The sequence below is a fragment of the Aquabacterium sp. G14 genome (genome assembly GCF_037482285.1).
In the GTDB taxonomy this organism is placed as follows: Bacteria; Pseudomonadota; Gammaproteobacteria; order Burkholderiales; family Burkholderiaceae_C; genus Aquabacterium.
In genome coordinates this window covers 282,691-339,172 of the sequence record NZ_JBBEYB010000001.1, presented here as the reverse complement: position 1 = coordinate 339,172, position 56,482 = coordinate 282,691, and the positions used below count along the sequence as shown (strand labels likewise).

The following is a 56,482-nucleotide window of genomic DNA, read 5'->3' as shown; positions in this document are numbered from 1 at the left end:
GACATCGTCGAGAAAATGCGTTCGGTCGACACCTCGGGCGTCGAGCCGCTGTACACCCCGCTGTCCGCGATCGAAGACGTGACCCTGCGCCTGCGCGCGGATGCCGTCACCGAGTCCAACAACCGCGAGGCCAACATGGCCAATGCCCCCGCCCAGGATGGCGGCCTGTTCCTGGTGCCCAAGGTGATCGAATGAGCGCGCTGCATGATCTGACCCTGGCCCAGCAGAGCCAGGCCCTGGCCTCGGGCCAGACGACCTCCGTGGCCCTGACCCAGCATGCGCTGGACCGCATCGCAACCCATGCCGACCTGGGCGCCTTCCTGCACGTGGACGCGGCCGGCGCGCTGGCCGCTGCCGCCGCCTCGGACGCCCGCCGTGCGGCCGGCCAGACGCTGGGGCCGCTCGATGGCGTGCCCGTGGCGCACAAGGACATCTTCGTCACGCAGGACCAGCCCACCACGGCCGCCTCGAAGATGCTCAAGGGCTACCAAAGCCCGTTCGATGCCACCGTGGTGGCCAAACTCAAAGCCGCCGGCACCGTGTCGGTGGGCAAGCTCAACTGCGACGAGTTCGCCATGGGCGGCGCCACCGAGAACTCGGCCTATGGCGTGGCCCACAACCCCTGGATGCGCGCGCAGATCGCGGGCGGCTCCTCGGGCGGCTCGGCCGTCGCCGTTTCGGGCCGACTGGTCAGCGGCGCCACCGGCTCCGACACCGGTGGCTCGATCCGTCAACCCGCTGCGCTGACCGGCATCACCGGCATCAAGCCGACCTATGGCCGCTGCTCGCGCTTCGGCATGATCGCGTTTGCCTCGTCGCTGGACCAGGCCGGCCCGATGGCCCGCACCGCCGAAGACTGCGCTCTGCTGCTGCAGACCATGAGCGGCTTTGACGAGCGCGATGCCACCAGCGCCCAGCAGCCCGTACCCGACTTCGTGGCCGCGCTAACGACGCCGCGTGCCGGCGCCACCGCTGACCAGCCTTTGACCGGCCTGCGCGTGGGTGTCCCCAAGGAATTCTTTGGCGAAGGCGTCAGCGCCGACGTGCTGGCCGCCAACCGCGCCGCACTGGCGCAACTGGAGAGCCTGGGCGCCACGCTGGTGGACATCAGCCTGCCACGCACCGAGCTGTCGATCCCGGTGTACTACATCATCGCGCCGGCCGAGGCCTCGTCCAACCTGAGCCGCTATGACGGCGTCAAGTTCGGCCATCGTGCAGCCAAGTACGGCGATCTGAACGACATGTACCGCAAGACCCGCGCCGAAGGCTTTGGCGCCGAGGTCAAACGCCGCATCATGATCGGCACCTATGTGCTGTCGCACGGCTATTACGACGCCTACTACCTGCAGGCCCAAAAACTGCGCCGCATGATCGCCGACGATTTCCAGGCGGCCTTCCAGGTGTGCGACGTGATCGCCGGTCCGGTGTCGCCCACGGTGGCGCGCCCGATTGGCTCGTCGACCGACCCGGTGCAGGAATACCTCGCCGACATCTTCACCCTGCCCGCTTCGCTGGCCGGTCTGCCGGGCATGAGCGTGCCCTGTGGCTTTGGTGAACATGCGCTGCCTGTGGGTCTGCAGTTGATCGGCAACTACTGGCAAGAGGCGCAGTTGCTGCACACGGCGCACGCCTTCCAGCAGACGACCGACTGGCACCAGCGCGCCCCGGCTGCCCTGGGTTGATGCAACGAGACGAGACACACACCATGAGTTCCCCCCTGATCCGTGGCTACGAGGTCGTCATCGGCCTGGAAACCCACGTGCAACTGTCCACCGCGTCGAAGATCTTCTCGGGCGCATCCACCCAATTCGGTGCGGCGCCCAACACGCAGTCGTGCCCGGTGGACCTGGCCCTGCCCGGCACCCTGCCGGTGATGAACGAAGGCGCCGTGGAGCGCGCCATCGAGTTTGGTCTGGCCGTGGGGGCCCATGTGGCCCCGCGCTCGATTTTTGCGCGCAAGAACTATTTCTACCCCGATCTGCCCAAGGGCTACCAGATCAGCCAGTACGAGATCCCGGTCGTGCAAGGCGGCTCGGTGAGCTTCTTCGTGGACGACAAGCCGTTCACGGTGCGCCTGGTGCGCGCTCATTTGGAAGAAGATGCCGGCAAATCGCTGCACGATGACTTCGAAGGCTTCAACGGCGAGAAATCGTCGGGCATCGACCTGAACCGCGCGGGCACCCCGCTGCTGGAGATCGTGACCGAGCCGGACATCCGCTCCAGCAAGGAAGCGGCCGAGTACGCGCGCGCCCTGCACACCCTGGTGGTGTGGCTGGGCATCTGCGACGGCAACATGCAGGAAGGCTCGTTCCGCTGTGACGTGAACGTGTCGGTGCGCCGCCCTGGCGCCCAACTGGGCACGCGCCGCGAGATCAAGAACCTCAACAGCTTCAAGCACATCGTGCAGGCGGCCGACTACGAGATCAACTGGCAGATCGACGAGCTGGAGGACGGCCGTGCCATCGAGCAGGCCACCATCTTGTTCAACCCGGACACGGGCGAGACGCGCGCGATGCGCACCAAGGAAGATGCGCACGACTACCGCTACTTCCCGGACCCCGATCTGCCACCGCTGGTGATCGCGCCCGAGTGGATTGAGCGCGTGAAGGGCCGCATGCCCGAGCTGCCGCGCGTGATGGCCGAGCGCTTCGTGAGCGGCTACGGCCTGCCCGAATACGACGCGACGATGATGACGCAGTCGAAGGCCTTTGCCGCCTTCTTCGAAACGGCCGCACAGGCGTGCCAGCAACCCAAGCTGGTGTCGAACTGGCTGATGGGTGAGGTGTCACGCCGACTGAACGCGGCCGAGCAGACCATCGAGCAATCGCCGATCAGCGCCACACTGCTGGCCGCGATGATCTCGCGCATTGCCGACGGCACCATCTCGAACAACGGCGCCAAGCAGGTGTTCGAAGCGCTGTGGAGCGGCGAAGGTGCAGGCGCCGATCAGGCACGTGTGGACGCCGTGATCGACGCCAAGGGGCTCAAGCAGATGAGCGACACCGGCGAGCTGGAAAAGATCCTCGACGACATCCTGGCAGCCAACGCCAAGTCGGTCGAGGAGTTCCGTGCTGGCAAGGAGAAAGCCTTCAACGCCCTCGTGGGTCAGGCCATGAAAGCCACCAAGGGCAAGGCCAACCCGGCCACCGTCAACGAGCTGCTCAAGAAGAAGCTGGCTGGCTGAAGCCGCTCAGCGGACCACCGGGGTGCTGGGCACCCCGGATGCCTTGGGCAAGGTGGGCATGGGCACGGTCCCTGGCTGGGCCCCAGCCCACATCTGGCGCAGGCGCCACAACTCGGCGTCGTAGATGGCGTTCAGGCGCACCATCTCGGCACGCTGCTGCTGGATGATGTCGCGCTGCGCCTGCTGTTGCGCATCATTGGCCTCGATCTGGGTGCGCAGCTTGGCCGGCAGGCGTTTGCCTTTGTAGAACTCGGTTTCCGCATCCAGCGGCTTGCGCTCGGCACGCAGGTCTTGCAAGCGCCTGTCCGACAAGGCAATGCCTTTGAGCAAGTCGTCCATCGCGGCCTCGCGCGCCTTGTTGTGCGCGGGCTCGTTGGGAAAGCGCATCAACAGGTTGCGGTCGCGCCGCACGGCATCCTTCTGTGCGGCCTCGGCCAGCGCCTGCTCACGCTTGCGCGCCTCGGCCTGGGCGCGCTCCTCTGCGCTCATGCGCGGCTGAATCACCGTGCGCACCGAGCCATCCTTGTTGAGCACACGCTGCTCGCGATCCAGACACTCGTGGATCACGCGGTCTGAGGTCAGGCGCTTGCCCGTGCCATCGATGCAGGTGTAGATGGCCCCGGTGCTGGACTTCGTTTGCGCCCAAGCGCTGCCCGTACCGCCTGCCACCAGCCCCGCCCACACGAGCACCGACCCGAGGGCCAAAGCACGAGGGGAGCGAGCGGCAATCAGGGGGCACTTCAACATGGCGACTCCGGCGAGGACGGCGCGCGCAGCACCGACGTACTCATCATAAAACGCGTCAGACCCCGTAACGTTGACGGTAAGCGAGCACCGCAGGGTGAAACGCCGTCAGGGCGGGATCGGACTGGGTTTCGAGATAGCGCAGCAGGTCGCCCAGGGTGGCGATGGCCACAACCGGCAGACCGTAGTGCTGCTCGACCTGCTGGACCGCGCTCTCAGCGGCGTCCTGGCCGTTGGCGGTGGCCTTTTCCTGGCGGTCGAGCGCGATGGTGACACCGCAGGGGGTGGCACCGGCCGCCTTGATCAGCTCGATGGACTCGCGCACCGAGGTGCCTGCCGAGATCACGTCGTCGATGATGAGAACACGGCCCTGCACGGGCGCGCCCACCAGGGTGCCGCCTTCGCCGTGGTCCTTGGCTTCCTTGCGGTTGTAGGCGAAGGGCTTGTTGTGACCCAGGCGGGCCAGTTCGATCGACACGGCAGCGGCCAGGGTGATGCCCTTGTAGGCCGGGCCGAACAGCATGTCGAACTGCAAACCGGACTCGATCAGGCGGCGTGCATAGAATTCAGCCAGGCGGCCCAGTTTGGCGCCGTCGTCGAACAAGCCGGCATTGAAGAAATAGGGCGACAGACGCCCGGCCTTGGTCTTGAACTCTCCAAACCGCAGCACCTGGGATTGCACCGCAAAGGCCACGAAGTCCTGAGCGAGTGTGTCGTTGGCAGGGGTGTTGCTCATGATGAATGGTGTCTCGTGTTTCGTCTGGTCTCTCTCAACCTCAACGGCGTCCGCTCGGCGGCAACCAAAGGGCTGGTGCCCTGGGCTGAAAGTGTTTCAGCCGATTGTATGGGTGTGCAAGAGCTGAAGGTGCACGTGGACGACATGCCGGCGCCATTGAAGAGCATTGCCGGTATGAATGGGCATTTTCATCACGCCGAGAAGAAGGGGTATTCCGGGGTGGGGATGTACACCAAGCACGAACCCTCGGACGTGATCATCGGCCTGGGTGAGGCCGACCCGAGCGGCGAGTTCGACCCCGAGGGGCGCTATGTGGAGCTGCGCTTTGACAAGCCGGGACGCAAGCTGTCGCTGATCAGCTGCTACTTTCCCAGTGGCTCCAGCAGCGACGAGCGCCAGCAGGCCAAGTTCCGCTTTCTGGACATGATCGAGCCGCACCTGGCGCGCCTGCGCGAGGACCGCGAGTTCATCCTGATCGGCGATGTGAACATCGCGCACAAGGAAGTCGACCTGAAGAACTGGAAGGGCAATCTGAAGAACAGTGGCTTCCTGCCCGAGGAGCGCGCCTGGATGACCAAGCTGCTGGACCCAGCTGGCCGCACCCGGCTGGTGGACGTGTACCGCCATCTGCACCCCGACACGACGGAAGAGTGCTACACATGGTGGAGCAACCGCGGCCAGGCCCGCGCGAAGAACGTGGGCTGGCGCATTGACTACCACTTGGCCACGCCCGCACTGGCCGAGACGGCCCGACAGGCGGCGGTGTTCAAGGAACAGTGGTTCAGCGACCATGCGCCGCTGACGGTGGATTACGACTTCAGCCTCTGACCACGCAGGGCAGACGCACCGAGCGTCCGCCCTGCCCCATCCGCTTGAACTTCAGGCCCGCGCATCACTCGTGAAGCCATCCGATGGGCACAGGTCACGGCACACATAACCAATCAGTCTTAATATAGACTGATCAGTATGCGCAGGGAAATCCCTCCTCGCACCCCGGCCCCACGGCAGTGTCTTGCGCCCGTCCACCTGAAAGAGCCCGCCATGAAACTCTCCGCGACCTGCTTTGCGACCCTCGCGCTGGCCAGCGCCTGCGGACTTGCTCACGCTCAAGCCGACTTTTACCGTCGGGCCATCGCGCCGAACGTGACGGAGGGTGGCACGGTGGGCGCCGCCGTGCTGGTCGGCCCGCGCTACAGCGGCTCGGATGAAACGCGTGTGCGCATGTTGCCCAGCATCGATTACCAGTGGCAGAACGGCTGGTTTGCCGGCGCACTGAACGGCATCGGATACAACGCATCCAAGCAGGCGGACAAGGCGTATGGCGTGCGCGTGACGGCCGATTTCGGTCGCAAGGCGCATCGCAGCGAGGCGTTGCGGGGCTTGGGCGACATCGATCCCCGCCCTGAGTGGGGCGCATTTTTCAACATCAGTCCGATGCGTGGACTGACGCTGAGTTCATCGCTGCGCCACGGGAGCGGCAAAGATCGCGACGGTCTGCTGGTCGATCTGGGCGCAGGCTGGAGCGTCCCCCTGACCCCAAGTCTGCGCCTGGGAGCCAACCTGGCCACCACCTGGGCCAATGCCGCCTACATGCAGTCGTACTACGGCATCGATGCAGCACAGTCCCTGCGCAGCGGCTATGCCAGCTTCAAGCCAGACAGCGGACTCAGAGATGTGCGCCTGGGCACCTCACTGGTCTATCGCGTGAGCCCAACTTGGGTCTTGACGGGCTCCCTGACCCACACCACGCTGCTGGGCGATGCGCGACGCAGCCCCATCGTGCGAGACGAAGGCAGCCTGTCCACGGTGCTCGCGGTGGGCTACAGTTTCTGACCGGCAAACCGTGGGGGCGGGCGGCGCCAGCCCTAGGTCACCCGACCGCGCCAACGACCTCGATGCGATTCTTGCCATTTTTCTTGGCCGCATACAGCTGCTGATCCACGGCCTCGATGAAGCTGGCGGGATGGCGAGATGCGTCGGGCACAACGGTCCCCACCCCCACACTGACGGTGACGCATTGGCCATGCGGTGAGTCGGCATGGACGATCGCCTGCTTGTGGATGAGGCGCTGGCAGCGCTCGGCAACCTTCTTCGCCACCGTGGCATCGGCCCCCGGCAGCAAGACGATGAACTCCTCACCGCCAAAGCGCGCGACCAGGTCGCGTGGCCCATCGAGCGCCAGACTGAGTGTCTGCGCGATGTCCACCAGGCAGCGGTCCCCTCGGATGTGACCGTACAGATCGTTGTACTGCTTGAAGTAATCGATGTCGAACAGCAGAACGGACAGGGGCTGGCGCAGTCGGCTGGCACTGCCCCACTCCAGTTCGAAGCTGGCATCGAAGCGCCGCCGATTGGCGATGTGGGTCAGACCATCCTTGAAAGACAGGTCCTCGAGCTCCTTCTGCAGGGCCAGGAGCTTTTCTTCGGTCTTCTTGCGCTCGCTGATGTCGAACATGAAACCGATCAAGGCCTCGACCTCGCCCAGGTCGTTGCGCACGACATGCACCACGTCGCGGATCCAGACGTAACCGTTGTCCTTGGTCAGGGCACGATAGTCGGCCTCGTGGTCCACCCCTGCCTGGGACTGGGCGACACAGAAGTTGACCACGCGCTCGCGATCGTCCGGATGCATGCGCGTCGCCCAGTCTTCCACGGTCATCCAGCTTTGCGGGCTCCAACCCAGCAAGGCCTCGATCTGAGGGCCGATGTAGGCAAACTGCTTGGATGCCCAATCGATCTTCCACGGAATGGCCTGGGTCGACTCCAGCAGGGTGCGGTACACCGCATTGTCATCGTCGAGCGCACTCAAGACAGGCATGGTCCCTCATCTCCCTGTTCATCAGATAATGCCGAGCGGGCTGGCTCCCAAGCCAAGGTGGCGAGCGTTCACCGCCCATGCCACGCCACGACAAGGCGTTGGGGCATGTTAGCAGTCCATGCGATCAAGCGATCACGCGGTCACACTGAGGACCGTACCGACGCGCTGACCGAGATTGTTGACGCTGGCAGGGGACGGCGTCGACATCCACGCGGGTGGGGGCATGGATGCGGGAAGGAGAGGGGCCCTCGTCACTTCGGCATCGGCCGCAGAGGGTGCGGGGGATGCCTCCGTGATCCCGGAGGTGAAGGTGACGAGCTTGTCCTGGGCCTGCCCTGCATCGGCCAGCGCCTGGGTGGCGCGGCTGTCCAGCCCGCGCGCATTGGCTTCGGCTCGGGCGGCTTGTTGCCAGGCATCGCGCGCCTGAAGTTGGAGCTTGTCGGCGGTCTGCTGGGCACGCTCCGCTGCCTGGCGCAAACGGGCGACGGTGGGCTCCTGAAAGCTGGCGCGCATCAGGTTGGCCGAGGAGGAGATGGCAAGCGTGGTCATGACAACAACTCGGACTCCGCGCCGAACAAGCTCCTCAGGCGCGCAACGAGAGCGACCGTTCGCGCATGGCATCGGTGGTGGTCAGCGCCGACACGCCCGCTTGCTGCATCGCTGCGTACGTCGCCGCGCTCTGAGCCGCCATGCTGGCGCGGTCGTTGACGGCAGCCTGTGCCTGAGGCGCCGCATCGCTGGGTGTGACCGGCTGCATGCTGGCCGTGGTCTGCGCCAGCACGGTGCGAGAGGCGGAATCGGCCAGACGGCTCTGCATGGCCATCCAGCCCGCATCTTCCATGGACTGCGCGCCCGTGTTGTCACGGCGCTCGGCCACCACGTCGGCCGAGCGAGGCACCATGCCGTCGGCGCGCCGCTGCGCCGCCTCGGTGCGGGCCTGCATCATGGCGCGGAGATCGGATGGACCCGTTGCATTCTGGATGGCCAAGGACATGGCACCACCTCCATTCAAGGTTCGCGAGCCACGGCGCACCAAAGCCGCATCAGCGGCCAATGTCACACGTTGATCACGCTTTGCATTCAACCATGGGCGTACTAAGCACCCATGGCTGCAGTGTAAAAACGAACCCGGATGGTGTCAAACGCGTGCCGGCTCAGGCCACGCTGTGCAGGTGGGCCGCCAGCGCGGCCGCCTCGACACGGTTGCGCCCCAGGCGCTTGGCATGCAGCAATGCGCCGTCGGCCGCTTCGGTGAGGCTGGCCGCGGCGTCGAACATCGGGAAGGTGGCCACACCGGCGCTGAAGGTGGCCCGCAAAGCGCCGCCCGGGTGCGCGTGCGGCAAAGCGGCAAAGTCGGCGCGGATGCGGTCAATGACGGTGACGGCCTGCTCCAGACTGACCCCAGGCAAGGCAATGAGGAACTCCTCCCCACCGTAGCGACCGATGAGGTCGCTCGCGCGCAAGCGCCCCTTGAGCAACCAGGCCAGCGCCCGGATGACCTGATCGCCCACAGGGTGGCCGTAGGTGTCGTTGATCGCCTTGAAATGATCGATGTCGATCATGGCGACGGTCAGCGCCCCCTGGGTGCCAGCCTCGGTCGACGCCCCTGGCGATCCGAACTGCTGCACCAGTCCCGCCAGACGAGATTTGGCGGCCGTGTGGTTGAGCAGGCCGGTGAGGCCATCGAGCCGGGTCGAGCGCTGGGTCTCGCGGAAGCGCTCGATCTTGGTCTTGACGACCGCGGCCAACAGCACCGGATTGAACGGCTTGGTGAGGAACTGATCCCCCCCCAGACGCAAGGCCTCGACCTGCATGCCGACATCGGTGGCCCCCGAGAGGTAGACGATGGGCAGGGTGCTGTAGGCCGACATCTGTCGCAGCACGCGGGTGGCCTCCACGCCGTTGAAGCGTGGCATGAACATGTCCATCAGCACCAGATCGGGCCGATACGATTCGAGCACATCGAACAAGGTGCCTGGGTCACGGATGGCATGGCTGTCGATGCCGTGTTCGGCCAAGGTGCGCTGGATCAGGGCCACGGCCACCCGAGAATCCTCGACCACCAGGACGCGGTATTTCTCCTGCTCGATGTTCTGAACGAGGTCGAGGATGCGGTCGAGCACGCGGGCATGCTGTTCTTCAGCGGGAATGGCCACGTCGATGCCCGCGCGCATCAGCTCCACAATGGGTTCGATGGCCGACGCCACCCCCAGGTAGAACAGCTGGCTGGCGGGGCAACTGGCACGGATGTCGGTGACGAACTGCAGGCCGGCAGGCTGCAGTCCATCGGGGGCGGGGACGAACAGCACGGCCAGGGGCCGATCGCCTTCGGGGTGCACGCCGCCCCACGGGAGCTCCATCGTCTGAAAGCCGAAGTAACGCAGCTGGTGGCCCAGGGCCTGCACCAACTCTTGCTGACCGGGGGCGCTGATGAGCCACACTGTGCGCGGCTTGATCCAGTCGATCTCGGGCGCGGCGGGGCTTTCCACACGGCGCTCCCGATCGGGCACATGCGGCTTGGCGCTGGCCACGGCGCCCAACAGGGTGTCGAGTTGGCGCTGCAAGGCGGTGGTGTCCTGCTCCCCCAGGGGGTGGCTGTCATCTTGGCCCAGGCGGGCCAGGGCGGCATTTTCCAAACCTTCACACACGCGAACCAGACCGGGCAGACGCATGCGATTGAGGTGTTCCGCCAGGCTGTTGACGGCCACAGTGAACTCGATGAAGTGTTCAAACCGACCTTCGGCCAGGTAGTTGGCCCACCGCGTCTTGAGGACGTGGAGTCGATCATCGATGGAATGGGGCAGCGCAGCGGTCATGAGCGGTAGGCGTCCTGCCGGGAGGCCGGCGGTGAACGTGGCGCGGGCGACTCCACCACCAGTTCACGGTGAACCAGCACGGCGGAGTTGCGCGGCACCACCGACCGGCCACGCGCCAGCAGATGGGTTTTGGTAAAGGCCGCGCCAAACAGCAGGATCAAGGAAGAATAGTAAACCCATAAGAGGATCAGCACCACCGAGCCGGCCGCACCGTAGGTGGAGGCAGTGGCGGTTTGCGCCAGATAGAGCGCAATCGCATCGCGCCCGATGGCGAACAGCACGGCCGTGACCAGGGCACCGACCACGACTTCGCGCCACTTGAGCACCACGTCGGGCAGCACCTTGAAGATGGTGCCAAACAGCAGCCCGGTGACCAGCAGGGACAGCAGCATTTCGCCACTGGCCAGCAACGCTGCCACCGCGGGCACGAACTGATCGGCAAAGTGCAGGACCGCCCGCAAGACGACGCCCAACAACAAAGACACCAGCAACACAAAGCCGATGGCCAGCACCACGGTGAGCGAAAGCAGGCGGCTCTTGAGAAACATGAAAAGACTGCTGCGATCCGGGCGCGCCGCCACGCCCCAGATGTCGTTGAGCGAAACCTGCATCTGACCGAACACGGTGGTAGCGCCCGTCAGGAGCGCCGTGATGCCGAGCAGGGTGGGCAGCCAGCCTGCCTCGGACAGTCTCGATCGGGCCACCGCCTGCTCGACGGCTTGCGCCGCCTCACGACCCATGACGTCCTGGAGTTGGCCCACGATCTGACCCTGCGCAGCCTGCTCGCCGAGCACCACCCCAATCACCGCCACCGCGATGATGACCACCGGAGCAAGCGAGAACAGCGTGTAGAACGCCAGCGCCGCCGCGTGGCTGAAGGCGTTGCTGTCCAGCCAGAGCTGGATGGCGCCCCGGGTGATGCCCCACCAATGCTGGCCGCGCTGGCGCCACATCTGCGACGCCTCAGTGCGGGGCTGCCGCGGTGCCGAGGCGCTGCGCGAGGGTGCTCAACACGAGCGGCTCGTCCCAGGGCTTGCCAAAACAGCCCTGCACATTGGCATGCGGCGCAAGGCGCTCGGCCAGGTCTTCGAAGCTGGAGACGGCATAGACCGGAATGGTGCGCAACTGGGCATCGGCATCGAGGCGGGCGATCAGTTCGTAGCCGTCCATCTCGGGCATTTCGATGTCGGTGACGATCACGTGCGGCTGCAGCTGAGGAATCAGCTCCAGCGCCTGCAGGCCGTTCTTGGCGATTTCGACACGGTAATTGACCGACTTGAGCAATTTGACCATCTTGGCGCGTACGACGGCGGAGTCGTCCACGACCAGGATCAGTGGCGACTCACCACTCGGGGCCGGGGCCGACGGCACGGGCGGAGGCACCACGGGCGCAGCTGGCGCGGGGGGCGTGATGAGCACCGGCGCGACCGTGTCGATCGGGCTGACGGGCAAGGGCCCGATCGCTGGAGGCGTCTCGGGGACCGAAGGTGCCTCGGGCACGAATGCTGGCGCAAGCTCGGGCTCGGGCTCGGGCTCGGGCTCGGGTTCTGGCTCTGGCTCTGGCTCTGGCTCTGGCTCTGGCTCTGGCTCTGGTTCTGGTTCTGGTTCTGGCTCTGGTTCTGGTTCTGGTTCAAGGACGGGCTCAGGCTCTGCGAGCGCGGTCGGCGCAAGGGTCAACGCCTGCATCGGCTCGGGTTCTGGCTCCCGCTCGGGGGGCTGCGCTGCCGGCGCCAGGGCCTGTTCCTGCTCTGGCTCGACAGGCGCGGGAGCCCGCACCTGCAACAGCGGGGGCTGGGGCTCGACCTGCGGGACCACATCCAGGTCCAGATCCAGATCGATCTGATCGACGGCCTGGACAGGGGCCGCCACCCCCACATCGTCGCCGGAGGAGAGGTCCAACTCCAGGTCCACGGCCACCTCGATGGCCGGTGACTCGGCGGCCGCCGGCGGCAGCGCCTCGTCCAGTGGCAGGGGCTCGGTGGAGAGGTCGTTGAAATCCGGAGGCGCTTCAACCACGGGGGCGGCGGCCTCGACAACCTCGACAACCTCGACCGCCACGTCAGGCTGCAGAGCGACCGGCGCCGCGGGTTCGGGCGTCGGGGGAGGCACCAGCTGCGACGCGGACTCCGGGGTGGTGGCAGGCTCCGCCTGGGGCGCAGGCGGCACCTCATCACGCGGCGGAGTCGGTCGGCGGAACGCCCCGAGCCACCACAGCAGGACGAGCAGAACCAGCACACCAATCAGAACGTAAACGAGCACGAAACTCTCCCGTTGCAAGGAGCCGCAAGCGTGTGCCCGCAGCGTTGCATGCCAGTCTAACCCGCCGAAACGGGGGGGCAGGGTCCGCTCATTCCCGAAGGCGGCGTGCGCGCGACAGCACCGTCAGCACGGATCAGAGCGTCGCGCTACCATCGTGGCCCAAGGAGTTCTTCGCCATGACCGTTTCGCCCCACGCCCTGGATGCCGCCGTCGCCCTCACCCCTGCGGGCGAACACCGGTTCACCGGCCAGACCCACCCCACCTACGCCAACATGGTGGGTCCTTTTGGGGGCACGATTGCCGCAACCCTGCTCAACGGCGCACTCTCTCACCCAGAGCGGCTGGGCGAGCCCCTGTCCCTGACGGTGCATTACGCGGCCCCCATCGCCGATGGGGCCTTCGAGGTGCACGCCCGCCCGATGCGCACGAACCGGTCCACCCAGCACTGGCTGGTCGAGTTGCGACAGGACGACGCCGTTGCGGCCTTTGCCACGGTGATGACCGCGATGCGGCGCGACACATGGAGTGCCACGGATGCGGTGTTCCCATCGGTGCCGCCCGCTGCACAGTTGCCACGCCACCCGGGGGTGTTCCGCACGGCTTGGCCCAAGGCTTACGACATGCGGTTCACCGATGGTGAGCAGGTGCTTGACAGCGTCGAGCGCGACGACGCCGTGACGCAGGTCTGGATCCGGGACGAGCCGCCCCGGCCACTCGATTTCTTGTCCTTGAGCGCCATCTGCGATGCCTTCATCCCGCGCATTTTCGTGCGCCGCTCCCGGCCGGTGCCGGCAGGGACGGTCACGCTGACGGTGTACTTCCATGCCGATGCGGCCTTGTTGGCGGCCCAGGGCAGCGAGCATGTACTGGGCTGTGCCAAGGGGCTGCGATACAGCCAGGGCTTTCACGACCAGACCGCCGAAATCTGGAGTGCGCGCGGCGACCTGCTGGCGGTCGGCCACCAGGTGGTGTACTTCAAGGAGTGAGTGTCAGGACATGACGGCGTCGGGGCGGCGCAGGAAGCGTGCTTCGAAGTCCACCATGGGCATCGGGCGGCCGATCAGGTAGCCCTGAAACGCTTCGCAGCCCAGGCGCGTGAGCATGTCACGCTGGGACTCGGTTTCCACCCCCTCGGCAATGACGGTCAAGCCCAGGCTCTGCCCCAGGGCGATGATGGTCTGCACGATCACTTCGCTGCTGCGGTCACGCTGCAGCCCCGCCACGAAAGACTGGTCGATCTTCAGCTGATTGAGGGGCAGGCGCTGAAGGTAGGACAGGGACGAGTACCCCGTCCCGAAATCGTCCAGCGAGAAGCCCACACCCAGTTGCCGGAGGGACTCCATCTTGGCGATGACGTCGTCCACCCCATTGACCAGCATGCTCTCGGTCAGCTCCAGCTTGAGTCGCCGCGGGTCGGTGCCGGTGTCGTTGAGCACCACCCTCACCTGATCGACGAAATCGTGCTGGGCAAATTGCGCGGCACTGACGTTGACCGCCAACGTGAAGTCCGACGTGCCCAGCTGTTCGGACCAGGCCACCAGCTGACGGCAGGCTTCGGCCATGACCCAGATGCCCAGCGGCAGAATCAGCCCGGATGACTCGGCGATCGGGATGAACTCGGCCGGCGACACCATGCCACGCTCCGGATGGGCCCATCGCACCAGGGCCTCGGCCCCGATCAGCTGCCCGGTGTGCGAGACCTGCGGCTGACAGAACAGCCGCAGCTCGGCGTGCTTCAGCCCCTCGCGCAGGCTGTTGATGAGGGCCACGCGGTGAGAGACCTCGGATTGCATCCGCACGTCGAAGAAGCGCAGCTTGTTGCGCCCGGCGGCCTTGGCGGCGTACATCGCCATCTCGGCCTGGCGGATCAATTCGTCCACCGTGCAATCGGAGGCCTGAAACAGGGTGATGCCGATGCTCACCTCACTGCGGTAGTGCTGCTCGCGCAGCGTGTACGGCTCGCCGACCACGCTCAGCAGCTTGTGAGCGGTGCGCTCGGCATCGGCCGCGGCCACCGCCAGATCGTCACTGAGGTCGTCGAGCATCACCACGAACTTGTCCCCGCCGAAACGGGCCACGGTGTCGCTGTCGCGCACGTGGCGTTGCAGGCGATCGGCCAGTTGCTGCAGGAGCAGGTCGCCCATCTCATGCCCGAGGGTGTCATTGAGGCCCTTGAAGTCATCCACGTCCACGAACAGCAGCGCCGCGCAATGCCGGTGGCGCTGACGCGCGGCGATGGCCTGGTGCAAGCGGTCGTGCAACAGGCGGCGGTTGGGCAGGTGGGTCAGGGCATCGTAGAAGGCCAATTGGGTGAGTTGGGCCTCGACCTGTTTGCGCTGGGTGATGTCCGTGAGGGCGTACACGTAGTGCGTGACCTCGCCAAGGGGGTTGCGCACCGCGTTGATGGTGGCCCAGTCGGTGTAGACCTCGCCGCTCTGACGGCGGTGAGAGAGTTCGCCTTGCCAAGAGCCCTGCGCACGCAGGGTGTGCCACATCTGGTCAAAAAAACCAGCCTCTTGGTGGCCTGAGCGAAGGATGCGGGGCGACTGGCCGAGCAGCTCCTCGGCCCGATAGCCGGTCGCCTGCGTGAAGGCACTGTTGACGCGCAGGATGCGGTCCTGCGCATCGGTGATGAGCATGCCTTGCTGAGACTCGAAGGCGGTGGCAGCAATGCGCAACTCCTCCTCGGCCTGGGCCAGCGCGCTCATGTCGGCGTCCATGCAGAACATCACCTTGGGATGCCCAGGCAAGGCCACCACGGTGTGACTGGAGAAGACGGAGACGGGATGGCCGTCCTTGTGGCGCAGGGTGAGTCGGGCGGCCGGGATGCCCTTGCCGGTTTCGAACATCTGCGCCATGTCGTGCTGCACCACCGCCCAGGCTGCCGGCGGGATGATGAGGTCCAGCAGGTTGCGCCCGATGGCCTCTTGGGCGCTAAAGCCGTAAATCATCTCCGAGGCACGGTTCCAGTACACCACCGTGCCGTCTTGCAGGTAGCCCTGGATGGACATGGCCTCGGCCTCGTCGCACAACTTGTGAAAGCGCTGCTCGGCGGTGCTGACCGCCGCTTCCCAGAACTTCGTCTCGCTCACCACCAGGTTCGGATCAAGCATGGGACCACTCCCGACATGTCTGTGTGTTTTTAACATGATCCGGACAGCCTGCGCCTCCCCCTGTGGTGGGCGGATCAGGTGGTGTACTCCCCCGCGGCCTCGGGCTGGAAGTGCAGGGACAGGATGCGGGCCGTGCGAGGCGTGCCGGTGGGCGTGAGCCAGACGGCCTCGCTCCCGACGCGACGCCCCAGCAAACTGGCGCCCATGGGCGACAGCAGTGACACCAGGCCGACGTCGGCCCGCGCGTCGGCGGGATAGCACAGGGTGATGTCGCGGGGCTCGGGCTCGCCCTCGGCGTGCAGGCGCAGGCGTGAATTCATGGTGACGACATCCGGCGGGACATCGCGGGCCGGCACGAGGTCAGCCGCGTCGAGCAAAGCGTCCAGGGCGTGCTTCTGGGCATCGCTCAACACCGTGCGACGCATGAGACCCAGGATGCGGGCATGGTCGAGTTCGGACAGGATGCGCTCGTCCACGGCGGGACGGGAATCAATGGACATGGGTATCTCCAGGCAAAGAGGACGCGGCAGAACAGGCCCGGAGATCTCAAAACAGCGCGAAGGGGAAGGACAGGAGATCGCCGGGCTCAGGAAAGTGCGGCCAGCGATCGGCGCACGCGTTGACCCACCCCGCAGCCCAGAGGGGTGCGGAGGGTGCGGGCGAAGCAACCTGTGATGTCCATGGGCAGAGTCTAGCCCGGATGTGCCGATTGGGCAAACCGCGGGCCCCAGGCCGACCACGTCCGCCCAATAGTTCCGCAGAGCAAAATTTGATTCCGATAGGATGGCGACCCTGACACCAAAAACCGCCTTGCTGCGGTTATCCCTGTTAGCAATTACCCTAGTTTGTTCCGCAGAACGGAAACGGATACCGAAATTGTCTTGACCCCTCAAACAGGTGATGGGCACACTGCATCTCACTAACCGGCCATGTCCATTGTGGGCGTGCCGAGCACCGTTTGAGGAGCGCATCTTGGATTTGTTCTTTCAGCAACTGCTGAATGGCCTGACGATCGGCGGGGTGTACAGCCTGGTCGCGCTGGGCCTGACGCTGGTTTACGGGATCTTGCACGTCCCGAACTTCGCCCACGGCGCGCTGTACATGGCCGGCGCCTTCGTGGCTTTCTACTTCATGGAGTCGCTGGGGCTCAACTACTGGCTGGCCATGCTGGGCTCGGCTGCGGTCGTGGCCGTGCTGTCCATGCTGGCCGAGCGGCTGGTGTTCCACCCGCTGCGCAACGCCCCGCCGTTGCACGACATGATCGCCGCCATCGGCATCCTGTTGTTCCTGGAGGCCGGTGCGCAGGCCATCTGGGGCGCGGACTTCCACCGCATGCAGTCACCGTATGGCAATCTGGTCGAGATCTTCGGCCTGACCACCGTCGGTCAGCGTCTGCTGATCATCGCCGGCGCCGTGGTCCTGGTGGCCGTGCTGCACCTCTTCCTGACCCGCACCACCACCGGTCTGACCATCATCGCGATGGCGCAAAACCGCGACGGCGCGGCCCTGGTCGGCATTGACGCCACCCGCGTGACGCTGCTGGTGTTCGCCATCTCCGGCGCGCTGGCCGCGGTGGCCGCAGTGCTGTACAGCCCGATCAACCTGGTCTACCCGGCCATGGGTCACCTGGTCATCACCAAGGCCTTCGTGATCATCATCCTGGGCGGCATGGGCAGTTTCCCTGGCGCCATCGTGGGCGGCTTGATCATCGGTCTGGCAGAGGCCTTCGGTGGTTTCTACTTCTCGACGAACTACAAGGATCTGATTGCCTTCGTGCTGCTGGTGGTCATCTTGTCGGTTCGCCCTCAAGGTCTGTTTTCGAAAGGCGCGCACTGACATGAAGCTCCTTCAAGGTAAGGCGGGCTGGACCCTGCTCATCGCCCTGGCCCTCGTGTTTCCCTACATGGTCTCCAACACCTACTTCCTGTCGGTGATGACGCAGTCGTACATCTTTGCGATTGCGGCCCTGGGCCTGAACCTGATCACCGGCTACACCGGCCAGTTCAACCTGGCGCACGGTGGCTTCATGGCCATCGGTGCCTACGCGGTCGGCCTGCTGACCACAGATTACCAATGGGGCTTCTGGACGGCGTTTGCAGCCGCCGGCGCCATCTGCGGGGTGATCGGCTATCTGGTGGGCGTGATCTCGCTGCGCATGACGGGGCACGTGTTCTCGATCTTCACGCTGTGCGTGGGCTACATCATCTACCTGCTGATCGAGAAGTGGGAAGACGTGACCCACGGCGCCGTCGGCGTGATGGGCATCCCCTCCCCCACCGGCTTTGGCGGCCTGGAGTTCGAGTCGGCCAAGGGCCAGTACTACCTGGTGTTGGCCTTTCTGATCCTGGGCGCGTACATCATGCACCGCATCGTGCACTCGCTGCTGGGCCGCAGCTTCGTGGCCGTGCGCAACAGCGAGGCCCTGGCCGAAGCGCTGGGCATCCCGCTGGCACGCACCAAGCGTCTGGCCTTCGTGCTGTCGGTGATCTATGCCGGTCTGGCCGGTGGCCTGTACGCCGGTGTGGTGCGCTTCCTGGGCCCCGACCTGGCCGCCACCCACCACACGTTTGAGCTGGTGATGTTCATGCTGGTCGGCGGCATCGGCACCATCCTGGGCCCGATCCTGGGTTCGATCCTGGTGCCCTGGATCACGCAGTCGCTGCAGTTCCTGCAGGACTACCGCATGGTCGTCTTCGGCCCGGTGCTGATCCTGCTGCTGATCTTCGTGCCCAACGGCATCGTCGGCACCATCTTGCATCGCCGTGCCCGCCGCGCTGCAGCCCAGCGCGAGCAAGCCCAGGCTGCATCGGCCCCGGCTGCCGCCTCGTCCACCCCCAACGGAGCCCGCCATGCTTGAGATCCGCGGTCTGACCAAACGCTTCGGCGGCCTGACGGCTGTCAACAACGTGACGGCCAAGTTCGAGGCCGGCCACATCAACGCCATCATCGGCCCCAACGGCGCCGGCAAGACGACCTTCTTCAACCTGATCGCGGGCACGCATGCGCCGTCGTCGGGTCAGATCATCGTCAAAGGTGAGGACGTGACCGGCATGCGTGCCGACCAGATCGCCCGCCTGGGCGTGGCGCGCACCTTCCAGGCCACCAACCTGTTCGACCAGGCTTCGGTGCTGGACAACCTGATCGTGGGCCACCGCCTGCGCACCCGCTCGGGCCTGTGGGACGTGATCATGCACACCCCGCTGCTCAAGCGTGAAGAGAAGCTCTGCCGCGAGAAGGCCGAAGAGGCACTGGAATTCGTGGGGCTGAAGCGTGTGGCGCACCGCCTGGCCGGTGACATCACGCAGGAAGAGCGCAAGCGCGTGGCGTTCGCGCTGGCCCTGGCGACCGAGCCCGACCTGCTGCTGCTGGACGAGCCGGCCGGAGGCGTGAACCCGGAAGAAACCGTGGGCCTGGCCGAGCTGATCCGCAAGCTGGTCGACCATGGCAAGACCGTGTGCCTGATCGAACACAAGATGGACATGATCATGAGCCTGGCCGACAAGATCATCGTGCTGAACTACGGCGAGAAGATCGCCGAGGGCACACCCGCCGAGATCCGCAGCAACCCGCTGGTGATCGACGCTTACCTGGGAGCCGAACATGCTGAAGCTTGAAGGCGTTTCGCTGTCGTACGGCAGCTTCCGCGCCCTGGACAACGTGAGCCTGCACGCCGACAAGGGCGAGCTGGTGGTGCTGCTGGGCGCCAACGGTGCGGGCAAGAGCTCGATCTTCATGGCAATCTCAGGCATCAACAAGACGAGCAGCGGCTCGATCTCGTTCGACGGCCAGGAGCTGGTCGGCATGAAGCCCTCGTCCATCGTCGAACACGGCGTGGTGCACTGTCCCGAAGGCCGCAAGCTGTTCCCGCAGATGTCGGTGGAGCAGAACCTGCTGCTGGGTGGCTATGTGCACCGCAAGGCGCAAGACAGCAAGGCCACGTCCAAGCAGATCCTCGATCACATCTACGAACTCTTCCCCATCCTGCAGCAAAAGCGCCATGACCCGGCCGGCTCGCTCTCGGGCGGTCAGCAGCAGATGGTGGCCATTGGCCGCGCCCTGATGGGCCGCCCCAAGGCCCTGCTGCTCGACGAGCCCTCGCTGGGCTTGGCCCCCTTGGTCGTCAAGCAGATGTTCGAGATCATCCAGAAGATCAACCAGACCGGCGTGACCGTGTTCCTGGCTGAGCAGAACGCCTACTCGGCGCTGCGCATCGCACACCGGGCCTATGTGCTCGAACGCGGTCGCATCGTCATGGAAGGCAAACCCGAAGAGATGCTGCACGACGAAGGCATCCGCAAGGCTTACATCGGCGCCTGAAGCCGCTCCCTACGCGTTTCCCAACGTTTTCCCACCCCTCACAAGGAGACCTCACCATGCGTTTCATCCCCAAAGCGCTCAAGCTCGCCCCCCTGGCTGCCACCGTGGCCCTGGCCTTCAGCGCCAGCGGTGCCTTGGCCCAGGAAGTGCTCAAGATCGGTCTGACTGCCCCGCTCAGCGGTGGCGCCGCCCTGTACGGCAAGAACGTGCTCAACGGCCTGAACCTGGCCGCCAAGGAAATCAACGCCCAGGGTCTGACCGTGGGTGGCAAAAAGTACACGGTTGAGATCGTGGCGCTGGACGACAAGTACTCGCCCGCGGAAGCCGCCATCAACGCCCGTCGCCTCAAGCAGCAGCATGAAACGGCCGTGATCTACGTGCCCCACTCTGGTGGCGCCTTCGCCCTGCAGGCCTTCAACCAGCAAGAGAACTTCCTGCTGATGGCCTACACCAGCGTGCCCACCATCACGGAAAAGGGCAACAAGCTGACGATGCGCATCCCGCCGAACTTCATGACCTACATTGACCCCTTCATCCGCTACCAGATGAAGAAGGGCAAGAAGCTGGGCATGGCGCCGGCTGACCACGACTACGCCAAGGCCTGGGTGGCCGCGTTCGAGCCGGCCTGGACCAAGGCCGGCGGCACCGTGGTGTCGAAGAACCCGATGTCTTACAACAAGTCGGCCGACTTCTACACCGGTGTGAGCCGCGTGCTGGAGACCAAGCCGGACGTGATGTTCATCGGTGGGCCCTCTGAGCCGACCGGTCTGGTCGCCAAACAGGCGCGCGAGTTGGGCTTCAAGGGATCCTTCATCGTGATGGACCAGGCCAAGATGGACGAGATGGCCAAGGTCACCGGCGGCCTGCAGATGCTGGAAGGCTCGATCGGCACCCTGCCGCTGACCGCCGACGAGCGCCCCGGTGCCAAGGGCTTTGTGAACGCCTACCGTGCGGCCTACGGCGCCACCGCCAACCCGTCGTCGGAGTCGTCGCTGAACTACTCGTCGCTGCACATCGTGGTCAACGCGATGAAGATGGCCGGCACCGTGAGCGACCCCGCCGCCATCCGCGCCAAGTTGGACGCGGCCGCCAAGGCCCTGCCCGATGCCATCAACCCCAACGACTTCAATGGCGTGGACGCCAACGGCGGCTCGGTGCTCAACACCGTGATTGGCGTGGTGGAGGGTGGCAAGCTCCGCGGCGTGCGACTGAAGGATCTGTGATCCCGAGCCGCTCGCCCCGCGGGGTGAGCGGTGCACCGGGCGGGCCCCCAGCCGGGGTGACCCGCCTTTTTTGCGCGCAGATCGCTGTTCTGCACACCAATTCGCGATTTCACGATGCAAGCCAACTCGCAGGCATCGGAGGGCATCGAACACGCAACAAGGGGCTTCCCTGGTGCATGGTCGGCATGCCAAGATATCGCAGACGACCCGCTATTCCATCATGCAGACCTTACAAGCCTCCGCTCTCGAAGATGGCAAGGAAGACCGACATTTCGTGACCGCCCTGGCGCGCGGGCTGGAGGTGCTGTCCTGTTTCCGCAGGGGGGACAAGGCCCTGGGCAATCAGGAGATCGCCAAACGCTGCAAGCTGCCCAAGTCCACCGTGTCGCGCTTGACGTACACGCTGACGAAGCTGGGCTACCTGATCCAGCTGGAAGAAAACGGCAAGTACCGCCTGGGCACCTCGACCCTGGCACTGGGCAGCTACATGATGGCGCGCCTGGACGTGAAGCAGATGGCCAAGCCGATGATGCAGGAGCTGGCCGAGTTCGCGAAGGCCACCGTGTCCCTGGGAACGCGTGACCGCCTGGCCATGCTGTATGTGGAGAACTGCCGCAGTTCGGCTGCGCTGACGCTGAGCGTGGACGTGGGCTCGCGCATCCCGCTGCTCAGCTCGGCCTTGGGCCGGGCCTATCTGGCGGAGATCAGTCAGGCCGAACGCGTGGAGTTGCTGGAGCGCTTCCGCGAGTACGACGAGCAGGCCTGGCCGAGCATCCAGGCCTCGATCAACACGGCGCTGGAGGACTACCGCGCCCTGGGTTGCACGCGATCGTTCGGTGACCTGCAGGCGCATGTCAACGGCATTGCCGTGGCCTTCAATCCGGGTGGTGGCCTGCCGGTGATGGCCATCAGCTGCGCCGGTCCGGCCTTCAGCCTGTCTCAGGAGTTCCTGCTCAACGAGGTGCGCCCGCGCCTGATCGAGATGGCGCGCAAGCTGCAAGCCTCGGCCGGCCGGACCTGATCCGCCGCGGCACCGAGCGCAACGAGGCGCGAAGGCCGCCCTGCCGCCTCAGCGCGATCACGGGCTTCTGCTAAGCTGAAACGCCCGATTGCCTGACAGCGCGCCTGCCCACGCCTGCCCCGACCATGAAGCGTTCCACCGCCCCCCTTCCCTGCTGGCTGGCCCTGAGTGCCGCAAGCCTGGGGCTGGCCCCTGTCGCCCTGGCCCAGCCTGTGCCGGGCACTGCCGCCACATCCGCCCAGGCTGCCGCCCCCAGCGCTGCGTTCGCGGCCCAGCAATGCGCGGCCCACACCGATGCCGCACAGCGCCTGGCCTGCTATGACGCGGTGTTCCGCCCGCGTGCGCCCGATCCGCTGAGTGCCCCGGCCACCGCGGTGACGGCGCCCGACGTCTCGACCGCAGCGGACCGGTCCCCCGCGGAGACATCGGCGAACGACACCGATCGCGTGGCCGCCGCCCCGCCTCCTGTGTCAAGCGGGACCGCCATGCCGCCACCGGGCAGCGCCCTGTCCACCTTCTGGGAACTGGGCCGCAGCGACAAGCGCAAGGCCTTTGTGGTGCGCACCTTCTATCCCAACTATCTGCTGCCGCTGCACCTGACCAGCGACATCAACCGCCAGCCTTTCAGCCCCACGCGGGGTGCCGCGCCGCTCAAGCCGAACTACAAGGCGGTGGAGGCGAAAATGCAGATCTCGCTGCGCGTAAAAGTGGCCGAAGACCTGCTGCTGCCGCGGGCCGACCTGTGGGCCACCTACACCCAACGCTCGATGTGGCAGGTCTGGAACCAGGCCGACTCGGCCCCGTTTCGCAACACCGATTACCAGCCCGAGCTGAAGTACGTGGTGCCAGTGCCCGATGGCCTGAGCGTGCTGCCCGGCGGCTGGTCGTGGCGCATGCTGGAGGCAGGCTTTGCCCACCAGTCCAATGGGCAAAGCGAGCCGCTGTCACGCAGCTGGAACCGGTTGTATGCGGGCACAGCGTTCGAGAAGGGTGAGCTGGCCGTGCAGATGCGCTTCAACCGCCGCCCGCGCGAAGGCTCGAAGGACGACAACCCGGACCTGACACGCTACATCGGCAACACCGAGATCCAGGCCTCGTGGCTGCCCGGGCAGGCCACCGCCTCACTCACCTGGCGCCTGCACCCCAAGGAGATGAAGCGCGGCTCGGTGCAGCTGGACTGGACCTATCCGGTCGACAGTCAGCAGCCGCAAGGGCTGCGCTGGTATCTGCAGCTGTTCAGCGGCTACGGCGAATCGCTGCTGGACTACAACCACCGCCAGACCAGCCTGGGGCTGGGCCTGACGCTGTTCCAGTTCTGAGGTCTGCGGGATCGGCCCAGGCCTGAGGCGCAATGGCCTGCGCGGGACACCTCAGTCGCGGGAGACCGGGCGCAACACGCCCTCGACCAGGTAGGGCACGACGCCGCTGACGCTGCGTTGCGCGGCGTAGTCCAGCTCGTCGGGCAGGCCCTTTTCCAGCATGCGACGGCCGACCCGGGCTTCGTCAAAGCAGGCGCGGGCGTCGGTGGCGGCATGCATCCACTCGGCGGCACGGGCGGCATCGGTGAGGTCGCGCACACCGGCCTGGCGGAACAGCGACACGAGGTAGCCGGCGCCGTAGAAGTCTTCGAGGTTGAAGCGGTCGGCCGAGCCCGAGCAGACGATGAGCAAGGTGTCATCGGGGTGCTGGCGCGCGATGTGATCCACGACCGCCTGGGCGTTGAGCAGCGCCGCCGCGTACACATGGGCCGCGCCCCGCGCACGGGTGAGCGCCACGGTGCCATTGGTGGTCGCGTAGATCAGCCGGCCTTGCGCGGGCAGGCGCGCCAGCACCGCCAGGGGCGTGGCCGGGGCAAAGCCGCTCAGCGTTTCGGCATACAGCTCGCCGGCCAGCAGATGGGGCTGATCGCCCCGCTGCGCGGCCAGCGCGCGGGCCGCGTCGCCATCGCGCGCCGGCCACACCTCGGTGGCCCCCGCCGACAGGGCCGCCACGATGGTGGTGGTGGCAAAGAGGATGTCGAGCACGATGACGACCTTGCCGTCCAGGCGCTGGCCGTCGAGCTCTTCCTTCTTCATCAGGACGTGGAGTTTGCGCATGCAGCCTCAGGCGTTGGGAGCGGTGGGTGGGGTGGCCACATGGGCGTCTGAGCCTGGCCCGTGCAAGCGCCCGTGCGCATGGCCCCCCGGGGGTGGCTCGACCGGCTTGACGATGGCGAACACGCCGCTGGCGCGCAGGATCTTGCGCTCACCCACCTTGAGGTGGCAGCTGGCAAAGGCCATGCGCGCGCCGATGCGGTCAACCTCGACATGGCACTCGATCCAGTCGCCCAGGTGCGCGATGCCGATGAAATCGGTGCTCAGGTTGGCCGTGACCACCGCCAGCGGGCCGCCCCGCATGTGGTTGACGGCGTAACCCAGCCCCGAATCGGCCAGCGTCACCAGCAGGCCGCCGTGCGGATGACCGCGCAGGTTCATGTGCTGCGATTGCAGCCGCATGCCCAGGATCGGGGTGCCACCGGGCACGTCCTTCCAGTAGATCGGACCGCACAGGCCGATGAAGGTGTCGGAGTTCGCGTGAAAGGGCACGAAGCCCGCGGGCACCTCGGGCGTCACCGCGGCGGGCGCGACGTGCGGGTCTGCCTGTGCAAGGGTCTGGGAAGGATCGGCGGGCGTGCTCATGCGGGTCAGAACCAGTCGGGCGAGGCGGTCAAGGTGGTGTCATCCAGGCTGCGCAGCAGCTCGTGCTGCGGCCGGGTGCGCGACAACTCCCAGCGGTAGAACCACTGGCAGGTGTGCAGTGTGCCCTGATAAAACGCGACATCGCTGCCCTGTGCGGTCGGTAGCGCGCGTGCCGCCACCAGGGCCTGCTCCAGCCAGATCCAGGCCAGCACGGTGTGGCCGCAGGCCTCGAGGAAGACGCTGGCATTGGCCAGGGCCCAGGTGGGGTGGGTGGCCAGCACCGGCCGCAACACCTGCAAGGTTTCTTCGACTTCGGCCCAGGCGGTTTGCAAGGCGAGGGCGTGGGGTTGCAAAGTCTCGATGGCCTGCGCCTGCGCAACCGTGTCGGCCACCTTGCGCGCCAGCAGGGCGATGCCAGCCCCGCCGCGCATCACGGCCTTGCGCCCCAGCAGGTCCATGGCCTGGATGCCGTGCGTGCCTTCGTGGATGGGGTTGAGGCGGTTGTCGCGGTAGAACTGCTCGACCGGGTACTCGCGCGTGAAGCCGTAGCCACCGTGGATCTGGATGGCCAGGTCGTTGGCCGCCAGGCACCACTGCGAGGGCCAGGATTTGACGATGGGCGTGAGCGTGTCCAGCAGCAGCGCGGCTTCTTCGCGCGCGGTGGCGTCGGGATGGGTCTTGTGCTCGTCAACCAGACGAGCCGCGTACATCACCAGGCCATAGGCGCCTTCCACATAGGCTTTCTGGGCCAACAGCATGCGGCGCACGTCGGCGTGCTCGATCAGCTTGCGCTGCGGCTCGGTCGGATTCTTTGAATCGGGCAGGCGCCCCTGTGGGCGATCTTGCGCATAAGCCAGCGAAGCCAGATAACCGCGCCAGCCCAGCATCACCGCGCCCATGCCCACGCCGATGCGGGCCTCATTCATCATCTGGAACATGTAAGACAGACCCTGGTGCGGCTCGCCCACCAGTTCGCCCATGCACTCGCCCTTTTCGCCGAAAGACAGCATGGTCGAGGTCGTGCCGCGCCAGCCCATCTTGTGGATGAGGCCCGCGAGGTTGACGTCGTTGTGCACGCCCAGGCTGCCGTCATCGTTCACGCGGTACTTGGGCACGATGAACAGCGAGATGCCCTTGACGCCGGCAGGGGCACCCTGGATGCGCGCCAGCACCAGGTGCACGATGTTCTCGCTGAGCTCGTGGTCGCCGCCGGAGATGAAGATCTTGTTGCCGGTGAGGCGGTAGCTGCCGTCGGGCTGGGGCACGGCCGTGGTGGTGATGTCGGCCAGGCTGGAGCCGGCCTGGGGCTCGGTCAGGGCCATGGTGCCGAAGAAGCGGCCGGTCAGCAGGTGCGTGAGGTACTTGCGCTGCTGCTCAGGGGTGCCGAAACGGCGGATGACGTTGGCGTTGCCCTGGGTGAGGCCCACGTAGGACGTGGTGGCGATGTTGGCACTCTTGAACAGCGAACCGCAGGCCTGCGAGATCAGGGAGGGCAGTTGCATGCCGCCGACTTCCACGTCGTGGCTGGCCGCCAGCAAGCCGGCTTCGCAGTAGGCCTGCAGGGCCGTTTTGACCTCGGGAATCATGGACACGCGCTGGCCGTCGAAGGTGGGCTCGTGCTCGTCGGACTTGCGGTTGTGGGGGGCGAACAGATCGGTGGCAATGGCCTGCGCCGTGTCGAGCGTGGCGGTGAAGGTCTCGATGCTGTGCTCGGCATAGCGCGGGCGCTCGACGAGGTTGGCGGCCTGCAGCCACTCGAACACCAGGAAATCAAGATGGCGGCGGTTGATGATGGGGTCGCTCATGCGGGGTCGTCCTTCACACAGGGTTCGCACACCAGAATTCCGACCTGCAGAACATCTGGCTGTAATTCAGAATTTGCCGACGCATGATGGTCTGCACACCCCTTGCGCGTCAACCGAAGGGAAACCCCTAATTACATGGAAATCATCGCGCAGTAACCTGATTCTGATTTTCAATACGATGTTCTGCCATGCAGAACTTTGATCGACAACCGAAGCAGGAGTTCAGCGAGCATGAGCAGCGCGTCCTATTCACTGCACGGCCCCGTGGCCGTGATCACCCTCGACAACCCGCCCGTCAATGGCCTGGGCCTGGCCGTGCGTCAGGCCATCGTGGCCGGCATCGACGCGGCCGCGGCCGATCCGGCGGTGCAAGCCGTGGTGCTGATCGGCAATGAACGCTTCTTCTCCGGTGGTGCCGATGTGCGCGAGTTCGGCACGCCCAAGGCGATGCAGGAGCCCACGCTGTTGACGGTCATCGCCACCGTCGAGCGCAGTGCCAAACCCGTGATCGCCGCCATCAGCGGCGTGTGCATGGGGGGCGGACTGGAGCTGGCCCTGGGCTGCCATTTCCGCATCGCCCGCAGCGATGCCACCGTGGCGCTGCCCGAGGTGAAGCTGGGCCTGCTGCCTGGCGCGGGCGGAACCCAGCGCCTGCCCCGCGTGGTCGGTCTGGAAACCGCGCTGAACATGATCGTCTCGGGCGCCCAGGTGCCCGCGGCCCAACTGAAGGCCACGGCCTTGTTCGACGAAGTGGTGGACAGCGAACTGCTGCCCGCCGCGCTGGCCCTGGCCAACAAGGTGGTTCAAGAAGGCCGCGGGCTGCCGCGTGTGCGCGATCGCAAGGTGAACGAGCCCAACGCCGAGGCCTTCCTGCAATTCGCCCGCAACACCGTGGGCGCGATGTCCAAGCACTTCCCGGCACCGCTGAAGTGCCTGGAAGCCGTGGCCGCTGCCGCGAACAAGCCCTTCGATGAAGGCCAGAAGATCGAACGCGAAGGCTTCCTGGCCCTGATGCAGACGCCCGAATCGCGCGCGCTGCGCCATGTGTTTGCCGCCGAACGTGCTGCCAGCAAAATCAGCGACGTGTCGGCCGACACACCCGTGCGCGCCATCGTCAAGGTGGGCGTCATCGGCGCGGGCACCATGGGGGGCGGCATCGCGATGAACTTCCTCAATGCCGGCATCCCCGTCGTCATGCTGGAGACCAAGGCCGAAGCGCTGGAGCGCGGCATCGGCACCATCCGCAAGAACTACGAGAACTCGCTCAAGAAGGGCAAGCTCACGCAGGACAAGCTCGACGCGCGCATGGCGCTGCTGCAGCCCACGCTGGACTATGCCGACCTGTCGGATGTGGACCTGGTGATCGAAGCCGTGTTCGAGGACATGGGCGTCAAGCAGCAAGTATTCGAGAAGCTCGACAGCGTGTGCAAGCCGGGTGCCATCCTGGCCTCCAACACCTCCACGCTGGACCTCAACCAGATCGCCTCCTTCACCAAGCGCCCGCAAGACGTGGTGGGCCTGCACTTCTTCAGCCCGGCCAATGTGATGCGCCTGCTGGAAGTGGTGCGCGGCGACGCCACGGCGCAGGACGTGCTGGCCACCTCGATGGCGCTGGCCAAGACCATCAAGAAGCAGGCGGTCGTCTCCGGCGTGTGCGACGGCTTCATCGGCAACCGCATGGTGGCCCGCTATGGCCAGGCTGCGCACGACCTGATCGTGGCCGGTGCCCTGCCCCAGCAGGTGGACAAGGCGCTGGAGAAGTTCGGTTTCGCCATGGGCCCCTTCCGCATGGGCGACCTGGCCGGTCTGGACATTGGCTGGGCGATCCGCAAGCGCCGCAACGCCGAGAACCCCGCTGAGGCCAAGCCCAATGTGGCCGACGCGCTGTGCGAAGCCGGCCGCTTCGGCCAGAAGACCGGCTCGGGCTGGTACCGCTACATCCCCGGCAACCGCGTGGCCCAGCCTGACCCGGTGGTGGAAGAGGTCATCGTGGCCTTCCGTGCCGCCCACGGCGTCACGCCGCGCCAGATCAGCGACGAAGAAATCATCGAACGCTGCGTGTACGCGCTGGTCAACGAAGGCGCGCGCATCGTCGAAGAAGGCATCGCCCAGCGTGCCTCCGACGTGGACATCGTCTACCTCAATGGCTACGGCTTCCCGCTGCACCGCGGCGGCCCGATGCTGTATGCCGACCAGGTGGGCCTGGTCAATGTGGAACGCGCGCTCAAACGCTTTGCCGCCGAGCCCGGCGCCGATGTGGCCTTCTGGACCCCGGCCGCGCTCCTGTCCCGCCTGGCAGCCGCCAACGAGACCTTCAACTGATGCACTGACCCAAGGACAACACCGTGACTGAAGCCGTCATTGTTTCCACCGCGCGCACCGGCCTGGCCAAATCCTGGAAGGGCGCTTTCAACATGACCTACGGGCCCACCCTCGGGGCCCACGCCGTGCAGCACGCTGTGGCGCGCGCTGGCATCGACCCCGCCGAAGTGGAAGACGTCATCATGGGCGGCACCTTCGGCGAAGGCACCACCGGCGGCAACGTCGCCCGCCAGATCGCGTTGCGTGCTGGTCTGCCCGTCACCACCGCAGGCATGACCGTCAACCGCTTCTGCTCGTCGGGCCTGCAGACCATTGCCCTAGCCGCGCAACGCATCATCGCCGGCGAAGGCCAGGTGTACGTGGCCGGTGGCGTCGAAAGCATCTCGTGCGTGCAGAACGAGGCCAACACCCACATGCGCCGCGACCCCTGGCTGGTCGAGCACAAGCCCGAGATCTACTGGAACATGCTGCAGACCGCCGAGCAGGTGGCCAAGCGCTACAACATCAGCAAGGACGCCCAGGACGAATACGGCGTGCGCAGCCAGCTGCGTGCCGCCGCCGCCCAGGCTGCAGGCTTGTTCAACGACGAGATCGTGCCGATGACGACCACCATGGGCGTGGTGGACAAGGCCACCGGCCGCCTCACCACCCGCGAGGTGACGATCGACCGCGACGAAGGCATCCGCCCCGACACCACGCTGGAAGCCGTGGCCAAGATCCGCGCCGCCCTGCCCGGTGGTGTGGTCACGGCGGGCAACGCCAGCCAGTTCTCCGATGGCTCATCGGCCTGCGTGCTGATGGACCGCAAGCTCGCCGAAGTGCGCGGCCTGCAGCCGCTGGGCATCTTCCGCGGCTTTGCCGTGGCCGGCTGCGAGCCCGATGAAATGGGCATTGGTCCGGTGTTCGCCATCCCCAAGCTGCTCAAGAAAGCCGGCCTGAAGGTGGACGACATCGGCCTGTGGGAGCTGAACGAAGCCTTTGCCGTGCAGGTGCTGTACTGCCGCGACAAGCTGGGCATCCCCGACGAGCGACTGAACGTCAACGGCGGCGCCATCGCGGTGGGCCACCCCTACGGCGTCTCGGGCTCGCGCCTGACCGGTCATGCCCTGATTGAAGGCAAGCGCCGTGGCGTGAAGTATGTGGTCGTGACCATGTGCATTGGTGGTGGCCAGGGCGCCGCCGGCCTGTTCGAAGTCTGCTGAAACCGAGGATCACACCATGAGCGTGAAAGCATTGTTTGACCTGACCGGCCAGGTGGCCCTGATCACCGGCGGCTCGCGTGGCCTGGGCCTGCAGATGGCCGAGGCACTGGGCGAACTCGGGGCCAAGCTGGCCATCACCGCCCGCAAGGCCGATGAGCTGGCCGAAGCCAAGACCCACCTCGAAGGCCTGGGCTACAAGGTGCTGACCGTCGTCAACGACCTGCAAAAGATCGACCAGATCCCGGCCATGGTGGACCAGGTGGTGAGCCACTACGGCACCATCGACATCCTGGTCAACAACGCCGGCGCCACCTGGGGCGCCAAGGCCGAGGAGTACCCGGACGAAGCCTGGCACAAGGTCATGGGTCTGAACGTCGATGCGCCCTTCTTCCTCTCGCGCGAGGTGGGCCGCCGCTGCATGATCCCTCAGGGCCGCGGCAACATCATCGTCACGGCTTCGGTGGCCGGTCTCAAGGGCACGCCCCCGGGCATGAACACCATTGCCTATAACACCTCCAAGGCGGCGGCGATCCACTTTGCGAAGACGCTGGCGTCGGAGTGGGGCCACTACGGCATCCGCGTCAACGCGATCTGCCCTGGCTTCTTCCCCACCAAGCTGGCCAATGGCCTGATCGACAAGCTGGGCGACGCCCTCGTGGCGCGCACCCCGCTGCGTCGCCTGGGGGGTGACGAAGACCTCAAGGGCACGGTGGCCTTCCTGGCCTCCAACGCCTCGCGCCACATCACCGGCCAAGCCATTGTGGTGGACGGCGGTGCCAGCGTCATCTGAGGACGGGATCACGCGATGAGCTCTTCGGCAGACAGCGCCTTTTCGGGCACCCGCCCCGTCTCGCCCCAGCATGCCTTTGACGAAGGCAAGCTGGCAGCCTACATCCGCGCCCACGTTGCCGATTTCCGCGGCGAGTTGCAGGTGGCGCAGTTCAAGGGCGGGCAGTCCAACCCGACCTTCCTGGTGCAGGCCGGCTCGCAGCAGTATGTGTTGCGGCGCAAGCCGCCCGGGGTGCTGCTGCCCTCGGCCCACGCCGTGGACCGCGAGTTCAAGGTCATCAGCGCGCTGGCCGGCACCGATGTACCCGTGGCCAAGGCGCATGCCCTGTGCCAGGACCCCGAGGTCATCGGCACCGACTTTTACCTGATGGACTATGTGCCCGGCCGCATCTTCTGGGACCCCAAGCTGCCCGACGTGGCAGCACAGGACCGCCCGGCCCTGTACGACGAGCTCAACCGCGTGATCGCGGCGCTGCACCGCGTGGACGTCCAGGCCGTGGGCCTGGGCGACTACGGCAAGCCCGGCGAGTACCTGACCCGCCAGGTGGCCCGCTGGACCAAGCAGTACCGCGCGGCCGAGACCGAACGCATCGAAGCGGTCGAAAACCTGATCGAGTGGCTGCCTGCGCACCTACCGGCCGGCGACGAAACCGCCATCGTGCATGGCGACTACCGCTTCGACAACGTCATCTTCCACCCGACCGAGCCGCGCATCCTGGCCGTGCTGGACTGGGAGCTGTCCACCCTGGGTCACCCCCTGGTGGACTTCGCCTACCACTGCATGACCTGGCGCATGGACGGCTCGACCGGCCGCGGCCTGGGCGACCTGACGCCTGAGCAGATGGTTCAGATGATGATCCCAGCCGAGTCCGACTACGTGAAGCGCTACTGCGAGCGTACCGGCCGCGACAGCATCCCCGAGCGCGACTGGTCGTACTACATGGTCTTCAACCTCTTCCGCCTCACCGGCATCTTGCAAGGCGTGATGAAACGCGCCCTGCAAGGCAACGCATCGAGTGCAGAAGCCATTGCCACCGGCAAGCGCGCCAAGCCCCTGGCCGAACAAGCCTGGCAGATGGTCGAACAGATGCGCCTGGCCTGATGGCCGAGCCTGAGCGCGCCCTCTGACTCCCCCACCTCATACCGGAGATCCCTGATGGACTTTTCCTACTCCCCCAAAGTCATCGACCTGCAACAGCGCCTGACGGCCTTCATGGACGAGCACATCTACCCGGCCGAAAGCGTCTACCACGATGAGGTGGAGGCCAACCGCGCCGCCGGCAACCCCTGGCAGACCACCAAGATCATGGAGGAGCTCAAGGTCAAGGCCCGCGCCGCCGGTCTGTGGAACCTGTTCCTGCCCGAGTCCAAGTACGGCGCCGGCCTGACCAACCTGGAGTACGCGCCTCTGTGCGAGATCATGGGCCGCTCCCACATTGCCCCCGAAGCCTTCAACTGTTCGGCCCCCGACACCGGCAACATGGAGACCCTGGTGCGCTACGCCACCGAGGCCCAGCAGCAAGAGTGGCTGCTGCCCCTGCTGGACGGCAAGATCCGCTCGGCCTTTGCGATGACCGAGCCCGGCGTGGCCTCGTCGGACGCCACCAACATCGAAGCCAGCATCGTGCGTGACGGCGACGAGTACGTGATCAACGGCCGCAAGTGGTGGACATCGGGCGCCCCCGACCCGCGCTGCGAAATCCTGATCTTCATGGGCAAGACCGCACCCGACCACCCCGATGCCCACAAGCGCCAGTCCATGATCCTGGTGCCGATGAAAACCCCCGGCGTGAAGATGGAGCGCGCCCTGCCGGTGTTCGGCTACGACCACGCCCCGCACGGCCACGGCGAAGTCAGCTTTGACAATGTGCGCGTGCCCGTCAGCAACGTGCTGCTGGGCGAGGGCCGCGGCTTCGAGATCGCCCAGGGTCGCCTGGGCCCTGGGCGCATCCACCACTGCATGCGCCTGATCGGCCTGGCCGAGCGTGCGCTGGAGCTGATGTGCAAGCGTGCGCTGAGCCGTGTCGCCTTCCACCGCCCCATCGCCGACCAGGGCGTGACGCGTGAGCGCATCGCCAACGCCCGCATCCTGATCGACCAAGCCCGCTTCCTGGTGCTCAATGCCGCCTACATGATGGACACCGTGGGCAACAAGGTCGCCAAGAAGGAAATCGCGATGATCAAGGTGGCCGCGCCCACCATGGCCTGCCAGGTGATCGACTGGGCCATGCAGGTGCATGGCGGCGGCGGCGTATCGGACGACTTCCCGCTGGCGGCAGCCTATGCCAACGCCCGCACCCTGCGCTTTGCCGACGGCCCGGACGAAGTCCACCGCAACCAGATCGGCAAAATGGAGCTGGCCCGTTACCAGAAGAAGGCCTGATTGGAGCTGCACCATGTCTGACCGTCACTTCGCCCACTGGCCCAGCAACCTGCCTCGCCACCTGACCGTCCCAGCCACCAACCTGTACCGCAACGTCGAATTCTCGGCGGCGCGCTACCCGGACAAGGCCGCCCTGATCTTCTACGACGGCATCACGACCTACCGTGAGTTCGACGACCAGATTCAGCGTCTGGCCGGCTACCTGCAGCAGGACTGCGGCGTGGCGCGCGGCGACCGCGTGCTGCTCTACATGCAGAACAGCCCGCAGTTCATCGTCGCGTACTACGCCATCTTGCGGGCGGACGCCGTGGTCGTGCCCGTCAACCCGATGAACATGACCGAAGAGCTGCGCCACTATGTGAGCGATGCCGACGCCCGCGTCATCATCGCCCCGCAAGACCTGTACAAGCAGGTACAGCCACTGCTGGCCGAAGGACGGGCTCAAGCCAAGAGCCAGCCTGAGGCCCCGGGCCTGCGGCACGCCATCGTGGCCGCCTACAGCGACTACCTGCCGGCCGAAACCGACCTGCGCGTGCCCGCTTTCGTGAGCGAGCCGCGACAGGCCATCGACGAGCCTGGCGTGGTGTTGTGGGCCGATGCGATGGCCGCGAACCGCCGCCCCGGCCCGCTGACCACTGGCCCCGACGACCTGGCCGTGATGCCCTACACCTCGGGCACCACCGGTCACCCCAAGGGTTGCATGCACACGCACCGCAGCGTGATGTACAACACCGTGGCCGGCACGCAATGGATCGGCACGCCGATGGACGGCGTGTCGCTGGCGGTGCTGCCGCTGTTCCACGTGACGGGCATGCAAAACGGCATGAACGGCACGCTGTTCGTGGGGGCCACCGTGGTGCTGCTGCCGCGCTGGGACCGCGATGCGGCCGCGCAGTTGATCCAGCGCTACAAGGTCACGGGCACGCAGATGATCGTCACCATGGTGGTGGACCTGCTGTCCAACCCGCGTCTGGGTGAGTACGACCTCTCCAGCATCGCCCGCCTCAGTGGTGGCGGTGCCGCCATGCCCGAAGCGATCGCCACCAAGCTCAAGGAAGTCTGCAACCTGGACTACCTGGAGGGCTACGGCATGTCGGAGACCATCGCCCCCACGCACATCAACCCGCTGGAGCGGCCAATGAAGCAGTGCCTGGGCATTCCCATTTTCGATGTGGATGCACGCGTGGTGGACCCGCTCACCTTTGCCGAACTGCCTCCCGGCGAAGTGGGCGAGATCATCGTGAACGGCCCGCAGGTCATGCAGGGCTACTGGAAGAACCCGGCGGCCACCGAAGCGGCCTTCGTCACGATCGACGGCAAGCGCTTCCTGCGCACGGGCGATCTGGCCCGCACCGATGAGCACGGCTACTTCTACATGGTCGACCGCCTCAAGCGCATGATCAATGCGTCGGGCTTCAAGGTCTGGCCTGCAGAAGTGGAAGCGCTGATGTACCACCACCCGGCCATCCAGGAGGTGTGCGTGATCGCGGCCAAGGACGAGCGACGCGGCGAAACCGTGAAGGCCGTCGTCGTGCTCAAGCCGGCCTTCCGCGGCCAGGTCACCGAGCAGGAAATCGTGGACTGGGCCCACGACCACATGGCCGCCTACAAGAGCCCGCGCATCGTCAGCTTTGCCGAATCGCTGCCCAAGTCGGGCGCGGGCAAGGTGATGTGGCGGGAGCTGCAGGCTCAAGAGGCCTGACCCCTCGCAACGGCCCTGCCCCGGGGCGGGCTGCAGCCACACGTGGGTGAGAGGCGGCATGGGGCGGTGCGAATCCGCGGGCGAGACGGTATGCTCTGCCTGCGCGTCCGACGCGTCGCATTCCCCCATGCCATCGCCGCCCCCAGAGAGATCCGCCCCATGCATCAGGAGCGCCAGCGCAGGATTCGTGAGTTGTTCGATGAGTACATCGAGATGTACGCCACACGGGACGCGCGGCTGACACAACGTTTCAGCCAGAACTTCACCGGATTCACGGGCAGCTGGGGGCGCCTGGTCCAGGATCGCGACGAATGGAACCGCATCACCCGGCAAGACTTTGAGCAGGTCCCCGGCCCCATTCGCCTGGAAGTGATCAACCTCGCCATGCAGGACCTGTGTGAGGACGTGGTGTCGGTCGCCGCGACCTTGCACATCCACCTGCCTCATCAAGACGATGTGTTCTCCAAGGAGGTGGTGCGGCTGGTACTGGTCTTTCGCCACGAGGGGGACGCCTGGCTGATCACGCATTGCAGCTATTCGGTGCCGTACCAGATGGCCAGCGACGACGAGATTTTTCCGCTCCACAGCCTACAGGCTCAAAACCGCGCCTTGCAGGCGCTGGTGACCGAACGGACGCAGGCCCTGAACGAGAGCCAGGCCTTTTACCGCATGCTGACCGAGGATACGGAAGACGTGCACTGGCGCATGGACCGCGATGGCATCGTCACCTACGTCAGCCCGGCAGATGAGCGCATGCGGGGCTTTCGAGCCGATGAGGTGGTGGGGCATTCGGTGTTGGACGTGCTCACCGAGGCGTCCGGCGATCTGCTTCAGAACGTGTTGAATGCTGGCGCCACTCCCCCTCTGTCGTCGGATCAGGACGGGTCTCAGAAGTTGGAGGTGCAACAACACTGCAAGGATGGTCGCCTGATCTGGGGTGAGGTCCTGATCAAGTCCGACCACAACGAGCAGGGCGAACTCATCGGCTACCACGGCATCACACGCAATGTCACCGAGCGCAAGCGCCTGGAGGAGCAAATCCGGCAACTGGCCTTCCACGACACGCTCACCAACCTGGCCAACCGCCGCCTGCTGCGGGAGCACCTGGAGCAGGCGATGAGCGACAGCAAGCGCAGCCACCACCATGGGGCCCTGATCTATCTGGATCTCGACAACTTCAAGCCCCTCAACGACCTGCACGGTCATGGCATGGGTGACCTGCTGCTGATCGAGGTGGCAGCACGTCTGAAAGGCTGTGTCCGCGAAGCCGATACCGTGGCACGGATCGGCGGCGACGAGTTCGTGGTGCTGCTGCGCGCCTTGGACACCCCGTGGAAGGAGGCGTGTGAGCATGCCCTCGCCATTGCAGAGAAAATCCGCGCCCGCCTGGCCGAACGCTATGTGCTGCGCCCCACGCCGGAGCCCCCCGCCATCGCGCACGACTGCACCGCCAGCATCGGTGTGGCGCTGTTCCACGGTCGCGATGAACCGATGGACAGCCTGATGGAGCGTGCGGACCAAGCCATGTACCAAGCCAAGGAAGAGGGACGCAACCGCGTGCACCTGGCGTTGCCCCTTCCCGTGAGCCCCTCGCCTTTGCACTGATGCGCGGGGGCGCCACGCGACGGCCTCATGCCCTGGCCCGATTTCGCCAGGACTAGTCCACACGAAGGATGGCCAACCGCTATGTACCGGTGTACATTGCGCAAAGTCAAACGCCACACGGTGCATTCATGCCAGTTTTTCAGCTCTCTCGTCGCGGTGTCCTGCTGGGCGCGATCGGCCTGGTGTGGAGCGGTGCCGCCCTGGCGGGCGAGATCACGGTGTCGGCCGCGTCCAGTCTGACGAATGCCCTCAAGGAGGTCGCGCAGCGCTTTGAGCAGCAACACCCTGGCAGCAAGGTGTTGCTGAACTTTGGGGCCTCGGGCGCCCTGCTCCAGCAAATGGCCAAGGGCGCCCCGGTGGATGTCTTGGCATCGGCCGACCAGGAAACCATGGACCAGGCTGCGCAGCAAGGCCTCATTCTGACCAGTGGCCGCCGCAACTTCGTGCGCAACACCCTGGTGGTGGTCGTGCCTGCGGGCAGCACCCGGTCCATGCGCGGGCTTCAGGATCTGACCCAGCCCGCCGTTCAAAAGGTCGCCATCGGCAACCCGGCCAGCGTCCCGGTGGGCCGCTACAGCCAGCGTGCGCTGGAAGCCGCCAAGCTGTGGCCCGCCGTGCAAGCCAAGGCCATCCACACGCAAAACGTCCGCCAGTCCCTGGACTACGTTGCGCGTGGTGAGGTCGAGGCCGGCTTCGTCTACCACACCGATGCCCTGGTGCAAAAGGGCAAGGTCCATGTGGCGTTCACGGTCCCGCTGGCGGGGATCATCCACTACCCGATTGCGCCGGCGGCCAATTCCAGCCACATCGTGGAGGCACGCCAGTTCGTGAACTACGTGCTGTCACCGGCCGGGCAAGCCATCCTCGCCCAGCATGGTTTCCTCAAGCCTTGAGTGAGTCACCGTGCTGGATGTTCATGACCCTGCCTGGACGGCGCTGTTCCTGTCCTTGAAAGTAGCCGGCTGGTCCACGGCCATCACCACGGTCTGCGGGGTGGCGGTGGGGCTGCTCCTGGCCAAAGGGCGTTTCCCGGGGCGGGATCTGCTGGACACTGTCCTGACCTTGCCCATGGTGTTGCCGCCCACCGTGCTGGGCTACTACCTGCTGGTCCTGCTGGGACGGCAGGGGCCCGTGGGGCAATGGCTGCAGCAACAGTGGGGCCTCAACCTGATCTTCACCTGGCAAGGCGCCGTGATCGCGGCCTCGGTCGTGGCCTTCCCCCTGGTGTTCAAGCCCGCGCGGGCGGCGTTTGAATCCATCGATGACCAACTGGAAATGGCGGCGCAGGTCTTGGGGGTGTCGCGCATCGCCATCTTCTGGCGCGTCACCCTGCCTCTGGCGTGGCGAGGCATCCTGGCTGGCATCCTGCTGGGCTTTGCCCGCGCTTTGGGCGAGTTCGGCGCCACGCTGATGGTCGCCGGCAGCATTCCCGGCAAGACGCAAACCTTGTCGGTGGCCGTGTACGAAGCCGTGCAAGCGGGCGACGACGCCTCGGCCATGACACTGGTGCTCGTCATCTCGGTCACCTGCTGCGTCATCCTGCTCCTGGCCACCTATCTGGCCCCCGGGCGCAAGCCCGCTCACCCCTGACCTCGCAAGGGCCGAACCATGCAGTTGAACCTGGCGTTTCGCAAATCCCTGCACACCGGCCAGACGCGCTTCGACCTGGACGTGGCGCTGCATTCCAGCGCCTCACGCATCGTGATCCGGGGCCCCTCGGGCGCAGGCAAAAGCATGATGCTCAAGGCCATTGCCGGCCTGGTCAAGCCCGACAGCGGTCACATCGAGGTCGGCGGGGAAACCTACTATGCCGACCATGCCCGGCGCCCCATTCACCGCCCTCCGCAGGCCCGCCGCGTGGGCTACCTGTTCCAGGACTACGCGCTCTTCCCGCATCTCAATGTGCGACAGAACATTGGCTTCGGCCTGAGCAAGCGCTGGTTCAATCCGCGCAAGCACGCCGCAGATCACCGTGTGGACCACTGGCTGAACGCCCTCGGCATGCGCGACCTGGCCCATCACTACCCCCGGGAGCTGTCAGGCGGCCAGCAGCAGCGCACCGCCCTGGCGCGTGCGCTCGTGATGCAACCAGACCTGCTGCTGCTCGATGAACCCTTTGCCGCGCTGGACCCGGATCTGCGCCACGTGCTGCGTGACGAGCTGGACCGGTTTCAGCAGAGGCTCGGCTTCTCCATGATCCTCATCACCCACGACGACGAGGACATGCGGGCCCTGGGCGGAGAGAATTACCTGATGAAGGCAGGACACCTGCACAAGATGGAGGCCCTCACATGACCCGCTCTGATCCTCGCATCGACTTCGAGGGCGAGGTCTGGCTGCGCGTGGGCGACGAAAAAATGGGCGGCAGCACCCGCATCGCCCTGCTCGCCCAGATCGCGGCGCAAGGCTCCATCACCCAGGCCGCCAAAGCCGTGGGCATGAGCTACAAGGGTGCCTGGGATGCGATCGACACCATGAACAACCTGGCTGGCGAGCCCCTGGTGGAGCGTCTGGCCGGTGGCAAAGGTGGCGGCGGCACCCGCCTGACCGCGCGAGGCGCCCAACTGGTGCGCAACTTCCAGCAAATCGAGCAGGCCCACCAAGCCTTTGTCACCCAGCTTCGGCAAGACGCAGACTGCCTCTCCGAAGACTACCGGCTTCTGCGGAGCATGGCCATGCGAACGAGCGCACGCAATCAGTTCTTCGGGCGCATCCACGCCATCCGGCGGGGCGCGGTCAACGACGAAGTTGAACTGGCTTTGCCCTCCGGCCAGATCATCACGGCCATCGTCACGCACGAAAGCACACAAAGCCTTGATCTGCACGTGTCCGCCCACGCGTTTGCCTTGGTCAAGTCCTCGTCGATCATCCTGATGACCGATGATCAGGGTGCGCGCCTGTCCGCCCGCAACCGCTTGACCGGCCTGATCGACCGGATTCAGGAAGGGGCGGTGAACACGGAGATCGTCATTGACCTGGGTGGGGGCTTGAGCGTGGCGGCTGTCGTCACGAACGACAGTGTGACCCGCCTGGGGCTCACCGTGGGGCAACCGGCCTCGGCGCTGTTCAAAGCCTCCAGCGTGATCCTGGGCGTGCCGGCTTGACAAGCCACGGCCCCGCCGCGGCAACGCCACGCCGCCCTGTGACCGAAACACAGGGGCACCCCACCGTTATCATCCCGAGCATCGCATTCCTGGTCCCCGATGCGCGGGCGTTTGGAGCAAGAGATGTTTTCAGCATGGGCACCGACCTCATTTCGCGGGCGAATGGCCCTCCTCTTCGGCTTCCTGTCGCTGCTGGTCGGTTTGCCAACCTACCTCTACGGCAGCGCGGTGCACCGAGAACAACTCCTGCATGATCGCCATGCGGCGTTGAACGCCCAGGCCTCGTCTGCGGCAACGGTCATCGCCGAGAACATGATCGAACGTCGGCGCGAAATCGAGCTGCTGGCCCAGACGCCGCTGTACCGCCACGCCCCGCTGGACAGCCCCGAGTTTCAGGCCAGCCTGGAGCGGCTTCAACGCTCATACCCTTACTACTCCTGGATCGGCATCGCCGCGCCTGATGGTCAGGTGCTGGCCGCCACCTCGGGCCATCTGGTGGGGCAAAGCGCCGCGCAGCGTCCCTGGTTCAAACATGGCCAACAGGGCGTTTACGTGGGCGACGTTCATGAAGCCGTGTTGCTGGCCAAGCTGCTGCCGTCGCAGGATGCACAGACCCTGCGCTTCATTGACTTTGCCGCACCGGTGCTGGACAAGGAGGGGCGCGTTCGGGCGGTGCTGGCTTCGCATGCCCATTGGCGCTGGGCGGGCGATACGCTGCGTCTGGTCCAGCCAGCCAATGCGAGTCAACAGGGGATGGAGATCTTCATCGTCAACGCGCGCAATGAGATCATCTATCCAGAAAATGCCCCTGCTTCCTTGAAGGCGCCCACTCCAGCGCAACTGAGCCAAGCGTCCAAGACCTTGTTTCATGACTGGGGTGGCAGCGAACGCTACCTGACCGCTTCGGCGGTGATCCGCGAACCCGTGCCGTCCGTCCCCCTGGGGTGGCGGGTGATCTTGCGGCAGCCGGAGGCCACCATCCACGCGAACGTTCAGTCCTTGCAGCGAGTGATCCTGATCGGCAGCGGCGTGTCTGCGGTCATCATGTTGTTGCTGGTGTGGGTGGGCGCAGACCGTGTGAGCCGTCCCTTGGCGACCCTGACCCACATTGCGCACCGCGTGGAGCGTGGTGAAGCCGATGTGGTCTTCGACGCCCAGTTCAAGACCGTGGAGTTGCAACGGCTGTCATCGGCACTGCAGAGCATGTCATCGACGCTGCTCAATCAGAAGAAAGCACTGGCAGACATCAACCTCGACCTGGAAGCGCAGGTCGCCGCGCGCACCGCCGACTTGCTGCGTGCCAACAACGAGCTCGATCAACTGGCACGGACCGATGCCCTGACCGGCGTACCCAACCGGCTCAAGACCAGTGAGCGCCTGGCAGAGGAGTTCGCGCGTTTTCAGCGTGGCCACGAACCGTACGCCGTGCTGATGGTTGACGTTGATTTCTTCAAGAAAGTCAATGACACCTACGGCCACGCCACGGGCGATGAGGTGTTGCGCCACGTTGCCAACGTCCTGTCCGGCGCAGTGCGTGAGATCGACTTCGTGGGACGCACCGGGGGTGAGGAATTCATGGTGATCCTCCCCTTGACCAAGCTGGAGGACGCCCTCACCGTGGCCGACAAGCTGCGGCAGGCCGTGGCGACGCCCCCCATCGAACCGGTGGGCAGCGTGTCGATCAGCATCGGCGTGCAAGAGGTGTCGGAGGGCGACGCCACCCCGGAGGAGGCGGTGGCCCGCGCAGATCAACAGCTGTATCGCGCCAAGCAAGGCGGCCGAAACCGCGTGGAACCCGCCAGGATGCCTCAGGCCAGCAGCGAGGACCGTTGACGGCTCGCGCGTGGCGCGATCCCCTTTACCAGCAGCACCCCTGCCGGTGGACCACATCGCACGAGTTCAGTGCGACATTGCGCCTCCTCTCGCGCTCGCGGCCTAGAATCTTCGGTCATCCGAAAGAACCGTCATGGCCGGGGCCATGAAGGGCTTTCATTCTTGCAACCAGGTGTGGTGAAGATGAACAAGCCTTTCATTTCGCTGTGTCCCGAGATCACCCGTTCAGACGCGCTGATGCTCAGGGATTGGCTGGAGGACAAGAGCGTGACCCGCTATCTGAGCGACTCACGCGACGTTTCCCGCTCCATTGAGCAAGTCCTGGGTCGGGTCCAGTTGCCGATCCTGACCCATCTGTTCAACCAGGGCGGCCGCTTCTTCATGGCCTACGACAGGCACGACGAGCCCGTGGGTTTCGTGCGCCTCGTCAAGACCGACCGCGACTGCGAGATGGTGCTGGTCATCGGCAACCGCGACAACTGGGGCCGCCAGCTCGGCGCCAGCGCCATCCGGGAGGGCATGAAGCTCGCGTTCTTCGACATGCGCGCCGACAAGCTCGTTGCCAAGATCCACACCGACAACGAGCGTTCGCTGAAGGCCTTCCTGCGCAGCGGCTTCCTGCTCGACAGCGAAACGCCGACGATGAAGTCGTTTGCGATGAGTTCGGAGCGCTACCTCCGCATCTTGCGCGAGACCCCTGCGCCCCACACGGCCGACATCGTCATCACAGAAATCGACAAGGCCCGCCTCAAGAGCTTGCTGGACATTGAACCGGCCACAGACAGCTTCGAGCTGGCGCACGAGGTCGAGCGCGCCATCGTGGTCGATCCCCGTCAGGTCTCAGAAGACGTCATCACCATGAACTCCAAGGCCGTGCTGCACGTCGACGACGAAAAGGTGGAAGTGGCGCTGGTGTACCCCGAGGATGCCGACGACCATGCGGGCAAGTTCTCGGTGTACTCGGACCTCGGCACCGCCATCCTGGGCTACAAGGAGGGCGATGCCTTCCACTGGCGGATGCGCCATCGCACGCGCCAGATCCGGATCGACAAGGTGCTGTACCAGCCCGAGGCGGCGGGGGACTTCCACCTGTGAGCGTGCGGGTGACAACGACGCTGGGAGCAAATGCCCCCATCCTGATCTGGCGCATTGGCAAGCTTGGAAGGATGCAGTAAGGTGATCAGCACCCCTCGGTCCCTTGCGGCCCCTCACCGTTCTGAAGCGTCATGCCCATGAAACCGTACCTTCACCTTGCGCTCACCGTGTTCGCCCTGCACGTGGGCGGCGCCGCTCTGGCCGCATCCCCTGCACATGACCATGGGCATGGTGCGACCGAGCACACCTTGCAACTCAATGAGGGCAAGAAGTGGGAAACCGATGCGCCGTTGCGTGCGGGCATGCTGGAGATCCGCAAGTCGATGGCGGCCTCACTGCACGCGATCCACGAGAACAAGATGTCGACCAAGTCGTATGACCGACTGGCCAAGCAGGTGCATGCGTCGGTCGGCCAGATCGTCGCGACCTGCAAGCTACCGCCCGCCGCTGACGCCCAGTTGCACATCGTGATTGCCGACCTGCTGGTGGGCGCCGACCAGATGGCTGGCAAGGTGAAGGGCACCCCGCGCATGGACGGGGCCGTCAAGGTGATCGGCGCCCTCGAAGCCTACGGCGAGCATTTCGATGACCCCGGCTTTCAGCCCATCGAACACTGACACCACAGGGCGGATGGCACGCCCTCAACCCGGAGAGCACAGCGATGAGCACCGACCCGACAGCGCCCGAAGTGCGCAACCTCAAGCAGATGCTGCAGTACCAGGAGCAGGCGGTCGTCAGCCGGATGCTGGTCAAGAACCCGGCCGGCAACGTGACCCTGTTTGCCTTTGATGGCAACGAGGGGCTCAGTGAACACACGGCGCCCTATGACGCGCTGATCATCGGGGTGGAAGGTCGCGCCGAGGTGACCTTGGGCGGCGTGCGTCACACCCTGGGGGAAGGCGACAGCTTGCTGATGCCCGCCAATGTCCCGCATGCGGTTCATCCGGTCGGTGGCTTCAAGATGCTGCTGATCATGATCCGTGGCGTGAAAGAGTAGGCGCACCGCCGCTCGGCCGCCAAGGGTGAGCCGGGTGACACCAAGCAGGCCATGCGTGGATTCGCCGTACTTGACGCGCTTTTGTCCACGATATCCCACCTCAAAACGAGGTCCAATGTGGGTCGCCAATTCTTCAGCTTCAGAAGTAGACCCATGATCCACGCTCGCTCCGTCTCCCGACGCCTCCTGATGGCGTGCGTTGTCGCCTGCGCTGGCGCGCTGGCCGCTTGCGCGTCCATGGAGCCACCGGCCGGCATCCCCCCGGTCAAGGCCTTTGACGTGTCTCGCTATGAAGGTCGCTGGTATGAGCTGGCACGGCTCGACCATTCGTTCGAGCGCGGCATGACCGATGTCAGCGCCACCTACCAGCGCCAGCCAGATGGCAGCGTGCGCGTCGTCAACCGCGGCTTTGTGGCGGCCAAGAACACCTGGAAAGAGGCTGTGGGCAAGGCGCTGTTCACCGGCGACGAGCAGACGGCGTCTCTCAAAGTCTCCTTCTTTGGCCCGTTCTATGGCGGCTACCATGTGGCCGCGCTCGACCCTGATTACCAATGGTCGGTGGTGGTCGGCCCTGACCGCAGGTACGCCTGGATTCTGGCGCGCACCCCACAACTGCCAGCCGACGTGCAAAAGCAGATCGTGGCGAAGATGCAATCGCTGGGCATCGACACCCAGGCTCTGATTTGGGTGAGCCACAGCCGAACCGATCCGAAGCCATGAGCGCAGCCCGCCCCCTGCCGATTGCCATCCTCGGCGCGGGCTTGTCGGGCCTGTCGTGCGCGCAGGCCCTTGTGCAAGCCGGTCACCACGTTCACCTGTTCGACAAGAGCCGAGGCCCCTCGGGCCGCATGAGCACACGGCGCAGCGAAGACGCCCTGGGCCCCTGGCAATGTGACCACGGTGCCCAGTACTTCACCGCCCGCGATGCAACCTTCCGGCGCGAAGTGCAACGCTGGCAAGCCGCGGGCGCCGCCGCGCTGTGGGATGCCCGCCTGGTGAGCTTTGACGGCCTGGCCTGGGGCACACCCGAGACGCCGTTGGCGCGCTTTGTGGGCACCCCACGCATGACGTCGCCAGTGGCCTGGCTGGTGCAGGACCTGGGTGAGCGGGTGCGAACCCAATGGCAAACCACGGTGCAGGCGCTGGCCCGTGACGACACGGGCTGGGCCCTCACCTCGGCCGAGCACGGACAGCTGGCGCCCCGCTACCAGGCGGTGCTGCTGGCCATGCCGGCGCCCCAGGCTCAGCAGCTGCTGCGTGACGTGGCCCCTGCAGGCGCCGCCGCGGCCGCGCGTGCACGCATGCGCGCCTGCTGGGCCGTGATGGTGCGCTGCCCCACACCGGTGTCACTGGACTGGGAAGGCGCTTTCGTCAACGCGGGCCCACTGCGCTGGGTCGCCCACGACCGCAGCAAACCGGGGCGCACGGGTGCAGACACCTGGTTGTTGCACGCCAGTGCCGAATGGAGCGAGGCCCACGTGGAAGACGATGCGGCCACGGTCACCGCCACCTTGCTGGCCGCGTTCGCAGCGCTGGGCGGTCCCGACCCTGCACAGGTGCAGGCCACCGCCCACCGTTGGCGCTATGCGGACACGGAGCCTGCCCTGAACCTGGGCTGCTGGTGGGATGCCCAGGCGCAACTGGGCCTGTGCGGGGACTGGCTGAACGGCGGCAAGGTGGAAGGTGCCTGGCTCAGCGGACGAGCCTTGGCACAGCACGTGGCGCCTGCGTCTGCAGGCTAACTCTCGCTCCGCTCAGCCCTTGGCTGGGGTGCCTGGCGAAGTGGGCAAAGCCAGCGACGCCGCAAAGCCCGTGGCCTGCCCCGGCCGGGGTGATTGCAGCACCAGCGCGGTGTTCAGGCGCTGGGCAATCGCCTGCACGATGGCCAGCCCTAGGCCGCTGCCGTCCGACTGCGCACCAGCCCGCTCGAACCGCTCCACCAGCCGCGACAACACCTCGCTCGACACCACCGGGCCCTCATTGGCCACCGTCAAGCCACCCTCGTGCGTCAAGGCAATCTGGACGGGCGCATCGGGCGCGCCATGTCGCAAGGCGTTCTCAACCAGGTTGCGCAAGAGGATGGCAAACACATCCGGGTCCAGGTCCGACATCACCGGCTCGGCAGGCACGGTCAGCGCCAACCGCCCAGCAGCACCGGGCATGCGAGACAGGTCGTCCGTCAGGATGCGCGCCACCCTGCGCAGGTCCGATGCGTGATCCAGACGCAGTCGCCCGCCTTCGGCACGGGCCAGTTGCATCAGGCGCTCTGACAGCCTTGTCAGGCGCTTGAGCGTCGCTTCGATGTCGGCGGCGCGGACCTGGGCCGCGGCGTCATGGGTTTCGGCTTGCAGGCGCTGCGCTTGCGCGATGGCGCCGGCCAGTGGGGTGCGCAGCTCGTGGGCAGCGTTGGCCGCAAAGCTGCGCTCGGCCTCAAAGGCCGCGCCCAAGCGGGCGAGCAGCCCGTTGACCGTCTCTGCCACGGGGGCCACCTCGGTCGGCAGTTCGTCCACCGGGACGGGGGACAGGTCCCGCGCGCCCCGTGCGGCCAGCCGATCACGGAAGCGCCGCAGCGGCACCAGGCTCGCACGCACGCCCAGCACGATGGCCAGCAGTGCCACGGGCAGGACCACCAGCAGAGGCAAGGCCAGCCCCATCAGGATGTCACGCCCCACGCCTGAGCGATGGGCCAAGGGCTCGGCCACCGTGAGCCGGACCGAGCCTTGCAACGTCTCTTCGCTGTAAAAACGGTGGGTGGCGGACTGGCTGAAGCCCGCCCCGCGCCAGGGCGGAAAGATGGCCGGATCGGCGTCATGTGAGAGCAGCAGCACCCGCCCTTGCGCATCACGCACGACATAGCTGAGGATCTCGTCGTGCTCACGGGTCTGGGCCAGGCGATGGGTCGGGTCGGCGTCCTCGCGCGCCAGCACCTCGGCCACGGCCAGCGGCAGGATGCGCTGGGCCGTTTCCTGCAACGCGGCGTCGAACACCTCCTCCATGGCCTGGCGCGTCAGCACCGCGGTCACCGCCGCCGCCCCCAGCCAGAGCACCGTCAGCAACACCCCCAGCGACAAGGCCAGGCGCTGCTGGAGGCTGCGCGGCATCTTCATGCCGAGCCCAGGCGGTAGCCCAGCCCCCGTTCGGTCTCGATCACGGTCGCGCCCAGTTTCTTGCGCAGACGGCTGATGTGCACCTCGATGGTGTTGCTCTCCACCTCGGCATCGAAGGTGTAGAGCTTGTCTTCCAGCTGCGCCTTGGACAGCAGCTGCCCCGGTCGCGCCAGGAAGGCTTCGAGCAGCGCCCATTCGCGCGCGGTCAGCTGCACCGGCGTGCCATCGCGCAGGATGCTGCGCGCGCCCAGGTCGATCTGCAGGTCCCCGTGGGTGATGAGGGGGTTGGGGTTGCCGCCATAGCGGCGCGCGACCGAGCCGATGCGGGCCGACAGCTCGGCCAGGTCGAAGGGCTTGACCAGGTAGTCGTCGGCGCCGGCATTGAGCCCTTCGATGCGGTCGGACACCTGATCGAGCGCCGTCAGGATGATGACCGGCTTGGCCTCGCCTCGCGCGCGCAGGCGCTTCAGGAAGGGCAGACCCCGGCCGTCGGGCAGCATCAGGTCGAGCAGGACCAGGTCATAAGGAACGCCCGCGACCGCCGCGTCGGCAGCGTCCAGGCGCTGCACCCAGTCGACCGAATGGCCATCGCCCGCGATCTGGTCGCGCACCGCGGCGCCCAGAACAGCGTCGTCTTCAATCAGCAAGATCCGCATTCACACCTTCCCACGCTTTCCCGGCGCGCTCACGCCACCACGAACCTGACGGGAAGCTGACACACCTCCAACGCCTCGTTCAGCTTGCAGTCAGCTTGGCGGCGCATCCTTACGTCATCAGTCATCAACAAGGATATAGGAGCCACACCATGAAATCACTCTTCCCCATCGCCTTCGTCATCGCCATGACCGCCTCGGGCGCCGCGCTGGCCGCTGATGATTGCCATCGCCCCATGGCCGAATGGCAATCTCGCGAGAACGTCACCGCCCATGTCACCAACCGCGGCATCACGACCGAGCGCCTGCGCATCGATGATGGCTGCTACGAAGTCCGTGGGCGCGATGTCGACGGCAACCAGGTCGAACTCAAGATCGACCCGGCCTCGCTCGCCATCCTGGAGCTGGAGGTGCGCTTCCGCCCCGACGCCGACACCGCGCGCTACCTGCCCGCCGCTCGCGGTCACGCGGGGAAGATGGGCAAGCCCCAGGCTGGCAAGCCGCTGAACGTGCCGGCCGCTGCCCCCGCCGGCTCGCGTTAAGTCAAGGAGTGCATGATGCGCTGGACCGGTCCCCTTCTGGCCACGCTGGCCGTGCTGTGCGCGGGCCTGCTCGGCGCACAGACCTATGCCCCCTACGGCACGGAGACGGCCCTGGGCATCGCCCTGGGGTCGGCCTCCATCGCCGCGATGAGCCTGACCTTGGTGCTCTCCACCCGCCCCTCCTGGATCGAACCCTTGTTTGGCGGGCTCGACCGGATGTACGGGGTGCACAAGTGGCTGGGCATCGCCGCCCTGGCGCTGATGATCGGGCACAACACGATCGAGCCCGAGCTGGACAACGTGGTGCGTGAAACCCGGCTGGGGGACATCGCCGCGGATGTGGGGGAGTTCGCCCTCAACGGCTTCATCGGCCTGATCCTGCTGAGCTGGTTCAAGCGGGTGCCTTTCACCCGGCTGGAGCTGCCTTGGCCACTGTGGCGCTTCACGCACCGCTTCACGGGCCTGCTGTTCGCCGTGGCCGCGTTTCACCAGTTCGCGATTGACCAGCCCGAAGGCCTGGACGGCACGCTGGGCCTCTACCTCAACACCTTGAGCGCGGCCGGGATCGTGGCCTGGCTGTTCACCCAGCTGGTGGCGCCCTTCCTGCGTCCCCGCAACTTTGTGGTCGACCACGTCGAACCGCACGGCACGGTGACGGAGCTGACGCTGCGCCCGGCCGGTCGCCCCCTGCGCTGGCGCCCGGGTCAGTTCGCCTTCGTGTCGGCCCCCGATGCGGGCATGGGCGAGGCCCACCCCTTCACCATCGCCAGCGCCCCGCGTGCGGACGGCACACTGAGCTTCGGCATCAAGGCCCTGGGCGGCTGGACGCGGCGTCTGCCCACGCGTCTGGCTCCGGGAAAGCACCTGCGGGTGGAAGGACCTTACGGTCGCTTCGTGTTCCGCAAGCGGGTGCGTCGCCAGCTCTGGCTGGCCGGTGGCATCGGCATCACGCCCTTCCTGGCCTGGGCCGAGGCCCTGACCGAGGCCGACCAGCAGGAGATCACCCTGGTCTGGGCGGTGACGACGCGGGCCGAGGCCTTCGCTGCCGAGCGCCTGAGCGCCATCGCCGCACGCCACCCCGGCTTGACGGTGCACATCGTGGCCAGCGCCGAAGACGGTCGCTTGACGGCAGCCCGGCTGGCCCAGCTGACGCCCTTCACGCTGCGCGACGCGGAGCTGTTCTATTGCGGCCCCGCAGGCCTGCGCGACGCGATCGTGTCCGACCTCCAGGCGACGGGACAAGGTCCACGCCGCATTCACCACGAGGCCTTCGAGTTGCGCTGAAAGCGTTTGCGCTTCGCCACCCTGGTCTCACTTTCTTTGCAAAGGCACCCTCATGAAAACACTCGTCTCCGGCCTGGCCTTGACCACGGCCCTCGCCCTGCCCGGTCTGGCCTCGGCCCGTCCGGTCACCCTGACCACCACGCTCAAGAACTACGGTGGCGATGGCGCCTACCTCGCGCTGTACCTGAGCGACCCGTCCGGCGCCCATGTGCGCACGCTGTGGGTCGCGGGTGAAAAGTCGAAGTACCACAAGCACCTGACGGACTGGTACCGCGCCACCGGCGGCGGCCGCGGGCAGATCGACGGCATCACCGGTGCCAGCGTGGGTGCAGGCCGCAGTCTGAAGGTGACGGTGGAACTGGCCGATGCCCTGTTCGACGCCGGCTACACGCTGAACGTGGACGCCGCCGCCGAAGACATGCGCGACAGCCCGCGTGACGTGTCGGTGCCGCTGACCAAGGCCGGTGCGGGCAAGCTCACCGCGGGCCGCCGCTACGTGGCCGGCTTCACCTACGGTTTGTGATCTGACACCGAGGCCCTGAGATGTTGATGCGCCCCCTGCACCGCTGGCCCGGCCTTGTGCTGGCCGCCCTCCTGTTCGTGACGGCCTTGAGCGGCGCCGCCCTGTCGCTGTTTCCCGCCCTGGAGGCCGAGCAGGCACCGACCGTGTCGGACACGCTGACCGTGGCCGAGCTGGCCACCCGCGTGCAGGCGAGCCATCCGGGCCTGGAGCAGATCAAGCGCGCGCCTTCGGGACGCATCACCGCCTGGTGGTTCGACGGTGAGCAGCCCGGCTCGGCCGTGATCGACCCGGCCACCGGCCGCGACGTGGCCAGCGCCGACCCGAACCCGACCCAGCGCTGGCTCACCACCTTGCACCGCTCGCTCTTCCTGGGTGATGGTGGCCGCCTGGTCGCCGCGGCGGGCGCGTTGACGATGCTGCTGCTGGCCATCACCGGCGCCTGGCTGGTGGCCCGGCGCACGGGGGGCTGGCACCGCTGGTTCACCCGTCTGCGCGGCCCCTGGGCGGGTCGCCTGCACACCGAGATCGCCCGCGTGGCTGTGCTCGGGCTGCTGCTGTCCGCGGTGACCGCGCTGTGGATGTCGGCCGAGACCTTCGAAGTCATCACGGTCGAATCCGCCAACCTCAATACCCCGGCCACGGTCAGTGGCCAGACCGGTCGGCCCCTGGCCCAGATGGACGCCCTGCGCGCCACCCCGGTGGCCGCGCTGCGCGATCTGAGCTTTCCCGCCGCAGGCGATCCTCAGGATGTGTTCACCCTGCGCACCACCCAGGGCATGGGCTATGTGGATGCCGGCACGGGCACCCTGCTGGCGTGGCAGGACCTGAGCCTGAGCCAGCGCGTGTCGGACACCATGGAGATGCTGCACACCGGTCGCGGCGCGGCCGTGCTGGGCCTCATCCTGGGCGTGATGGCCCTGGGTGTGCCCGTGCTGTCCGTGACCGGCGTGCTGGTCTGGCTGGCCGGGTGGCGCACCCGCCCGAAGCTGAGCGGCAACGCCCCAGCCGCCCAGGCGGACACCGTGGTGCTGGTCGGCTCCGAAAGCGGCAGCACCTGGGGCTTTGCCACCACCTTGGCCGAGGCCTTGCGCCGCGCGGGCCAGTCCGTGCACATCGCCCCGATGAGCGGCTTTGCACCGGCCCGCTACCGTCAGGCGCAACGCTATCTGATCCTGGCCGCCACCTATGGCGAAGGCGATGCCCCAGCCTCGGCCCAGGGCTTCCTGGCCCGTCTCCAGGCCCTGGACGCCCCACCCACCGCCCCGCTGGCCGTGCTCGGCTTTGGTGACCGCAGCTTCCCGGCCTTCTGTGCCTTCGCCGCAGCCGTGACCGATGCCGCCCACACCAAGGGCTGGCCCACCTTGCTGCCTTTCGACACCATCGACCGCCAGTCGCCGCAGGACTTCGCCCGCTGGGGCCGTGCACTGGGCGAGGCCCTGGGCACGCCTCTGGAGTTGGCCCACCAGCCCACGCTGCCCGCCACCGAGATGCTGACCCTGGTGGCGCGTCAGGACTACGGAAGCGCCGTGCAAGTGCCGATGTCCATCCTGCGCTTTGCCTTGCCCCCCACCTCGCGCTGGCAGCGCCTGACCGGCCAGGGCTTCACACGCTTCGAACCGGGTGACCTGCTGGGCATCGTGCCGGAAGGCTCACCGGTGCCTCGCCTGTACTCACTCGCCTCGGGCGCGCGGGACGGCTTCATCGAGATCGTCGTGCGACGTCACGTTGGTGGCCTGGTCTCGACCCAGTTGACCGAGTTGGAGCCGGGACAGACGGTGCGTGCCTTTGTGCGTCCCCACCCAGGCTTCCATGCCGACCGCGGCCGCACCCCGCTGATCCTGATTGGCGCCGGCACCGGCGTCGGCCCCTTGGCCGGCTTCATCCGCGACAACACGGCCGGTCGGCCCATTCACCTGTTCTTCGGGCTGCGCCACCCCGACAGCGACTTCCTCTATCACTCGGAGTGGTCGCGCTGGCAGGCCGAAGGCAAGCTGACGGAGCTGTCTCTGGCCGTGTCACGCAGCGCCCAACCGCAGTATGTGCAGGATGCCCTGCGCCAGGCTGCGCCGCAGGTGGTGGATGCCATCCGTCACGGCGCCAAGGTCATGGTGTGCGGTGGCCGGGACATGGCCCGCGGTGTCAGCGAGGCCTTGACCGAGATCCTCCAACCCGCCGGGCTGACCCCCGCGATGCTGAAAGCCGGAGACCGCTATGTCGAAGACGTCTACTGAGTGGGTGCGCCATGCGCTGAACGGCCCCACCATGGGCACGCGCTGGTCCGCGGTGTTCTTCAGCGCACCCGGCCTGGATGTGGCGCCGATACAAGCCGCCCTCCAAGCCGCGGTGAACGAGGTGGACGCACAGATGTCCACCTGGCAGACCGACAGCAACCTGATGCGCCTGAACCGCGCGCCGGTGAACACCCTGGTCGAGGTGCCTGCACACCTAGCTCATGTGCTGAGCCTGGGTCTGGCCATCGGCCGCGCCTCGGGCGGTGCTTTCGACATCGGCATGGGCGATGCCGTGCAGGCCTGGGGCTTTGGCCCGCAGGACGCCAACGTGGACCGCATCCGCAGCGCCATGGCCGCGCCGCGTCGGCCGGCGCATGAATTGCTGCAGATCACCGGCGACCTGGTGCGCAAGCAAGACGCCATCACGCTGGACCTGAACGGCATCGCCAAAGGGTATGGCGTGGACCGCCTCGCCGAGACCCTGCGCACCTGCGGCATCGCATCGGGCCTGGTCGGCATCGACGGCGAGATGCGTGCGATGGGCTTGCGCCCCGACGGCACGGCCTGGGCGGTGGCGGTCGAAGCGCCCGACACCGAACGCCGCGCGCCCCATTCGGTGCTGGCCCTGCAGGATGCGGCCGTCGCCACCTCGGGCGACTACCGGCACTGGGTGACCGTGCAGGGCCGCCGCATGTCGCACACGATGGACCCACGACGCGGCGCGCCCCTGCTGTCCTCACCCGCCTCGGTCACCGTGGTGGCCCCGACCTGCGCCGGAGCCGACGCCTGGGCGACTGCCCTCATGGTGCTCGGCCCCGAGGCCGGGACAGCACTCGCAGATCGTCAAGGTCTGAGCGCCCTGTTCCTGATGCGCGATGCCGCCGGGGCCGTGCACGCCCGCGGATGCGGCCGGCTGTTCGACGAGGCGTGAGTTGGGCTGGATGCCTGAACGGTGGCGACCGACCTCAGACGTTCGCATCACCGTCGATGCTAGAGTGGGCCGATGTTCTAGCGCTTGTTGCCCGTGCCGGTCAGCCCGGAAGTACAGTGTGAGCAAATTCGGCTGCTCCACCAGCAAGGACCCGTCATTCAGCTCCTCGGGATCGTCACCGCGCTGGTGTGTGTCCTGATTTACTGGCCTCTGGCCCCCCACACGCAGCTGATGTTCTGGCTGGGCGCGCACATGGCCCTGTCCCTGCTGCGGCTGGCGAGGACCGCTCGTTTCAATCGTCAGCCCCCCAGCCATCCAGACGATCTCACCCGTAGCGCACGCCACTATGTGCGTGAGACCCTGGCCTCAGGGCTGCTCTGGGGCAGCTTCTGCCTGTTTTTGGACTCCGCCTGGCCGACGTCCTATCAGGTCATCCTGATCACGATCTACACCGGGATCATCGCTGGCGCCTTCAACAGCCACGCCTCCTATTTCACCGCTTTTGCGGCGTTCTACCTCCCGCCGGTAAGCATGATGGTCTTCACCGCGCTCCAGCAGAAGCAACCCGGTTATTCCGAAATGGCCGTGCTCTTCACGGTCTACGCCATCCTGATGTACCTCTCGGCCCTGCGCTTTCACAAGCAGCTGGCCGAGTCGCTGGAAACTCGCTACGACAACGAGCGTCTGGCCGCAGAGTTGGCGGACAGCAATCGCCAACTGCAGCAACTGGCAGAAAAGGATGACCTGACCGGCATCCCCAACCGGCGCTCGCTCGACCGCTGCCTGGAACAGGAATGGAAACGCCATTGCCGCAGCCGGCAACCTCTGTCTGTGCTGTTCATTGATGTCGACTACTTCAAGCAATACAACGATCACTATGGTCATCAGGCGGGTGACCAATGCCTGATCCGCATCGCCCAGCTCCTGCACCAGCATGCCAAGCGCGCCACCGATCTCGCCGCGCGTTTCGGCGGTGAGGAATTTGCCATGGTCTTGCCTGACACCGATGCCAGGAACGCCCGTCGCATCGCTGAAGAGATCCGCCATGACTTCGCCGAACTCGGCCTGCCCCACGCTGAATCGCCCATCCTCCCGCACGTCACGTTGAGCATCGGCATCGCCACCGTGATCCCCGAACACGGACAGACCTGCGAACACCTGTTGCTCGCCGCCGACGAAGCGCTTTACGCGGCCAAACGCAATGGCCGCAACCAGGTCAGCGAAGCCACATGCAGCCTGGGCCGCTGAGACTTCTGCGTCGGTCTGAATGCGAAGACCAGGCCCCGCGCCCCAAGGACTTCACGCTGCCGCCCAGCAGCTTGGCAAGCTGTTTGCCAACTTCATCGCCTTAGCCTGGCCTCCCAGCGCAAACGCAGGGCTTTGAGCACCTCCAGCAACGCCAGCGTCACCACGGCCACACCGGCCGCCTGGGCCGCCAGGTCCGCCGTCAAGGGCTGGAACTGAAAGAGCGCGCGAAGCGCGGGCAAGCCCAACACCAGACTCAGCAAGGCCGCGGTCACGCCCAGCATGGTCCACAGCGCGCGATTGGGCCGCCGCAGGCTTTCCAGCAGGTGGTTGCCCACCGAGCGGTTGCTCACGATCAGGGCCACGTTCGCGCCCACCAGCGCCACAAAGGCCGCGGTGCGTGCCGCCGCTTCGGGCGTGGCGACCGCCAGCAGCCACATGTAAAAGCCACCAATCACCCCCATCACCAGCCCGCCTTGCAGCATGCTGCCCCACAACAGGTCGGCGCTCAGCAAAGGTGCACTGGGGGGGCGCGGTGGGCGCTGCATCACATCGCCCTCTTCCGGCTCGGCCTCGAACACCACCGAGCACACCGGGTCGATGATCAGTTCCAAAAACGCGATGTGCACCGGCACGAACAGCAGCGGCAGGCCAAACAGCAGCGGCAGCAGCGACAGGCCGGCAATCGGCACGTGCACGGCCAGCACGAAGGCCATGCCCTTGCGCAGGTTGTCGTTGATGCGCCGCCCCAGGCGCACCGCCTGCGCGATCGCGCCAAAGTCATCGTCGAGCAGCACGAGGGACGCCGCTTCGCGCGCCACGTCGGTGCCACGCGCGCCCATCGCCACACCGATGTCGGCGGCCTTCAGCGAAGGCGCGTCGTTGACACCGTCGCCGGTCATCGCCACCACCGCGCCATTGGCCTGGCAGGCGCGCACGATGCGCCACTTCTGCTCGGGCGTGACGCGCGCGAACACGGCCGTGTGGCGCACGCGCTCACGCAAGGCCTCGTCGGACAAGGCGGCAATCTCTTCACCGCGCAAGGCCCCACCGGCCGTGTCCAGGCCGGCCTGGGCGGCAATCGCCAAGGCGGTCGCGGGGTAGTCACCGGTGATCATCGCGACGCGGATGCCGGCCTGCCGGCACATCTGCACCGCGTCCACCACCGACGGGCGCAGCGGGTCCATCAGGCCGACGAGGCCCAGGAACTCGAAGTCCAGGTCGTGTTGGATGGCCGGCCAGTCGGCCCCCGGCTCATGCCCGCGCAGCACGCCCCGCGCCACGCCCAGCACGCGCAGGCCCTGCGCGGCCAGCGCCTCCACCTGCAGACGGATCTCGGCGATCCGCGCCTCGGGCAGGTGGCACAGGTCGGCCACGGCCTCGGGGGCGCCCTTGGCGGCCACCACATGGCTGCGGTGACTGGGTCGCTGCCACACGTGCGACATCGCCAGCAAGTCGGGACTCAGCGCATAGGCGTGCGCCAAGGTCCAGTCCGGGTGCAGGTGCTCGCGGTCCTGTTCGGTCAGGTGGCTCTCGGCCAGGTCCCAGAAGGCCTTTTCCATGGGGTCGAACGGGTCGCGCTGGCTGGCCAGAATGGCGTACTCCAGCACCGCGTGGAAGGTTTCGGGCAGCACCGGACTGCCGGCGCTCCAGGCCTGATCCCCCACCTGCAAGGCTGCCACCGTCATGCGGTTTTGCGTGAGCGTGCCGGTCTTGTCGGTGCACAGCACGGTGGCCGAACCCAGGGTTTCGATGGCGCTGGCGCGGCGCACCAGCACGCGCTGGTGGGCGATGCGCCAGGCGCCCATGGCCATGAACACCGTCAGGATCAGCGGGAACTCCTGCGGCAGCATGGACATGGCCAGGGTGATGCCGGCCAGCACCGCCGCCAGCACATCCCCGCGCACATAGGCGTACAGCAGGGCCACGCCCAGGCTCAGGGCCACGCCGACCACGGCAAACGCCCGCACCCACTGGCGGGTCTGACGCTGCAGCGCCGATGGCGTCGTCTCCAATTGGCTGAGCGCCTGCCCGATGCGCCCGATCTGGGTCTGCGCCCCGGTGTGGCGCACCTGGGCCAGCCCCTGTCCACGCACTACCAGGGCGCCGGAGTACACCCAGGGCAGGTCGTCGCCCCCGGGGGCGCATTCGTCCACCTGGGGCCAGGTTTCCGGGGGACAGGCCTGCTTGCGCACCGGCACCGACTCGCCGGTCAGCAGG

General features: G+C 66.4%; 52 protein-coding genes (2 of these 52 running past the window's edge). 36 read left to right on the top strand and 16 right to left on the bottom strand.

The window, feature by feature from the left end; translation table 11 throughout:
* The 3 genes in view from gatC to gatB are tightly spaced (at most 23 nt apart) and all read left to right on the top strand, a layout consistent with a single transcriptional unit that may run on beyond the window.
* On the top strand, nt 1-195 hold the 3' portion of the coding sequence (gatC, locus tag WIT60_RS01580) for an Asp-tRNA(Asn)/Glu-tRNA(Gln) amidotransferase subunit GatC (protein ID WP_339582193.1). It extends 105 nt beyond the left edge of the window; the window shows 195 of its 300 coding nt (coding positions 106-300); its start codon lies off the left edge, out of view; its stop codon occupies nt 193-195.
* Nucleotides 192-1,682, top strand: a complete 1,491-nt coding sequence (gene gatA, locus WIT60_RS01575; protein ID WP_339582192.1) for an Asp-tRNA(Asn)/Glu-tRNA(Gln) amidotransferase subunit GatA — start codon at nt 192-194, stop codon at nt 1,680-1,682. The genes gatC and gatA overlap by 4 nt, the downstream gene beginning before the upstream one ends.
* Nucleotides 1,683-1,705: 23 nt before the next feature.
* Nucleotides 1,706-3,184: an Asp-tRNA(Asn)/Glu-tRNA(Gln) amidotransferase subunit GatB gene (gene gatB / locus WIT60_RS01570; RefSeq protein WP_339582191.1), complete on the top strand. Its 1,479-nt coding sequence runs from the start codon at nt 1,706-1,708 to the stop codon at nt 3,182-3,184.
* Nucleotides 3,185-3,190: 6 nt separating this feature from the next.
* On the opposite strand, the gene WIT60_RS01565 is transcribed toward gatB, so the two are convergent.
* The gene (locus WIT60_RS01565) at nt 3,191-3,931 is read right to left on the bottom strand and encodes a hypothetical protein (protein ID WP_339582190.1); all 741 of its coding nucleotides are present in this window, start codon (nt 3,929-3,931) and stop codon (nt 3,191-3,193) included.
* Nucleotides 3,932-3,986: 55 nt separating this feature from the next.
* Nucleotides 3,987-4,664: an orotate phosphoribosyltransferase gene (pyrE, locus tag WIT60_RS01560; protein WP_320365385.1), complete on the bottom strand. Its 678-nt coding sequence runs from the start codon at nt 4,662-4,664 to the stop codon at nt 3,987-3,989.
* 15 nt (nt 4,665-4,679) lie between these two features.
* Between pyrE and WIT60_RS01555 the strand changes: the two genes are divergently transcribed.
* Both WIT60_RS01555 and WIT60_RS01550 read left to right on the top strand, forming a co-directional pair.
* Entirely contained in the window at nt 4,680-5,492 is an 813-nt protein-coding gene (locus tag WIT60_RS01555) for an exodeoxyribonuclease III (protein ID WP_339582189.1), read from the top strand.
* Nucleotides 5,493-5,705: 213 nt separating this feature from the next.
* On the top strand, nt 5,706-6,497 hold the full coding sequence (locus WIT60_RS01550; RefSeq protein ID WP_339582188.1) for a MipA/OmpV family protein: 792 nt from the start codon (nt 5,706-5,708) through the stop codon (nt 6,495-6,497).
* A 37-nt stretch (nt 6,498-6,534) separates the two neighbouring features.
* On the opposite strand, the gene WIT60_RS01545 is transcribed toward WIT60_RS01550, so the two are convergent.
* The 6 genes from WIT60_RS01545 to WIT60_RS01520 all read right to left on the bottom strand — a co-directional run bounded on the left by WIT60_RS01545 (nt 6,535) and on the right by WIT60_RS01520 (nt 12,557).
* Nucleotides 6,535-7,482 (bottom strand): GGDEF domain-containing protein, encoded by a 948-nt coding sequence (locus tag WIT60_RS01545; protein WP_339582187.1) that lies wholly within the window; start codon nt 7,480-7,482, stop codon nt 6,535-6,537.
* Nucleotides 7,483-7,614: 132 nt separating this feature from the next.
* A complete protein-coding gene (locus WIT60_RS01540) occupies nt 7,615-8,031 on the bottom strand; it encodes a hypothetical protein (protein ID WP_339582186.1) in 417 nt (138 codons plus the stop codon).
* A 34-nt stretch (nt 8,032-8,065) separates the two neighbouring features.
* Complete coding sequence (locus tag WIT60_RS01535; protein ID WP_339582185.1) at nt 8,066-8,476, bottom strand: hypothetical protein; 411 nt, start codon at nt 8,474-8,476, stop codon at nt 8,066-8,068.
* A gap of 160 nt (nt 8,477-8,636) precedes the next feature.
* Nucleotides 8,637-10,298 (bottom strand): GGDEF domain-containing response regulator, encoded by a 1,662-nt coding sequence (locus WIT60_RS01530; protein ID WP_339582184.1) that lies wholly within the window; start codon nt 10,296-10,298, stop codon nt 8,637-8,639.
* On the bottom strand, nt 10,295-11,251 hold the full coding sequence (locus WIT60_RS01525) for a YihY/virulence factor BrkB family protein (RefSeq protein WP_339582183.1): 957 nt from the start codon (nt 11,249-11,251) through the stop codon (nt 10,295-10,297). The genes WIT60_RS01530 and WIT60_RS01525 overlap by 4 nt, the downstream gene beginning before the upstream one ends.
* A 10-nt stretch (nt 11,252-11,261) precedes the next feature.
* Nucleotides 11,262-12,557 carry a response regulator gene (locus WIT60_RS01520; protein WP_339582182.1) on the bottom strand — a complete coding sequence of 432 codons (1,296 nt, stop codon included), beginning with the start codon at nt 12,555-12,557 and terminating at the stop codon, nt 11,262-11,264.
* Between the two features lie 176 nt (nt 12,558-12,733).
* Between WIT60_RS01520 and WIT60_RS01515 the strand changes: the two genes are divergently transcribed.
* Nucleotides 12,734-13,543 carry an acyl-CoA thioesterase gene (locus WIT60_RS01515; RefSeq protein ID WP_339582181.1) on the top strand — a complete coding sequence of 270 codons (810 nt, stop codon included), beginning with the start codon at nt 12,734-12,736 and terminating at the stop codon, nt 13,541-13,543.
* 3 nt (nt 13,544-13,546) lie between these two features.
* Here WIT60_RS01515 and WIT60_RS01510 read toward each other — a convergent pair whose 3' ends face one another.
* Nucleotides 13,547-15,670 carry a putative bifunctional diguanylate cyclase/phosphodiesterase gene (locus WIT60_RS01510; protein WP_339582180.1) on the bottom strand — a complete coding sequence of 708 codons (2,124 nt, stop codon included), beginning with the start codon at nt 15,668-15,670 and terminating at the stop codon, nt 13,547-13,549.
* 74 nt (nt 15,671-15,744) lie between these two features.
* Entirely contained in the window at nt 15,745-16,170 is a 426-nt protein-coding gene (locus WIT60_RS01505) for a GreA/GreB family elongation factor (protein WP_339582179.1), read from the bottom strand.
* Between the two features lie 472 nt (nt 16,171-16,642).
* On the opposite strand from WIT60_RS01505, the gene WIT60_RS01500 reads away from it, so the two are divergent.
* The 7 genes from WIT60_RS01500 to WIT60_RS01470 all read left to right on the top strand — a co-directional run bounded on the left by WIT60_RS01500 (nt 16,643) and on the right by WIT60_RS01470 (nt 23,550).
* Nucleotides 16,643-17,506 carry a branched-chain amino acid ABC transporter permease gene (locus WIT60_RS01500; protein ID WP_339582178.1) on the top strand — a complete coding sequence of 288 codons (864 nt, stop codon included), beginning with the start codon at nt 16,643-16,645 and terminating at the stop codon, nt 17,504-17,506.
* 1 nt (nt 17,507) lies between these two features.
* Nucleotides 17,508-18,527, top strand: coding sequence for a branched-chain amino acid ABC transporter permease (locus WIT60_RS01495; RefSeq protein ID WP_339582177.1), 1,020 nt, complete (start codon nt 17,508-17,510; stop codon nt 18,525-18,527).
* Nucleotides 18,520-19,284: an ABC transporter ATP-binding protein gene (locus tag WIT60_RS01490; protein ID WP_339582176.1), complete on the top strand. Its 765-nt coding sequence runs from the start codon at nt 18,520-18,522 to the stop codon at nt 19,282-19,284. The genes WIT60_RS01495 and WIT60_RS01490 overlap by 8 nt, the downstream gene beginning before the upstream one ends.
* A complete protein-coding gene (locus WIT60_RS01485) occupies nt 19,271-19,987 on the top strand; it encodes an ABC transporter ATP-binding protein (RefSeq protein WP_339582175.1) in 717 nt (238 codons plus the stop codon). Before WIT60_RS01490 ends, WIT60_RS01485 begins: the two co-directional genes overlap by 14 nt.
* Before the next feature lie 56 nt (nt 19,988-20,043).
* Entirely contained in the window at nt 20,044-21,210 is a 1,167-nt protein-coding gene (locus WIT60_RS01480) for an ABC transporter substrate-binding protein (RefSeq protein ID WP_339582174.1), read from the top strand.
* Nucleotides 21,211-21,430: 220 nt separating this feature from the next.
* On the top strand, nt 21,431-22,231 hold the full coding sequence (locus tag WIT60_RS01475) for an IclR family transcriptional regulator (protein WP_339582173.1): 801 nt from the start codon (nt 21,431-21,433) through the stop codon (nt 22,229-22,231).
* A 125-nt stretch (nt 22,232-22,356) separates the two neighbouring features.
* Nucleotides 22,357-23,550 carry a phospholipase A gene (locus tag WIT60_RS01470; RefSeq protein ID WP_339582172.1) on the top strand — a complete coding sequence of 398 codons (1,194 nt, stop codon included), beginning with the start codon at nt 22,357-22,359 and terminating at the stop codon, nt 23,548-23,550.
* A gap of 51 nt (nt 23,551-23,601) precedes the next feature.
* On the opposite strand, the gene WIT60_RS01465 is transcribed toward WIT60_RS01470, so the two are convergent.
* The 3 genes from WIT60_RS01465 to WIT60_RS01455 are packed head-to-tail and all read right to left on the bottom strand — an operon-like array spanning nt 23,602 to nt 26,714.
* Nucleotides 23,602-24,327 (bottom strand): 2-phosphosulfolactate phosphatase, encoded by a 726-nt coding sequence (locus WIT60_RS01465; RefSeq protein WP_339582171.1) that lies wholly within the window; start codon nt 24,325-24,327, stop codon nt 23,602-23,604.
* 6 nt (nt 24,328-24,333) lie between these two features.
* Nucleotides 24,334-24,909 carry a PaaI family thioesterase gene (locus WIT60_RS01460; protein ID WP_339582170.1) on the bottom strand — a complete coding sequence of 192 codons (576 nt, stop codon included), beginning with the start codon at nt 24,907-24,909 and terminating at the stop codon, nt 24,334-24,336.
* Nucleotides 24,910-24,914: 5 nt separating this feature from the next.
* Nucleotides 24,915-26,714, bottom strand: a complete 1,800-nt coding sequence (locus WIT60_RS01455; RefSeq protein ID WP_339582169.1) for an acyl-CoA dehydrogenase — start codon at nt 26,712-26,714, stop codon at nt 24,915-24,917.
* 231 nt (nt 26,715-26,945) lie between these two features.
* On the opposite strand from WIT60_RS01455, the gene WIT60_RS01450 reads away from it, so the two are divergent.
* The 17 genes from WIT60_RS01450 to WIT60_RS01370 all read left to right on the top strand — a co-directional run bounded on the left by WIT60_RS01450 (nt 26,946) and on the right by WIT60_RS01370 (nt 45,488).
* Nucleotides 26,946-29,036, top strand: coding sequence for a 3-hydroxyacyl-CoA dehydrogenase NAD-binding domain-containing protein (locus WIT60_RS01450; protein ID WP_339582168.1), 2,091 nt, complete (start codon nt 26,946-26,948; stop codon nt 29,034-29,036).
* Between the two features lie 23 nt (nt 29,037-29,059).
* A complete protein-coding gene (locus WIT60_RS01445; protein WP_339582167.1) occupies nt 29,060-30,238 on the top strand; it encodes an acetyl-CoA C-acyltransferase in 1,179 nt (392 codons plus the stop codon).
* A 16-nt stretch (nt 30,239-30,254) separates the two neighbouring features.
* Nucleotides 30,255-31,028 carry an SDR family oxidoreductase gene (locus WIT60_RS01440; RefSeq protein ID WP_339582166.1) on the top strand — a complete coding sequence of 258 codons (774 nt, stop codon included), beginning with the start codon at nt 30,255-30,257 and terminating at the stop codon, nt 31,026-31,028.
* A gap of 15 nt (nt 31,029-31,043) precedes the next feature.
* Entirely contained in the window at nt 31,044-32,129 is a 1,086-nt protein-coding gene (locus tag WIT60_RS01435; RefSeq protein ID WP_339582165.1) for a phosphotransferase, read from the top strand.
* 54 nt (nt 32,130-32,183) lie between these two features.
* Entirely contained in the window at nt 32,184-33,410 is a 1,227-nt protein-coding gene (locus WIT60_RS01430) for an acyl-CoA dehydrogenase family protein (RefSeq protein ID WP_339582164.1), read from the top strand.
* A gap of 13 nt (nt 33,411-33,423) precedes the next feature.
* A complete protein-coding gene (locus WIT60_RS01425; protein ID WP_339582163.1) occupies nt 33,424-35,112 on the top strand; it encodes a long-chain fatty acid--CoA ligase in 1,689 nt (562 codons plus the stop codon).
* Nucleotides 35,113-35,271: 159 nt separating this feature from the next.
* Entirely contained in the window at nt 35,272-36,717 is a 1,446-nt protein-coding gene (locus WIT60_RS01420) for a diguanylate cyclase domain-containing protein (RefSeq protein ID WP_339582162.1), read from the top strand.
* 128 nt (nt 36,718-36,845) lie between these two features.
* Nucleotides 36,846-37,610, top strand: a complete 765-nt coding sequence (modA, locus tag WIT60_RS01415) for a molybdate ABC transporter substrate-binding protein (RefSeq protein ID WP_339582161.1) — start codon at nt 36,846-36,848, stop codon at nt 37,608-37,610.
* Nucleotides 37,611-37,620: 10 nt separating this feature from the next.
* Entirely contained in the window at nt 37,621-38,307 is a 687-nt protein-coding gene (gene modB / locus WIT60_RS01410) for a molybdate ABC transporter permease subunit (RefSeq protein WP_445207625.1), read from the top strand.
* A gap of 18 nt (nt 38,308-38,325) precedes the next feature.
* Nucleotides 38,326-39,012: an ABC transporter ATP-binding protein gene (locus tag WIT60_RS01405; protein ID WP_339582160.1), complete on the top strand. Its 687-nt coding sequence runs from the start codon at nt 38,326-38,328 to the stop codon at nt 39,010-39,012.
* Nucleotides 39,009-39,821 carry a TOBE domain-containing protein gene (locus WIT60_RS01400; RefSeq protein WP_339582159.1) on the top strand — a complete coding sequence of 271 codons (813 nt, stop codon included), beginning with the start codon at nt 39,009-39,011 and terminating at the stop codon, nt 39,819-39,821. Before WIT60_RS01405 ends, WIT60_RS01400 begins: the two co-directional genes overlap by 4 nt.
* A 162-nt stretch (nt 39,822-39,983) precedes the next feature.
* Nucleotides 39,984-41,654 carry a sensor domain-containing diguanylate cyclase gene (locus tag WIT60_RS01395; RefSeq protein WP_339582158.1) on the top strand — a complete coding sequence of 557 codons (1,671 nt, stop codon included), beginning with the start codon at nt 39,984-39,986 and terminating at the stop codon, nt 41,652-41,654.
* 183 nt (nt 41,655-41,837) lie between these two features.
* Complete coding sequence (locus WIT60_RS01390; RefSeq protein WP_339582157.1) at nt 41,838-42,749, top strand: bifunctional GNAT family N-acetyltransferase/nucleoside diphosphate kinase regulator; 912 nt, start codon at nt 41,838-41,840, stop codon at nt 42,747-42,749.
* Between the two features lie 137 nt (nt 42,750-42,886).
* Nucleotides 42,887-43,366 carry a hypothetical protein gene (locus tag WIT60_RS01385; protein ID WP_339582156.1) on the top strand — a complete coding sequence of 160 codons (480 nt, stop codon included), beginning with the start codon at nt 42,887-42,889 and terminating at the stop codon, nt 43,364-43,366.
* Between the two features lie 44 nt (nt 43,367-43,410).
* Nucleotides 43,411-43,746, top strand: coding sequence for a cupin domain-containing protein (locus tag WIT60_RS01380; RefSeq protein WP_339582155.1), 336 nt, complete (start codon nt 43,411-43,413; stop codon nt 43,744-43,746).
* 153 nt (nt 43,747-43,899) lie between these two features.
* Nucleotides 43,900-44,466: a lipocalin family protein gene (locus WIT60_RS01375; RefSeq protein ID WP_339582154.1), complete on the top strand. Its 567-nt coding sequence runs from the start codon at nt 43,900-43,902 to the stop codon at nt 44,464-44,466.
* Entirely contained in the window at nt 44,463-45,488 is a 1,026-nt protein-coding gene (locus tag WIT60_RS01370; protein ID WP_339582153.1) for an NAD(P)/FAD-dependent oxidoreductase, read from the top strand. The genes WIT60_RS01375 and WIT60_RS01370 overlap by 4 nt, the downstream gene beginning before the upstream one ends.
* Before the next feature lie 12 nt (nt 45,489-45,500).
* On the opposite strand, the gene WIT60_RS01365 is transcribed toward WIT60_RS01370, so the two are convergent.
* Both WIT60_RS01365 and WIT60_RS01360 read right to left on the bottom strand, forming a co-directional pair.
* Complete coding sequence (locus WIT60_RS01365) at nt 45,501-46,853, bottom strand: ATP-binding protein (protein ID WP_339582152.1); 1,353 nt, start codon at nt 46,851-46,853, stop codon at nt 45,501-45,503.
* Nucleotides 46,850-47,509, bottom strand: a complete 660-nt coding sequence (locus tag WIT60_RS01360) for a response regulator transcription factor (protein WP_339582151.1) — start codon at nt 47,507-47,509, stop codon at nt 46,850-46,852. Before WIT60_RS01360 ends, WIT60_RS01365 begins: the two co-directional genes overlap by 4 nt.
* 149 nt (nt 47,510-47,658) lie before the next feature.
* On the opposite strand from WIT60_RS01360, the gene WIT60_RS01355 reads away from it, so the two are divergent.
* From WIT60_RS01355 to WIT60_RS01330, 6 genes are all read left to right on the top strand, one after another.
* Nucleotides 47,659-48,048, top strand: coding sequence for a PepSY domain-containing protein (locus tag WIT60_RS01355; RefSeq protein ID WP_339582150.1), 390 nt, complete (start codon nt 47,659-47,661; stop codon nt 48,046-48,048).
* A gap of 15 nt (nt 48,049-48,063) precedes the next feature.
* Nucleotides 48,064-49,332, top strand: coding sequence for a ferredoxin reductase family protein (locus WIT60_RS01350; protein WP_339582149.1), 1,269 nt, complete (start codon nt 48,064-48,066; stop codon nt 49,330-49,332).
* A gap of 52 nt (nt 49,333-49,384) precedes the next feature.
* Complete coding sequence (locus WIT60_RS01345; RefSeq protein WP_339582148.1) at nt 49,385-49,855, top strand: DUF2271 domain-containing protein; 471 nt, start codon at nt 49,385-49,387, stop codon at nt 49,853-49,855.
* Between the two features lie 20 nt (nt 49,856-49,875).
* Nucleotides 49,876-52,086: a PepSY domain-containing protein gene (locus tag WIT60_RS01340; protein WP_339582147.1), complete on the top strand. Its 2,211-nt coding sequence runs from the start codon at nt 49,876-49,878 to the stop codon at nt 52,084-52,086.
* Nucleotides 52,067-53,017 carry an FAD:protein FMN transferase gene (locus WIT60_RS01335; RefSeq protein WP_339582146.1) on the top strand — a complete coding sequence of 317 codons (951 nt, stop codon included), beginning with the start codon at nt 52,067-52,069 and terminating at the stop codon, nt 53,015-53,017. Before WIT60_RS01340 ends, WIT60_RS01335 begins: the two co-directional genes overlap by 20 nt.
* A gap of 93 nt (nt 53,018-53,110) precedes the next feature.
* Nucleotides 53,111-54,265, top strand: a complete 1,155-nt coding sequence (locus WIT60_RS01330) for a GGDEF domain-containing protein (protein WP_339582350.1) — start codon at nt 53,111-53,113, stop codon at nt 54,263-54,265.
* A gap of 92 nt (nt 54,266-54,357) precedes the next feature.
* Here WIT60_RS01330 and WIT60_RS01325 read toward each other — a convergent pair whose 3' ends face one another.
* Nucleotides 54,358-56,482: the 3' portion of a cation-translocating P-type ATPase gene (locus WIT60_RS01325; protein ID WP_339582145.1), read on the bottom strand. The gene runs 455 nt beyond the window's last position; 2,125 of the gene's 2,580 nt are visible here — the last part of the coding sequence; its start codon lies off the right edge, out of view — the gene reads right to left on this strand; the stop codon is at nt 54,358-54,360.

Excerpts from the sequence above, each read along its gene's own strand:
- gatA (WP_339582192.1), top strand. The coding sequence starts at position 192 with ATGAGCGCGCTGCATGATCTGACCCTGGCCCAGCAGAGCCAGGCCCTG.
- gatB (WP_339582191.1), top strand. The coding sequence starts at position 1,706 with ATGAGTTCCCCCCTGATCCGTGGCTACGAGGTCGTCATCGGCCTGGAA.
- WIT60_RS01565 (WP_339582190.1), bottom strand. The coding sequence starts at position 3,931 with ATGTTGAAGTGCCCCCTGATTGCCGCTCGCTCCCCTCGTGCTTTGGCC.
- pyrE (WP_320365385.1), bottom strand. The coding sequence starts at position 4,664 with ATGAGCAACACCCCTGCCAACGACACACTCGCTCAGGACTTCGTGGCC.
- WIT60_RS01550 (WP_339582188.1), top strand. The coding sequence starts at position 5,706 with ATGAAACTCTCCGCGACCTGCTTTGCGACCCTCGCGCTGGCCAGCGCC.
- WIT60_RS01545 (WP_339582187.1), bottom strand. The coding sequence starts at position 7,482 with ATGCCTGTCTTGAGTGCGCTCGACGATGACAATGCGGTGTACCGCACC.
- WIT60_RS01540 (WP_339582186.1), bottom strand. The coding sequence starts at position 8,031 with ATGACCACGCTTGCCATCTCCTCCTCGGCCAACCTGATGCGCGCCAGC.
- WIT60_RS01535 (WP_339582185.1), bottom strand. The coding sequence starts at position 8,476 with ATGTCCTTGGCCATCCAGAATGCAACGGGTCCATCCGATCTCCGCGCC.
- WIT60_RS01530 (WP_339582184.1), bottom strand. The coding sequence starts at position 10,298 with ATGACCGCTGCGCTGCCCCATTCCATCGATGATCGACTCCACGTCCTC.
- WIT60_RS01525 (WP_339582183.1), bottom strand. The coding sequence starts at position 11,251 with ATGTGGCGCCAGCGCGGCCAGCATTGGTGGGGCATCACCCGGGGCGCC.
- WIT60_RS01515 (WP_339582181.1), top strand. The coding sequence starts at position 12,734 with ATGACCGTTTCGCCCCACGCCCTGGATGCCGCCGTCGCCCTCACCCCT.
- WIT60_RS01510 (WP_339582180.1), bottom strand. The coding sequence starts at position 15,670 with ATGCTTGATCCGAACCTGGTGGTGAGCGAGACGAAGTTCTGGGAAGCG.
- WIT60_RS01505 (WP_339582179.1), bottom strand. The coding sequence starts at position 16,170 with ATGTCCATTGATTCCCGTCCCGCCGTGGACGAGCGCATCCTGTCCGAA.
- WIT60_RS01495 (WP_339582177.1), top strand. The coding sequence starts at position 17,508 with ATGAAGCTCCTTCAAGGTAAGGCGGGCTGGACCCTGCTCATCGCCCTG.
- WIT60_RS01490 (WP_339582176.1), top strand. The coding sequence starts at position 18,520 with ATGCTTGAGATCCGCGGTCTGACCAAACGCTTCGGCGGCCTGACGGCT.
- WIT60_RS01485 (WP_339582175.1), top strand. The coding sequence starts at position 19,271 with ATGCTGAAGCTTGAAGGCGTTTCGCTGTCGTACGGCAGCTTCCGCGCC.
- WIT60_RS01480 (WP_339582174.1), top strand. The coding sequence starts at position 20,044 with ATGCGTTTCATCCCCAAAGCGCTCAAGCTCGCCCCCCTGGCTGCCACC.
- WIT60_RS01475 (WP_339582173.1), top strand. The coding sequence starts at position 21,431 with ATGCAGACCTTACAAGCCTCCGCTCTCGAAGATGGCAAGGAAGACCGA.
- WIT60_RS01470 (WP_339582172.1), top strand. The coding sequence starts at position 22,357 with ATGAAGCGTTCCACCGCCCCCCTTCCCTGCTGGCTGGCCCTGAGTGCC.
- WIT60_RS01465 (WP_339582171.1), bottom strand. The coding sequence starts at position 24,327 with ATGCGCAAACTCCACGTCCTGATGAAGAAGGAAGAGCTCGACGGCCAG.
- WIT60_RS01460 (WP_339582170.1), bottom strand. The coding sequence starts at position 24,909 with ATGAGCACGCCCGCCGATCCTTCCCAGACCCTTGCACAGGCAGACCCG.
- WIT60_RS01455 (WP_339582169.1), bottom strand. The coding sequence starts at position 26,714 with ATGAGCGACCCCATCATCAACCGCCGCCATCTTGATTTCCTGGTGTTC.
- WIT60_RS01450 (WP_339582168.1), top strand. The coding sequence starts at position 26,946 with ATGAGCAGCGCGTCCTATTCACTGCACGGCCCCGTGGCCGTGATCACC.
- WIT60_RS01440 (WP_339582166.1), top strand. The coding sequence starts at position 30,255 with ATGAGCGTGAAAGCATTGTTTGACCTGACCGGCCAGGTGGCCCTGATC.
- WIT60_RS01435 (WP_339582165.1), top strand. The coding sequence starts at position 31,044 with ATGAGCTCTTCGGCAGACAGCGCCTTTTCGGGCACCCGCCCCGTCTCG.
- WIT60_RS01430 (WP_339582164.1), top strand. The coding sequence starts at position 32,184 with ATGGACTTTTCCTACTCCCCCAAAGTCATCGACCTGCAACAGCGCCTG.
- WIT60_RS01425 (WP_339582163.1), top strand. The coding sequence starts at position 33,424 with ATGTCTGACCGTCACTTCGCCCACTGGCCCAGCAACCTGCCTCGCCAC.
- WIT60_RS01420 (WP_339582162.1), top strand. The coding sequence starts at position 35,272 with ATGCATCAGGAGCGCCAGCGCAGGATTCGTGAGTTGTTCGATGAGTAC.
- modA (WP_339582161.1), top strand. The coding sequence starts at position 36,846 with ATGCCAGTTTTTCAGCTCTCTCGTCGCGGTGTCCTGCTGGGCGCGATC.
- WIT60_RS01405 (WP_339582160.1), top strand. The coding sequence starts at position 38,326 with ATGCAGTTGAACCTGGCGTTTCGCAAATCCCTGCACACCGGCCAGACG.
- WIT60_RS01400 (WP_339582159.1), top strand. The coding sequence starts at position 39,009 with ATGACCCGCTCTGATCCTCGCATCGACTTCGAGGGCGAGGTCTGGCTG.
- WIT60_RS01395 (WP_339582158.1), top strand. The coding sequence starts at position 39,984 with ATGGCCCTCCTCTTCGGCTTCCTGTCGCTGCTGGTCGGTTTGCCAACC.
- WIT60_RS01390 (WP_339582157.1), top strand. The coding sequence starts at position 41,838 with ATGAACAAGCCTTTCATTTCGCTGTGTCCCGAGATCACCCGTTCAGAC.
- WIT60_RS01385 (WP_339582156.1), top strand. The coding sequence starts at position 42,887 with ATGAAACCGTACCTTCACCTTGCGCTCACCGTGTTCGCCCTGCACGTG.
- WIT60_RS01380 (WP_339582155.1), top strand. The coding sequence starts at position 43,411 with ATGAGCACCGACCCGACAGCGCCCGAAGTGCGCAACCTCAAGCAGATG.
- WIT60_RS01375 (WP_339582154.1), top strand. The coding sequence starts at position 43,900 with ATGATCCACGCTCGCTCCGTCTCCCGACGCCTCCTGATGGCGTGCGTT.
- WIT60_RS01370 (WP_339582153.1), top strand. The coding sequence starts at position 44,463 with ATGAGCGCAGCCCGCCCCCTGCCGATTGCCATCCTCGGCGCGGGCTTG.
- WIT60_RS01365 (WP_339582152.1), bottom strand. The coding sequence starts at position 46,853 with ATGAAGATGCCGCGCAGCCTCCAGCAGCGCCTGGCCTTGTCGCTGGGG.
- WIT60_RS01360 (WP_339582151.1), bottom strand. The coding sequence starts at position 47,509 with ATGCGGATCTTGCTGATTGAAGACGACGCTGTTCTGGGCGCCGCGGTG.
- WIT60_RS01355 (WP_339582150.1), top strand. The coding sequence starts at position 47,659 with ATGAAATCACTCTTCCCCATCGCCTTCGTCATCGCCATGACCGCCTCG.
- WIT60_RS01350 (WP_339582149.1), top strand. The coding sequence starts at position 48,064 with ATGCGCTGGACCGGTCCCCTTCTGGCCACGCTGGCCGTGCTGTGCGCG.
- WIT60_RS01345 (WP_339582148.1), top strand. The coding sequence starts at position 49,385 with ATGAAAACACTCGTCTCCGGCCTGGCCTTGACCACGGCCCTCGCCCTG.
- WIT60_RS01340 (WP_339582147.1), top strand. The coding sequence starts at position 49,876 with ATGTTGATGCGCCCCCTGCACCGCTGGCCCGGCCTTGTGCTGGCCGCC.
- WIT60_RS01335 (WP_339582146.1), top strand. The coding sequence starts at position 52,067 with ATGTCGAAGACGTCTACTGAGTGGGTGCGCCATGCGCTGAACGGCCCC.